Source organism: Nocardiopsis prasina DSM 43845 (assembly GCF_000341265.1).
Classification (GTDB): domain Bacteria; phylum Actinomycetota; class Actinomycetes; order Streptosporangiales; family Streptosporangiaceae; genus Nocardiopsis; species Nocardiopsis prasina.
The window spans coordinates 1-57,168 of the sequence record NZ_ANAE01000108.1 but is presented as its reverse complement, the minus strand read 5'-3'; the positions used below and the strand labels follow the sequence as shown (position 1 = coordinate 57,168).

General features: G+C 71.3%; 48 protein-coding genes, 1 pseudogene and 1 riboswitch. Of the genes and pseudogenes, 24 read left to right on the top strand and 25 right to left on the bottom strand.

Going from position 1 to position 57,168, the window contains the following annotated elements:
- Positions 1-242 precede the first annotated feature (242 nt).
- Both D452_RS31350 and D452_RS0110435 read right to left on the bottom strand, forming a co-directional pair.
- Positions 243-578 (bottom strand): glyoxalase superfamily protein, encoded by a 336-nt coding sequence (locus D452_RS31350; protein ID WP_017544096.1) that lies wholly within the window; start codon positions 576-578, stop codon positions 243-245.
- A complete protein-coding gene (locus D452_RS0110435; RefSeq protein ID WP_017544095.1) occupies positions 568-1,209 on the bottom strand; it encodes a TetR/AcrR family transcriptional regulator in 642 nt (213 codons plus the stop codon). Before D452_RS0110435 ends, D452_RS31350 begins: the two co-directional genes overlap by 11 nt.
- Positions 1,210-1,370: 161 nt before the next feature.
- Between D452_RS0110435 and D452_RS0110430 the strand changes: the two genes are divergently transcribed.
- Positions 1,371-2,987 (top strand): MFS transporter, encoded by a 1,617-nt coding sequence (locus D452_RS0110430; RefSeq protein WP_017544094.1) that lies wholly within the window; start codon positions 1,371-1,373, stop codon positions 2,985-2,987.
- An 80-nt stretch (positions 2,988-3,067) separates the two neighbouring features.
- Here the strand turns inward: D452_RS0110430 and argJ are convergent, their stop codons facing one another.
- Entirely contained in the window at positions 3,068-4,228 is a 1,161-nt protein-coding gene (gene argJ, locus D452_RS0110425; protein ID WP_017544093.1) for a bifunctional glutamate N-acetyltransferase/amino-acid acetyltransferase ArgJ, read from the bottom strand.
- A 345-nt stretch (positions 4,229-4,573) separates the two neighbouring features.
- Here argJ and D452_RS0110420 point away from each other — a divergent pair, with 345 nt between their 5' ends.
- Complete coding sequence (locus D452_RS0110420) at positions 4,574-5,545, top strand: serine hydrolase domain-containing protein (RefSeq protein ID WP_017544092.1); 972 nt, start codon at positions 4,574-4,576, stop codon at positions 5,543-5,545.
- Here D452_RS0110420 and otsB read toward each other — a convergent pair.
- Entirely contained in the window at positions 5,514-6,359 is an 846-nt protein-coding gene (gene otsB, locus D452_RS0110415; RefSeq protein WP_017544091.1) for a trehalose-phosphatase, read from the bottom strand. The two genes, D452_RS0110420 and otsB, sit on opposite strands and share 32 nt — an antisense overlap.
- Before the next feature lie 111 nt (positions 6,360-6,470).
- The gene (locus tag D452_RS0110410) at positions 6,471-6,755 is read right to left on the bottom strand and encodes a DUF3263 domain-containing protein (protein WP_017544090.1); all 285 of its coding nucleotides are present in this window, start codon (positions 6,753-6,755) and stop codon (positions 6,471-6,473) included.
- Positions 6,756-6,985: 230 nt separating this feature from the next.
- Here D452_RS0110410 and D452_RS0110405 point away from each other — a divergent pair, with 230 nt between their 5' ends.
- From D452_RS0110405 to D452_RS0110395, 3 genes are all read left to right on the top strand, one after another.
- Positions 6,986-8,143: a S8 family serine peptidase gene (locus D452_RS0110405; RefSeq protein ID WP_026129166.1), complete on the top strand. Its 1,158-nt coding sequence runs from the start codon at positions 6,986-6,988 to the stop codon at positions 8,141-8,143.
- Positions 8,144-8,300: 157 nt separating this feature from the next.
- Positions 8,301-9,092, top strand: a complete 792-nt coding sequence (locus tag D452_RS0110400; protein WP_017544088.1) for a class I SAM-dependent methyltransferase — start codon at positions 8,301-8,303, stop codon at positions 9,090-9,092.
- 114 nt (positions 9,093-9,206) lie between these two features.
- A complete protein-coding gene (locus D452_RS0110395; RefSeq protein WP_026129165.1) occupies positions 9,207-9,812 on the top strand; it encodes a GrpB family protein in 606 nt (201 codons plus the stop codon).
- A 221-nt stretch (positions 9,813-10,033) separates the two neighbouring features.
- Here the strand turns inward: D452_RS0110395 and D452_RS0110390 are convergent, their stop codons facing one another.
- Positions 10,034-11,473 (bottom strand): alpha,alpha-trehalose-phosphate synthase (UDP-forming), encoded by a 1,440-nt coding sequence (locus D452_RS0110390; protein ID WP_017544086.1) that lies wholly within the window; start codon positions 11,471-11,473, stop codon positions 10,034-10,036.
- Between the two features lie 270 nt (positions 11,474-11,743).
- Positions 11,744-11,884: riboswitch (SAM riboswitch) on the top strand.
- 13 nt (positions 11,885-11,897) lie between these two features.
- Here D452_RS0110390 and thrC point away from each other — a divergent pair.
- From thrC to D452_RS0110365, 5 genes are all read left to right on the top strand, one after another.
- Positions 11,898-13,157, top strand: a complete 1,260-nt coding sequence (gene thrC / locus D452_RS0110385; protein WP_017544085.1) for a threonine synthase — start codon at positions 11,898-11,900, stop codon at positions 13,155-13,157.
- Positions 13,158-13,203: 46 nt separating this feature from the next.
- On the top strand, positions 13,204-13,482 hold the full coding sequence (locus D452_RS0110380) for a ubiquitin-like small modifier protein 1 (RefSeq protein ID WP_017544084.1): 279 nt from the start codon (positions 13,204-13,206) through the stop codon (positions 13,480-13,482).
- 112 nt (positions 13,483-13,594) lie between these two features.
- Positions 13,595-14,176 (top strand): PadR family transcriptional regulator, encoded by a 582-nt coding sequence (locus tag D452_RS0110375; RefSeq protein ID WP_017544083.1) that lies wholly within the window; start codon positions 13,595-13,597, stop codon positions 14,174-14,176.
- Between the two features lie 114 nt (positions 14,177-14,290).
- Entirely contained in the window at positions 14,291-15,256 is a 966-nt protein-coding gene (locus D452_RS0110370) for a daunorubicin resistance protein DrrA family ABC transporter ATP-binding protein (RefSeq protein WP_017544082.1), read from the top strand.
- On the top strand, positions 15,253-16,047 hold the full coding sequence (locus D452_RS0110365; RefSeq protein WP_017544081.1) for an ABC transporter permease: 795 nt from the start codon (positions 15,253-15,255) through the stop codon (positions 16,045-16,047). Before D452_RS0110370 ends, D452_RS0110365 begins: the two co-directional genes overlap by 4 nt.
- A gap of 274 nt (positions 16,048-16,321) precedes the next feature.
- Here D452_RS0110365 and D452_RS29230 read toward each other — a convergent pair whose 3' ends face one another.
- Complete coding sequence (locus D452_RS29230; protein ID WP_017544080.1) at positions 16,322-17,065, bottom strand: hypothetical protein; 744 nt, start codon at positions 17,063-17,065, stop codon at positions 16,322-16,324.
- A 716-nt stretch (positions 17,066-17,781) separates the two neighbouring features.
- On the opposite strand from D452_RS29230, the gene groL reads away from it, so the two are divergent.
- Positions 17,782-19,413, top strand: a complete 1,632-nt coding sequence (gene groL / locus D452_RS0110355; protein WP_017544079.1) for a chaperonin GroEL — start codon at positions 17,782-17,784, stop codon at positions 19,411-19,413.
- A gap of 124 nt (positions 19,414-19,537) precedes the next feature.
- Here the strand turns inward: groL and zwf are convergent, their stop codons facing one another.
- The 4 genes from zwf to D452_RS0110340 form a co-directional block, all read right to left on the bottom strand.
- The gene (gene zwf, locus D452_RS0110350; RefSeq protein WP_017544078.1) at positions 19,538-20,965 is read right to left on the bottom strand and encodes a glucose-6-phosphate dehydrogenase; all 1,428 of its coding nucleotides are present in this window, start codon (positions 20,963-20,965) and stop codon (positions 19,538-19,540) included.
- The gene (locus tag D452_RS30680; protein ID WP_083927488.1) at positions 20,962-21,207 is read right to left on the bottom strand and encodes a hypothetical protein; all 246 of its coding nucleotides are present in this window, start codon (positions 21,205-21,207) and stop codon (positions 20,962-20,964) included. Before D452_RS30680 ends, zwf begins: the two co-directional genes overlap by 4 nt.
- A gap of 83 nt (positions 21,208-21,290) precedes the next feature.
- Complete coding sequence (locus D452_RS0110345; protein WP_017544077.1) at positions 21,291-21,782, bottom strand: NUDIX hydrolase; 492 nt, start codon at positions 21,780-21,782, stop codon at positions 21,291-21,293.
- Between the two features lie 76 nt (positions 21,783-21,858).
- Entirely contained in the window at positions 21,859-22,182 is a 324-nt protein-coding gene (locus tag D452_RS0110340) for a hypothetical protein (RefSeq protein ID WP_017544076.1), read from the bottom strand.
- Positions 22,183-22,693: 511 nt separating this feature from the next.
- Between D452_RS0110340 and D452_RS0110335 the strand changes: the two genes are divergently transcribed.
- On the top strand, positions 22,694-22,981 hold the full coding sequence (locus tag D452_RS0110335; RefSeq protein WP_017544075.1) for a ribbon-helix-helix domain-containing protein: 288 nt from the start codon (positions 22,694-22,696) through the stop codon (positions 22,979-22,981).
- 151 nt (positions 22,982-23,132) lie between these two features.
- Here the strand turns inward: D452_RS0110335 and D452_RS0110330 are convergent, their stop codons facing one another.
- The 3 genes from D452_RS0110330 to D452_RS0110320 all read right to left on the bottom strand — a co-directional run bounded on the left by D452_RS0110330 (position 23,133) and on the right by D452_RS0110320 (position 27,549).
- Entirely contained in the window at positions 23,133-23,888 is a 756-nt protein-coding gene (locus D452_RS0110330) for an SAM-dependent methyltransferase (RefSeq protein ID WP_017544074.1), read from the bottom strand.
- Positions 23,889-23,992: 104 nt separating this feature from the next.
- Entirely contained in the window at positions 23,993-25,837 is a 1,845-nt protein-coding gene (locus tag D452_RS0110325; RefSeq protein WP_017544073.1) for an ABC transporter ATP-binding protein, read from the bottom strand.
- The gene (locus D452_RS0110320) at positions 25,834-27,549 is read right to left on the bottom strand and encodes an ABC transporter transmembrane domain-containing protein (protein ID WP_017544072.1); all 1,716 of its coding nucleotides are present in this window, start codon (positions 27,547-27,549) and stop codon (positions 25,834-25,836) included. Before D452_RS0110320 ends, D452_RS0110325 begins: the two co-directional genes overlap by 4 nt.
- Positions 27,550-27,692: 143 nt before the next feature.
- Here D452_RS0110320 and D452_RS0110315 point away from each other — a divergent pair, with 143 nt between their 5' ends.
- A complete protein-coding gene (locus tag D452_RS0110315; protein ID WP_017544071.1) occupies positions 27,693-28,547 on the top strand; it encodes a CPBP family intramembrane glutamic endopeptidase in 855 nt (284 codons plus the stop codon).
- Between the two features lie 241 nt (positions 28,548-28,788).
- On the opposite strand, the gene D452_RS0110310 is transcribed toward D452_RS0110315, so the two are convergent.
- A complete protein-coding gene (locus tag D452_RS0110310) occupies positions 28,789-29,214 on the bottom strand; it encodes an NUDIX hydrolase (protein ID WP_017544070.1) in 426 nt (141 codons plus the stop codon).
- 136 nt (positions 29,215-29,350) lie between these two features.
- On the opposite strand from D452_RS0110310, the gene D452_RS0110305 reads away from it, so the two are divergent.
- Together D452_RS0110305 and D452_RS0110300 are read left to right on the top strand one after the other, a co-directional pair.
- The gene (locus tag D452_RS0110305) at positions 29,351-30,451 is read left to right on the top strand and encodes a zeta toxin family protein (RefSeq protein ID WP_026129162.1); all 1,101 of its coding nucleotides are present in this window, start codon (positions 29,351-29,353) and stop codon (positions 30,449-30,451) included.
- 11 nt (positions 30,452-30,462) lie between these two features.
- The gene (locus D452_RS0110300; RefSeq protein WP_017544068.1) at positions 30,463-31,050 is read left to right on the top strand and encodes an LURP-one-related/scramblase family protein; all 588 of its coding nucleotides are present in this window, start codon (positions 30,463-30,465) and stop codon (positions 31,048-31,050) included.
- 26 nt (positions 31,051-31,076) lie between these two features.
- Here D452_RS0110300 and D452_RS0110295 read toward each other — a convergent pair whose 3' ends face one another.
- On the bottom strand, positions 31,077-32,048 hold the full coding sequence (locus D452_RS0110295; RefSeq protein WP_017544067.1) for a R2-like ligand-binding oxidase: 972 nt from the start codon (positions 32,046-32,048) through the stop codon (positions 31,077-31,079).
- A 225-nt stretch (positions 32,049-32,273) separates the two neighbouring features.
- Here D452_RS0110295 and D452_RS0110290 point away from each other — a divergent pair, with 225 nt between their 5' ends.
- Complete coding sequence (locus D452_RS0110290) at positions 32,274-32,510, top strand: hypothetical protein (protein WP_017544066.1); 237 nt, start codon at positions 32,274-32,276, stop codon at positions 32,508-32,510.
- A 24-nt stretch (positions 32,511-32,534) separates the two neighbouring features.
- Here D452_RS0110290 and D452_RS0110285 read toward each other — a convergent pair whose 3' ends face one another.
- The 5 genes from D452_RS0110285 to D452_RS0110265 form a co-directional block, all read right to left on the bottom strand.
- Positions 32,535-34,181 carry a DNA repair helicase XPB gene (locus D452_RS0110285; protein ID WP_017544065.1) on the bottom strand — a complete coding sequence of 549 codons (1,647 nt, stop codon included), beginning with the start codon at positions 34,179-34,181 and terminating at the stop codon, positions 32,535-32,537.
- A 115-nt stretch (positions 34,182-34,296) separates the two neighbouring features.
- Positions 34,297-34,539 carry a hypothetical protein gene (locus tag D452_RS0110280; protein ID WP_233515740.1) on the bottom strand — a complete coding sequence of 81 codons (243 nt, stop codon included), beginning with the start codon at positions 34,537-34,539 and terminating at the stop codon, positions 34,297-34,299.
- A 340-nt stretch (positions 34,540-34,879) separates the two neighbouring features.
- Positions 34,880-35,302 (bottom strand): hypothetical protein, encoded by a 423-nt coding sequence (locus D452_RS0110275; RefSeq protein ID WP_017544063.1) that lies wholly within the window; start codon positions 35,300-35,302, stop codon positions 34,880-34,882.
- Between the two features lie 77 nt (positions 35,303-35,379).
- Positions 35,380-37,992: a protein kinase domain-containing protein gene (locus D452_RS29225; protein ID WP_017544062.1), complete on the bottom strand. Its 2,613-nt coding sequence runs from the start codon at positions 37,990-37,992 to the stop codon at positions 35,380-35,382.
- A gap of 134 nt (positions 37,993-38,126) precedes the next feature.
- Positions 38,127-40,580 carry a helicase-associated domain-containing protein gene (locus tag D452_RS0110265; RefSeq protein WP_017544061.1) on the bottom strand — a complete coding sequence of 818 codons (2,454 nt, stop codon included), beginning with the start codon at positions 40,578-40,580 and terminating at the stop codon, positions 38,127-38,129.
- A gap of 153 nt (positions 40,581-40,733) precedes the next feature.
- On the opposite strand from D452_RS0110265, the gene D452_RS0110260 reads away from it, so the two are divergent.
- From D452_RS0110260 to D452_RS28055, 4 genes and pseudogenes are all read left to right on the top strand, one after another.
- Complete coding sequence (locus D452_RS0110260; RefSeq protein ID WP_040693493.1) at positions 40,734-41,492, top strand: hypothetical protein; 759 nt, start codon at positions 40,734-40,736, stop codon at positions 41,490-41,492.
- A 495-nt stretch (positions 41,493-41,987) separates the two neighbouring features.
- Positions 41,988-42,371, top strand: coding sequence for a cold-shock protein (locus D452_RS0110255; protein WP_017544059.1), 384 nt, complete (start codon positions 41,988-41,990; stop codon positions 42,369-42,371).
- A 334-nt stretch (positions 42,372-42,705) separates the two neighbouring features.
- Positions 42,706-43,461, top strand: coding sequence for a DUF3027 domain-containing protein (locus D452_RS0110250; RefSeq protein WP_017544058.1), 756 nt, complete (start codon positions 42,706-42,708; stop codon positions 43,459-43,461).
- Positions 43,462-43,707: 246 nt separating this feature from the next.
- Positions 43,708-46,868, top strand: a pseudogene (locus tag D452_RS28055) (sacsin N-terminal ATP-binding-like domain-containing protein).
- A 1,065-nt stretch (positions 46,869-47,933) separates the two neighbouring features.
- Here D452_RS28055 and D452_RS0110240 read toward each other — a convergent pair.
- On the bottom strand, positions 47,934-48,779 hold the full coding sequence (locus D452_RS0110240) for an MOSC domain-containing protein (RefSeq protein ID WP_017544057.1): 846 nt from the start codon (positions 48,777-48,779) through the stop codon (positions 47,934-47,936).
- 504 nt (positions 48,780-49,283) lie between these two features.
- Here D452_RS0110240 and D452_RS28050 point away from each other — a divergent pair.
- Positions 49,284-49,943 carry a TetR/AcrR family transcriptional regulator gene (locus D452_RS28050; RefSeq protein ID WP_017544056.1) on the top strand — a complete coding sequence of 220 codons (660 nt, stop codon included), beginning with the start codon at positions 49,284-49,286 and terminating at the stop codon, positions 49,941-49,943.
- A complete protein-coding gene (locus tag D452_RS0110230) occupies positions 49,940-51,613 on the top strand; it encodes an MFS transporter (protein ID WP_017544055.1) in 1,674 nt (557 codons plus the stop codon). The genes D452_RS28050 and D452_RS0110230 overlap by 4 nt, the downstream gene beginning before the upstream one ends.
- On the opposite strand, the gene D452_RS0110225 is transcribed toward D452_RS0110230, so the two are convergent.
- The 3 genes from D452_RS0110225 to D452_RS0110215 all read right to left on the bottom strand — a co-directional run bounded on the left by D452_RS0110225 (position 51,591) and on the right by D452_RS0110215 (position 54,459).
- Positions 51,591-52,349: a DUF6518 family protein gene (locus D452_RS0110225; RefSeq protein WP_017544054.1), complete on the bottom strand. Its 759-nt coding sequence runs from the start codon at positions 52,347-52,349 to the stop codon at positions 51,591-51,593. The genes D452_RS0110230 and D452_RS0110225 overlap by 23 nt on opposite strands.
- A 273-nt stretch (positions 52,350-52,622) precedes the next feature.
- Positions 52,623-54,119, bottom strand: coding sequence for a DUF7059 domain-containing protein (locus tag D452_RS0110220; protein ID WP_017544053.1), 1,497 nt, complete (start codon positions 54,117-54,119; stop codon positions 52,623-52,625).
- A gap of 52 nt (positions 54,120-54,171) precedes the next feature.
- Entirely contained in the window at positions 54,172-54,459 is a 288-nt protein-coding gene (locus D452_RS0110215) for a DUF2530 domain-containing protein (protein WP_017544052.1), read from the bottom strand.
- A gap of 221 nt (positions 54,460-54,680) precedes the next feature.
- Between D452_RS0110215 and D452_RS0110210 the strand changes: the two genes are divergently transcribed.
- A complete protein-coding gene (locus D452_RS0110210) occupies positions 54,681-56,132 on the top strand; it encodes an NCS2 family permease (RefSeq protein WP_017544051.1) in 1,452 nt (483 codons plus the stop codon).
- 230 nt (positions 56,133-56,362) lie between these two features.
- The coding region (locus D452_RS0110205) for an MFS transporter (protein WP_017544050.1) at positions 56,363-57,168 on the top strand (806 nt) is incomplete at its 3' end.

Here is a 57,168-nt window from a genome sequence, read left to right as displayed (position 1 = left end):
GGAACCTACTCGGGCCCGTGTTGCGTAAATGTGTGGTGACCCGCGGCGGAGGCGTCCGCCGGAGCGCCCTCCGGCACCGCAGTAGCTCAGCTACCCGATGAGCAGGCCATTGCCCCTTTCGGGCCTACTTGGTTCGCCCCCGCACCAAGGACCTCTCCCCCTCCCGACACCCCAGCGGGCGGCTCGCCACGGTTCGAGGCGGCGGAACCGGACCTGAGTCTGCTCGGGCTACCTCTGAGGGGTCAGTCCTTCGGGGTGCCCACGCGCAGACGATTCCCATCGGGGTCGCGGAGTTCGATCTCGCGCGCCCAGGGCGCCTCCTCCACGGTGGTCCCGAACTCGGCCGCGATCGCGTCCACATCCCGCACCCGCAGGTACACCAGGGTGTCGGGGCGGGCATCACCCGTGTGCTCGGACAGGAACAGCCGGATCGTCCCCCGAACGATCTCCACGAAGGCCGGGAACCCCGGCTCGAAGCGGTGCTCCCACTCCTGAGCGAACCCGAGCCTTTCGTACCAGCGCACGGCCACGGAGGCGTCGGCCACGCGCAGGACGGGGACGACCTCCTCAGGCGCCATCAGCCCTGCTCCAGGTCCCACAGACGGCGTCGGGGACCAGGTCGAGCTGTTCCAGGAACGACCGCAGCAGCCCGTCGGTCTTGTCGCCGCACCCCGAGTCCGCCCAGACCTGGAATCCGTTGTTGAGCGTGGCGTAGAACACCGCCGCCACCAGGGCGGGCCGGTGGTCGGTCGGGTCCACTCCGGCGCGTTCGGCGATGACGCGGGCGAGCCGGGACTGGCGGCGGGCGCAGTAGCGCATGTTCACCTCGATGAGCTCGGGGCTCTGTGAGATGAAGTTGGCCGCACTGCCCTGGAGGTGCAGCTCCTCGCGCTCCAGGACCTCCCAGTGGTCCCGCATCGCGTTGCGCAGCGCGCGGAAGGGCGGTTCGTCGGCGGGACGCTCACGCACGAACGCGCACAGGAGAGCGTCGACCTCCTCGATCGCCTCCAGGACCACGTTCTCCTTGGAGGCGAAGTACCGGAAGAACGTCCGCTGGGAGACCCCCGCGCAGGCGGCGATCTCCTCGGTGGTGGTCGCCTCGTACCCCTTCTCGTGGAAGAGGCGCAGGCCGGACTCGATGAGGGTGTTGCGCAGTTCGGCCTTCTTGCGCTCGCGCAGTCCGACGTTCTCGGGGCTCGTCGTGCTCATGGACGTGCCTCCACTCCCGGGGTGACGCCTTCTTCCTGTCCCTGGAGGATACACGCGAGCAGAAGTGGCGTCAGTCACTGACAAAAGTCAGCGATTGTCAAATGTCAGCCGCTGACATAATGTCGCCTGGTACGGAAAGCCAGAGAAGACACGGGGCACACATGACCACCCAGGCCGAGCAGAGTCCACGAGACCCGAGAGATCAGCAGCACCCTCCGGCCGAGACCGAGACGAGCCCCCGGCCCCGCTTCACCGAGAGCCCCTGGGCCACGCTGGTCGCGATCGCCTTCGGCGTCATGATGGTCGCCCTCGACGGCACCATCGTGGCCGTGGCCAACCCCGCGATCGGCGCCAGCCTCGGCGCCTCCCTGGCCGAGCTCCAGTGGGTCACCCACGGCTACCTGCTCGGACTCGCGGTCTTCCTCATCACCGCGGGAAAGATCGGTGACCGCTTCGGCTACCGGAACACCTACCTCGTCGGCGTGGTCGGCTTCGTGCTGTCCTCGGTGGCGATCGCGCTGTCGTCCGGTGTCATCATGCTCATCGCCTTCCGGATCGTCCAGGGGATTTTCGGCGCCCTGCTGCTGCCCTCCGCCATGGGACTCCTGCGCGCCAGCTTCCCTCCCTCCAAGCTCGGCCGCGCCTTCGGCGTGTTCGGCAGCCTGATCGGCGCGGCCACGGCTGGCGGACCGATCCTCGGCGGACTCCTCGTCAGCGCGCTCAGCTGGGAGGCCGTGTTCTACATCAACGTCCCGGTCGGCGCCCTCGCCCTGGGTCTGGGCCTGTGGCTGCTGGCCGCCAACCGCGCCACCGACGCCGGGTCCCGCATGGACGTGCCCGGCATCGTCCTGGTGAGCGTCACGATCTTCGCGCTGGTCTGGGCGCTGGTCGAGGCGCCCAGCATCGGTTGGGCGCACCCGGTCACCCTGGCCTCCCTGGGTGTGGCCGTGCTCTTCGGTGCCGCCTTCCTCGTCTGGGAACGCCGCCCCGAACAGCCGCTCGTCCCGCTCGCCCTCTTCGCGCACCCCTCGCTGTCGATCGGCGTGGTCCTGACCGTGGCGATGGCGCTGGGCCTGATGGGCTCGCTGTTCTTCATCACCTTCTACCTCCAGGGCGTGCGCGGCCTGAGCCCCGCCCAGACCGGGCTCCAGCTCATCTCCATGACCGCGATGATGGCGATCACCTCACCCATCGCCGGACGCCTCCTGGACCGGGTCGGCGCACGCCTGCCCACCACGGCCGGGCTGCTCTCCGCCTCGGCGGGCATGTTCCTGCTCTCCCGGCTGGAGGCCGACACCGGAGTCCCGTACATCTCAGTCGCGTTCGTGCTGCTGGGCGTGGGCCTGAGCCTGGTGATGACCGGTGCCACCGCCGCGATCATCGGCAACGCCCCGGTGCGCTACGCGGGGGTCGCCTCCGCGCTCCAGCAGGCCGCCATGCAGCTCGGGGGTTCCCTGGGCACGGCGGTCCTGGGTGCGGTGATGTCCGCGACCATCGTCTCCACGCTGCCCGGGCACTACGCCGCCGCCGGTCTGGCCGAACCCTCCGCCGACGACCTCTCCGCCATGCAGAGCACCGTCGCGCAGGGCGGGGCGGTCCTGCCCGAGGGCGCGGACGCCGCCACCGCCGCCGCGATCACCCAGGCGAGCAACCTCGCCTTCCTGGACGGGCTCCAGCTGGCCTTCGGGATCGCCGCCGTAGTGATGCTGGTGGCGGCCGGACTCTCCCTCTTCATGAAGGCGGGACGGATGACGGACGGCCCCGCCGTGCACATCTGACCCCAACTGGCCCATGGAACGCGTGAAGGCCCTGGTGGTGCTCCCACCAGGGCCTTCACGCGTTCCCGAGTCGTCGTGGCTCAGGTCGTGTAGTCGGCGTTGATCCGGATGTAGCCCTCGGTCAGGTCGCAGCCGTAGACCGTGAAGGCGCCCTCGGCGATGCCCAGGTCGACGGTGATCACCACCTCGTCGCCCTTCATGTGCTGGGCGGCGCGCTCCAGCGTCTCGTCCGTCGCCTCGGTCGGGAAGGTCTCCACGTCCCCGAACACGATCCGCACGTTCTCGGGGAACACGTCGGTCTCGTCCGAGCACTTGCCCACGGCCATCGCGACCCGGCCCCAGTTCGGGTCGGCGCCGTGCACGGCCGTCTTGACCAGGGGCGAGTTCACTACGGCCTTGCCGATCCGCTTCGCCTGGGCGTCGTCGCGCGCGCCGGTGATCCGCACCTCGATGAGCTTGCCCGCGCCCTCGCCGTCGGAGGCGATCATCCGCACCAGGCTCAGCGCGACCTCGTACAGGGCGTCCTCGAACTCGGCGACGTCCACCGGTCCGGCCATCCCGTTCGCGAAGATCGCGGCGGAGTCGCTGGTGGAGGTGTCCGTGTCGATGCTCAGGGCGTTGAAGGTCCGGTCGACCACCCGCCGGAACACCACGTCCAGGACGGGCTGCTCCAGTTCGGCGTCGGTGAAGAACCAGGTCAGCATGGTCGCCATGTTGGGTTCGATCATGCCGACGCCCTTGGCGATCCCGGTCAGGGTCGCGTCGCCGACCTTCGCGGTGGCGACCTTGGGGTGGGTGTCGGTGGTCATCATGGCCGCCGCGGAGCGGTCCAGGTCGGCCGGGGGGAACTCGGCCGGGAGGTCCTCCAGGTAGGAGCGGACCCGGTCCATGGGGTAAGGGCGGCCGATGACCCCGGTGGAGGCGATCAGGATCTGGTCGGGGTCGACCCCGGCGGCGCGGGCCACGCCCTCCTGGACCTCGCGAGCGTCGGCCGTCCCGATCTGGCCGGTCGCCACGTTGGCGTTGCGGGCGATCACGGTGACGCCTCGGGCCCGGCCGTCGGCGGCCGCCTCACGGCTGAGCCGGACGCTGGGCCCGGCGAACCGCGACTGGGTGAACACGGCGGAGACCGCCGTGGGGACCTGGGAGACCACCGTGAAGAAGTCGTCCTGCGGGTCCTTGATCCCGATGTTGCCGGCCACACCGACGAAACCGGCGGGAACGGGGGTCTTGCTGCTCATCGTCCTCCTCGGAACTTCGTGGGCGCCAGCCTACTTCTCCCCACCTGCGGAGTCCGAGGCCGGAGTGGTGCTCAGGAGCCCCTGCTCAGCCCCGAGCCCACCCCTCCGCACACCCCTCCGCACACCCCTCCGTACGGTCCCGGGCAACGCCACGCCACAGCGGTGTGGTTACGGCCATGACCTGCGGGGGTTTCGTACTGTTCGGAGACGGCACGGGTGTGACAAGCCGGAGTGAACGGGGTATCCGCCGAGAAGTGGGGGAGACCGCTCGGGGGGAGGCGTGTTGTGCGTGATGGTGACTGGCTCACGGAGACTGGGGCGCGGATACGTGGCGTCCTGAAGGTGATGGTGGATGCGGACTGGTTGCCTGGCGGGGCCGCCGTGGTCGGCACCGGAGGAATGTGGGAGTTCGTGGCCGTGGGCCGGACCGACGGAGAGCACGACACCGCTCCCGATGTCTCCTACGACGTCGCGAGCCTGACGAAGGTGATGGCCACCTGGCCGCTCGTGGGAAGGGCGATCGCCGAGGGGGTTTTGGACATCAACGCCCCGATGTCCGAATACTTTCCTGGTGAGGACCTCCCCGGGGCCTGGGTGACCACCCGGCAGATCCTCACGCACACCAGCCGCCTCAACCCGGTGTCCTGGATGGAGCGGTACGTGGGCACCGACCAGGACCTCGCCGAGGCGATCCTGTCGGACCCGCTGGAGGAACCCGGCTACCAGTACATCGACCGCGGGTTCATCCTGCTCGGCCTGCTCCTGGAGCGCCTGTACGGCGGCACCCTGGACCGGCTGGCCGACGACCTGTGGACCGATCTCGGCCTGCGCTCCACCACCTACGGACCGTTGGCGAGGTCGCCCAGTGTGGCGCCGACCGAGCGGCGCCTCGTCGGCGCGGCGCCCTCCTGGGGTGTGGTGCACGACGAGGCGGCCGCGCTGATGGGCGGAGTGTCCGGGCACGCCGGCGTGTTCAGCAACGCCATCGACCTCGGGTCCTTCGCCCGGGAGATGCTGCGCCTGCACGACGGCGGGAGTGGGATCATCCCGTCGTCGTTCATCCGGGAGAGCTGGTCACCACACGTGGACGCGGGGGCCCGGCTGTCGAGGGGACTCGCCTGGCTGGTCACCCCGGAGGGCGTGGTCTACCACAACGGGTTCACCGGCACGAGCCTGTTCCTGCACCCCGAGAGCGGGCGCTACGTGGGTGTGCTCACCAACGCCGTGCACTACGGGCGCGACCGGACCGGTCTGGTGGACCTGCGCTCGGCCGCGCGTTCGGCGCTCACCCCGCAAGCCCACGAATCGTCGCCGTGAGCTGGCCGAGCAGCGTGGTCAGCCCGGCCGGTCCGGGGACGACGAGGTCGGCGGCGTCGGCGACCTCGGTCACCTCGTCGGAGGAGGAGCACACGGTGAGACCGGGGATCCCGTGTCCGCGCAGGGCCGCCACGGCGGAGAAGGCGGGCAGGTCGCCCAGGTCGTCACCGGCGAAGAGGACGCTCCGGGCCGCTCTCTCCTCCACCAGGGAGGTGAGGGCGGCACCCTTGTCCACACCCTGTGGACGGAGCTCGATCACCAGCCGACCGGGCTCCACCTGGAGGTCGGCCCGCTCGGCCAGCTCGGTCAGGGGACCGGCCAGCAGTTCCAGGGCCCGTTCGGGGTCGGTGGCCCGACGTGTGTGCACGGCCAGGGACCGGCCCTTGTCCTCGACCCACGTGCCCTCCGGCGCGCCGGAGGAGTCGATGAGGGCCGGGAGTTCCTCCCTGACCAGCGCCACTCCGGGCGGTGGGTCGGCGGCCACCACGCGGCCGTCCGTCCACCGTTCGGCGCCGTAGTGGCCGAGCACGACGATCCCGGGGACCCGCTCCAGGCCGCCCAGCCGCACGACGGTGTCCGCGGGGCGGCCGGTGATGACCGCGACGGTGCCCACCACGGACGCCAGTTCGGCCAGCGCGGCCACGATCCCCGGCTGCGGAGCGGAGTCACGCGGATCGGCGACGATGGGCGCCAGGGTGCCGTCGAAGTCGAAGGCGACCAGCGCCCGGTCGGGGTCCGAGACCAGTGCGTCGAGCGCGTTGCGACCGGCGTCGGTGGTGGGTACGGGACGGTCGTCTGCTGTGGACGGGGGCATACGGGGACCTTGTCGCTGTCGGGGGCGCTGTGGAGTTCCCAGGCGGGTGCGCTGCCCGGGTCGGTGGCCTGCTCCGCGGGTTCCCCGGAGCCCGTGGCCCGCTCGGTCGCCCTACAGGTGGATGCCCAACTGGCGGGCGTTGCGCTGACGTCTGCGGTCGGCGCGCAGGCGGCGCAGGCGCTTGACGGTCATGGGGTCGAAGGCGAGCGCCTCGGGGCGCTCGACCAGACCGTTGAGCAGTTGGTAGTAGCGGGTCGCGGAGAACCCGAACTCGTCACGGATCGCCTGTTCCTTGGATCCCTCGAACTTCCACCACTGGCGTTCGAAGGCGAGGATGCGCTGTTCGCGCTCGGCGAGGGCCGACTGACCGTCGTCGGACGGACCGATGTTCGGCATGGGACACCCCCTGGACGGGTCATTGGTTTGTCCGGATCGGCGCGACTCATGCTAGCGACTCGACATGCCGGATGAGGAGCGCGAAACCCAGGACTGGCACCAGGGATACAGTTACGTGTCCTACCCCCCGGGTCACTTGTCCAAGCCTGGATCCTGTGCGCATGACAGAATCGCGAGGGTCCGGGGAGGGCCCGGCGCAGCACCGACCGCAACGTTCGAGGGAGCCTGACGTGCTCGGGGGCAACAGCCGTAGCAGGACACACCAGCGCCACGTGTTGGGCGCCACGGCGGGCGCCTGCGCGGCGCTCACCGTACTGGGACTGACGGCGGTTCCAGCCGCCGCCGACGTACCCGACTTCCGCCCGGAGCAGTGGGCCCTGACCTCCATCGGAGCTCCGGAGGCCTGGGAGACCAGCCAGGGCCAGGGCGTCACCGTGGCCCTGCCGGGGGTCTCCGTGGACGAGGACCACCCCGACCTCCGGGACAACCTGGTGGTCGACACCGAGTTCGGCACGAACGGCAACGAGACCGATCCCGGCACGGCGGCGGGCGCGCTGGTCGTCGGACACGGCCACGGTATGGACGCGGACGGCGGGGTGCTGGGCGTGGCCCCGGCCGCGAGGCTGCTGGTCCTGCCCACCGACGACGGTCCCGCGGAGGTCATCGGCTACGCCGTGGAGCAGGGGGCCCAGGTCGTCCTGCTCCAGGACGAGGTCGAACAGGACGAGGACCTCCAGACGGCGACCGCCTCGGCCGCGCGGAGCGGGACGCTGGTCGTCGCCCCGGCGGGCGGCGAGGCGGACCCGAACGTCCTGGCGGTGGGCGGTGTGGACGAGGAGGGCGCCCTCCTGCCCGACTCGCCCCCGGCCGAGTCGATCGATCTCCTCGCGCCCGGAGCCGAGCTGTCCACGGCCGGCCCGGACATGGGCCAGACCGACGTGACCGGTACTCCGTACGCCGCCGCGGTGGCCGCGGGCGCGGCCGCGCTGCTCACCTCCGAGTACCCGCAGCTGGGCGCCGAGCAGCTCCGTGAGGCCCTGGTGGAGGGCTCCCAACAGGGCGGGCAGGGGCTGGCGTCCCTGTACCTGCCCTCGGCTGTCGCGCAGGCCTCGGGGAACGCCCAGGACATGCCGCTCGTCGACGACAACCTTGTGCAGGACGACTCCCCGACCGTTCCGGTGTGGATGTGGTTCGCGCTGGTCGGCGTGGTGCTGGCGCTGATCGTGATTCTGCTGGTGCTGTGGGTGCGCCGGACCAGCAAGGACCCCTACGGGGTGGCGGCCGAGCGGCAGGAGGAGGACCAGCGGATCGCCGCCGAGCGGGCCGAGCAGGCCAGGGCCGAGGAGCGTCCCTCCCGGCGCAAGGGCGGCCGCCGCCGCAAGAAGTAGGCGGGGCGTCGAGTCGGCTGAGGTCACACGCCCCCTGGCGGGGCGAGCCGTGGCGGATCGGGCGAAAAGCCCGTGACGCCACGGCTTTTCGTTGGTTAGGGTCCTTGCGGCACCACACACAGCTCGGTTCGGCGACACCTCGACGGTGGGAGACAGCATGGTTCGGATGCGGGACGGCAGCGCGGGCGACGCGGACTACGGGGTCATCGCCCGCACGTACACGGACCACCGGCAACCGGAACCGAGGATCGCCGAACTCCTCCACGCCGCCCTCGGAGACGCCCGGACGGTGCTCAACGTCGGGGCCGGGGCCGGGTCCTACGAACCCGCCGACCGCGACGTCACCCCCGTGGAGCCCTCGGCCAGCATGCGGGCCCGGCGCCCCGGGCACCTGCCCGCGGCGGTCGACGGCACCGCCGAGTCGCTGCCGTTCCCCGACGACTCCTTCGACGCCGCCATGACCACCTTCAGCGTCCACCAGTGGTCCGACCTCGCCAGGGGCCTGGCGGAGGTCCGGCGGGTGACCACCGGCCCCGTGGTGGTGCTGACCTGCGACCCCGCCCTGGTACGCGACTTCTGGCTGTACGGCTACTGCCCGGAGGTCCTGGACACCGAGGCGCGCCGCTACCCGGAGCCGTCGGTCCTGGCCGAGGGGCTGGGAGGAACGACCACCGTCACCCGGGTGCCGATCCCGCTCGACTGCTCGGACGGCTTCAACGAGGCCTACTACGGCCGCCCCGAGGCGCTGCTCGACCCCGGGGCCCGGCAGGCCTGTTCGGCGTGGAGCTTCGTCGACGAGGCCGCCCACACCCGCTTCCACGAGGATCTCTCCCGCGACCTCCGCGACGGCACGTGGGACGCGCGCCACGGCCGCCTGCGTGAACTCCCCGAGTGGGAGGGCTCGCTCGTCCTGGTGGTCTCCACCCCTGAGGGACGCCCCCAGGCCTGACCGTCGCGTTCGGTCATGCCCCTCGGACGTTCGGTAGTGCCACGAATGCGCGTGCATATGTAAGGCACGTCGAAAGCCTTGACGCGGGTACGCCGGACGGCAAGGCTTTGTGGAATGTCGCCTCTCGAAACGCCCTCTCTGCCCTCACGAGGAGACAGGCGGGTCGCCTCCGACCCCATGGCACGCAACCTGGTGAACGGTCGCGTGCGCCTCTCCGAACCCGACCCCAAGTGGCCCTACCTGTTCCGCCAGGAGGAATCCCGTATCCGGGGCGCACTGGGGGACCGCGTGCTGTCCCTGGACCACGTCGGCTCCACCGCGGTGTCCGGCCTGGCCGCCAAACCCTGCGTGGACCTGGTCATGGCGGTCACCGACTCCGCCGACGAGACCGCCTACCTGGACGACCTGGAGAAGGTGGGATACACCCTGGTCATCGCCGAACCCGACTGGTACGAACACCGGGTCCTCAAGGGCCCCAGCGTCAACCTCAACCTCCACGTGTTCAGCCGGGGGTGCGAGGAGATCGACCGCATGCGGCTCTTCCGCGACTACCTCATCGCGGACGCCGGGGCCCGGGAACGCTACACCGCGGTCAAGCGTGGACTCTCCGAACGCACCTGGAAGCGCATCCAGGACTACGCCGACGCCAAGTCCGGCATCGTCACCGAACTCCTCGCCGAGGCCGAGGCCTGGAAGGCGGCCGCCTCCCGGACCCACTGACCGGATACCGGTCGGGCGCCCGGTGACTTACCGGATGACCGGAGTCCGACCGAGAGCCAGCCGGTCGTGGGCCGGAACATGACCCCGCCGAAGGGCGTGTCCAGCACGGGACACGCCCTCGCGTTGTTCCTGGCGTCCCTGCCGTCTCCGGCGCCCGGCGCGTCCCGACGCCCTGCACCCGCCCGGCCCCGCCGCGGCCGAGCGGCTCACATCGAACCCCGTCAGCCGTCCAGGGAACGCAGCTGCTCCTGGAACCAGCGGCGCGGCGGCAGCGCCACGGCGGCCTCGGCCAGCCGTCCCCGGCGCTCCTTGCGCTCCCCCTCGGGCATCGACAGCGCCCGGTGCAGCGCCTCGGCGGTCTCCACGGTGTCGTAGGGGTTGACCAGCAGGGCGTCCGCGCCCAGCTCGTCCGCCGCCCCCGCCTCACGCGAGAGCACCAGCACCGAGTCCCGCTCGGAGAGCACCGGGCCCTCCTTGGCAACCAGGTTCATGCCGTCCCGGATCGGGTTCACCAGCAGCACGTCGGCCATCTGGAACGAGGCCAGCGACCGTGGGTAGTCGTCGTTGACCTCCAACACCAGCGGCGTCCACTCGGGGGTGGAGAACTCCTCGTTGATCTCCTTCGCGGTCCGCAGCACGGAGTCCGTGTACTCCCGGTACTCCGGCACGTCGCCCCTGCTCGGGTAGGCGAAGGCCAGGTGGGTGACCCGGCCCCGCCACTCCGGGTGCGCCGTCAGCAGCTCCCGGTACGCCTCCAGACCGCGCACGATGTTCTTGGACAGCTCCGTGCGGTCCACCCGGACGATCAGCCGGGTGTCGCCCACGGCCTCGCCCAGCGTCCGCCTGCGGTCCGCCACGGAGGGCTCCGAGGCGCTCTCCCGCAGCCCCTCCTCGTCCGCGCCCAGGGCGTGCACGCCCACCTCGACGATCCGGCCCCCGTGCTCCACGGTGCGCCGTTCGAGGTCGACGTCGGCGCGCAGGATCTCGGCGCAGCAGCGCAGGAACGCGTCGGCCCAGCGCGGGCTCAGGAACCCCAGCCGGTCGGCGCCGAGCATCCCCTCCAGCAGCTCGCGGGCCACCTGGGTGGGCAGCATCCGGAAGTACTCGGGCGGGGCCCACGGGGTGTGCGAGAAGTGCGCGATCCGCAGGTCCGGTCGGCGGGCGCGCAGGATGCGCGGCACCAGCGCCAGGTGGTAGTCCTGCACGGCCACGCGCGCGTTCTCGGCGGCACCGCTGACCAGCGCCTCCGCGAAGGCGTTGTTGTAGGCGGCGTAGTCCTCCCACTGGCTGCGGAACTCAGAGCCGAAGGAGGGCTTGTTCGGGGTGTCGTACAGCATGTGCTGCACGAACCACAGGGTCGAGTTGGCCACCCCGGTGTAGGCGCCGGAGAAGGTCGTCTCAGGGATGTCCAACATGTGGACTCGCATGCCGTCGAGGTCGTGCGCGAGGTCCAGACGGGCCCCCGGCGCCTCGGTGGCGGCGCGGCGGTCGGTGTCCGACAGGGCCGCGCACACCCACAGTCCGTCGATCTCGGTGGCCACGGAGATCATCCCCGAGACCAGTCCTCCGCCGCCCCGACGGTGCTCAAGCGAGCCGTCGTCGGCGGTGGAGAAGGAGACCGGGCCCCTGTTGGAGGCTATGAGGATCTGAGCCTTGTCCACGTGGTCGTCCTCTCGACGAAGGAAGCTCTGGGGATCACGCACTCCTCCTAGGTCTCGCCTACGGACAGTCGCCCCAAACCCCCTCGCGGGCAACGGTGGACACCGTCACAGGGGAGCCGGATCCGTACTCGGGTCGCGCCGCACGTGGACGGTGTCGTCTCAGCATTCGAGCCGCTTTGTGTAATCCGGATCACCCGGCATGGAAAATCGGTCAGCACCTCAGTTACAGTGACGGTGCGTTCTCGGAGAAGAACCGCCACAACTTCATATTGCTCATCCAGAGGGGTGGAGGGACCGGCCCTGCGAAGCCCCGGCAACCATCTCGACATGTGGACCCGCGATCAACGCGACCCGTCGAGGCAGGTGCCAACTCCGGCCTGGGGTCAAGGTGGCCACCAGGAAAGATGAGGGGAGACGCCTCGCCATGGCGATTGCCGCCGCTGAACCCACCTCCGTTCGCGCCTTCGGCCCCGGGACCGCGCTGTCCTGTCGGGAGTGCGGTGAGCGCTACGAACTCTCGCCGAGCTTCGCCTGCCAGTTCTGTTTCGGCCCCCTGGAGATCGCCTACGACTTCGGGCCCGTCACCCGCGAGCAGATCGAGAGCGGCCCCAAGAACATCTGGCGCTACCGCTCCCTCCTCCCGGTCCCCGACAACGTGGCCGACCTGCCCAACATGAACCCCGGCCTCACCCCCCTCGTCCGGGCCGACCGCCTCGCCGCCGAACTCGGCCTGCGCTCCCTGCACGTCAAGGACGACTCCGCCAACCCCACGCACTCCTTCAAGGACCGCGTGGTCGCGATCGCCGTCGAGGCCGCCCGCACCTTCGGGTTCACCACCCTCTCCTGCTCCTCCACCGGCAACCTCGCCGGTGCCGTGGGTGCCGCCGCCGCGCGTGCCGGATTCGACTCGTGCGTGTTCATTCCGGCCGGTCTGGAGGAGGGCAAGGTCGTGATGGCCGCCGTCTACGGCGGGAAGGTCGTGGCCATCGACGGCAACTACGACGACGTCAACCGCTTCTGCTCCGAGCTCATCGGCGACGAGGCGGGCGAGAGCTGGGGCTTCACCAACGTCAACCTGCGGCCGTACTACGCCGAGGGCTCCAAGACGCTGGCCTACGAGATCGCCGAGCAGCTCGGCTGGCGCCTGCCCGAGCAGATCGTCATCCCGATCGCCTCCGGCTCGCAGCTCACCAAGATCGACAAGGGCTTCCAGGAGCTGATCCGGGTCGGCCTCGTCGAGGACCGCCCCTACAAGGTGTTCGGCGCGCAGGCCACGGGCTGCTCGCCGGTCGCCCGCGCCTGGGCCGACGGGCACGACGTCATCCAGCCGGTCAAGCCGGACACCATCGCCAAGTCGCTGGCGATCGGCAACCCCGCGGACGGCCCGTACGTGCTGGACATCGCCAACCGCACCGGCGGGGCGATCGAACACGTGGGTGACGACGAGATCGTCGACGCCATCAAGCTGCTGGCCCGCACGGAGGGGATCTTCGCGGAGACCGCGGGCGGTGTGACCACCGGTGTCCTGCGCAAGCTGGTCCGCGAGGGCAGGCTCGACCCCGAGGCGGAGACGGTCATCGTCAACACCGGCGACGGGCTCAAGACCCTCAACGCCGTCGACTCGGGCGTCACCGCCACGATCAAGCCGTCCCTGGAGGCCTTCAAGGCCGAGGGCCTGGCCTGACCCGGACCCGCCCCACGTCCACCACCCACCCGGGAGTACGAACACCATGAGCGTCAGCGTCCGCGTGCCCACCATCCTGCGCACCTACACCAACGACGCGTCCGAGGTGACCGCCGAGGGCGGCACCCTGGCCGAGGTCCTCGACCACCTGGAGGCGAACCACCCGGGCATCCTCGCCCGCGTGCTCGACGACGGCGGCAAGGTCCGCCGCTTCGTCAACGTCTACGTCGGCGACGAGGACGTCCGCTTTGAGAAGGGCCTCCAGACCGAGGTCCGGGACGGCCAGCAGATCTCGATCATCCCCGCCGTCGCCGGGGGCTGCTGACCCGCACGAGCAGTGGGCGGACCACGGGGCGGGCACCGGTCGGTGCCCGCCCCGCCGCGTGTCCGGACCCTCGTAACCTGGGAGGGAGATTCTCCAGGGGACGAGGGTGGCGATGTCGGCGACGCGGTTGTTGGTGCTCGGTGTGGTGCGCGTCCACGGGCAGGCACACGGTTACCGGGTGGGCCGCGAACTGATGGACTGGGGCGCCGAGGAGTGGGCCAACGTCAAGTGGGGCTCGCTCTACCACGCGCTCCGCAAGCTCTCCGAACAGGGAAGACTCCGCGAGTTCGTGGCTGAGGGCGAGGTGACCGACCGCACCTCCTACGAGATCACGGAGGAGGGCGAGGCGGAGTTCGACCGGCTCCTGCGCAAGGCGCTGAGCATCACCGAGGACCACGCCCTCCTGTGCGCCGGGATCACCCTGATGACCAGCCTGCCGCGCGCCGACGTGATCGGTCTGCTGCGGGAGCGGCTGGAGTGGCTGGAGAAGAACGCGGACGGGGTCCGTGAAGCGACGGACCTCTCCGAGTCCGCGTGGGGCAAGCCGCCACACGTGCGCGAGCTCTACCGGCTCTGGGAGTCCTCGCTCGACTCCGGCGCGGAGTGGACGCGGCGGCTGATCTCCTCCCTGGAGGCGGGGGAGTACGTGATGGCCGACGACAGTCCGCACGCCTTCGGTCTGCCACCGGTCTGAGCCGCGTCGAACCTCTGCCGCACCAGGTTCCAGCAGCCCCGTATTAAAACTTGAATATTCCCGACCCATGGTGCAGTGTGGCCCGTGTATTCAAGTTTTAATACGGAGAGGCCGATGATCCACACACGCGAACTCACCCGGCACTTCCGGGTGGGCAAGGAGACCGTCGAGGCGGTCCGGGGCGTCGACATCGACGTCGCCGAGGGCGAGACCGTCGCGCTCCTCGGGCCGAACGGGGCGGGCAAGTCCACCACCCTGCGCATGCTCACCACCCTCCTCGAACCCACCTCCGGAACGGCCACCGTCGCCGGACGCGACGTACGCACCGAACCCGCCGAGGTCCGCCGCCGGATCGGGTTCGTCGGGCAGGGCCACGGGGCCTCGGACGACCAGCGCGTCCGCGACGAGCTGTACTCCCAGGGGCTCCTCTACGGGCTCGACCGGCGCACCGCCCGCCGCCGGGCCGACGACCTGCTGGAGATGCTCGACCTCACTGCCGCCGCCGGGCGCGACGTCACCACGCTCTCCGGCGGGCAGCGGCGCAGGCTCGACATCGCCATGGGCCTGGTGCACCGGCCCGGGCTGCTCTTCCTAGACGAACCCTCCACCGGCCTGGACCCGCACAGCCGGGCCAATCTGTGGGACCACGTCACGCGTCTGCGGGAGGAGTTCGGCACGACCGTGGTGCTCACCACCCACTACCTGGACGAGGCCGACTCCGCCGCCGAGCGGGTCCTGGTCATCGACCACGGACGGGTGATCGCGGACGGTGCTCCCGACGAGCTCAAGGGCCGCGTCTCCGGAGACCTGGTCAGCCTCGTCCTCGCGGACGAGAAGCAGGCCCGGGGCGCCGTCGAGGTGGCTGAGCGGGTCGCCCCGGACGGCGGCGCCCGGGTCCACGGGGGAGCCGACCACGAGGTGCGCTTCCGTGTGGCCCGGGGCGACTCCGTTCTGCCGGAGCTGCTACGCGCCCTCGACGCCGCCGACCTCGACCTGCGCACCGTCCAGGTGCAGCGACCCACTCTGGACGACGTGTTCCTGACCCTGACCGGCCGCAGCCTGCGCGAGGAGGACCAGTGACCACCACGACCGACGCCCCGGCTCGCCCGGCAGGGGTCGCGGGCGTGCTCCGCGACACCGGCACCGTGTTCGCCCGGCAGATGCGCCCCGTCTGGCACCGGCCGTTCATGATCGCCTTCGGGATGCTCCAGCCGCTGCTGTACCTGGTGCTGTTCGCGCCGCTGCTCACCGGCCTGGCGGGCGCTGAGGGGGAGAACCCGTGGCAATGGTTCGTGCCGGGCCTGTTCGTGATGCTCTCCCTGTTCACCGCGGGGTTCGCCGGGTTCGGGCTGCTGCCCGAGATGGCCTCGGGGGCGCACGAGCGGATGCTCGCCACCCCGACCAGCCGGGTGGCGCTGCTGCTCGGCCGGGTCCTGCGCGACCTCGTGATCGTGCTGGCGCAGATGCTGCTGATCCTGCTCCTGGTGCTGCCGTTCGGCTTCCGGACCACCCTGTCGGGGGCTCTGGTCGGCTTCGCGCTGCTGGGGGTGCTGGGGGTCGGGCTGGCCACGCTGTCCTACCTGGCGGCGATGCTCGCCAAGCAGACCTACGTGTTCGCTCCCATCATCCAGACGGTCATGATGCCGCTCATGCTGCTCTCCGGCGTGCTGCTGCCGATGGAGCTGGCCCCGGGGTGGCTGTACACGCTGTCGCGGTTCAACCCGGTGGCGCACGTGGTGGACGCCGCGCGCGTGCTGTTCGGGGGCGGGGCGTGGGATGGCACGGTCCTGGTCGGCTGGGGCGTGGCTGTGGTGATGACCGTGCTGGCCCTGGCCGTGGGCGCCCGGTCCATGCGCCGCCTCAACGGCTGAACCCGGGCGGACGAGGACCCCTGGTCACCGGGCTGGCGGAGTGCTTCGCGAAGACCTCGTGCGAGACCAACTCCAGGTAGCTATCGAGTCAGTGAGCAGGTCTTCCCTAGGACTCCAGGTAACCCCAGGAGGGGCAGGCGGCTGCGGGCGGTGCCCTGTGTCCAACTCGCACCGGTGCTCCATGTCGTGGTCGGCAAGCAGCGTGGTGAGGGTGTCGGCGTATCGCCCGCAGTTCTGCGGGTCCCACCTCGTAAGGGTTGGGGTCGGCTACCGACTACCCCTTCTCCAGGCGGGACAGGTCCTCCTGGGTGCGCAGGATGTGCTCCACCATCTGCTCCCGGGTGAGGGAGAAGTCGCCCTTGAGCTTCCAGGCCTGCCTCATTGAGGCCTTGTGCTTCTGTGCGGCTGCCGGGCTGGTGGCGGCACGGGCCGCGCGCATGTGGACCCCCGTCGCTCGGGCTGCGGTCTCGTCCAGGACCTCTCGGATCACCTCGTCGGAGGTGCTCGGGTCGTAGAGCACTGCCTGGTCGCGTCGCATGGGGTCTTCCTTTCGTTGGGGGGCGTCCACGTGGACGACCTTGCCGTCCGGCAGGGCGTAGGAGCCGGGGGCGACGGGCATGTCGTCGGCCAGCATGATGCCGTGGTCGGTCAAGGTGAGTTCGGCGAAGGTCAGCACCGGCAGTCGTCGTTCAAGCGCGGCCGCGGTCGGCTGGTCGACCAGAACGGCCGTGAGCACGCCTCGGTTGGTGAGCCCTTGGGGGCCGTGGGTGGTGGCCTCGCCTCGGGTGGCGCCCCAGCGGGCGCGCGCCAGACGAACGCCTTGGGTGTGGGCCACGATGAGCTCGGCTGCCGCCACCAACTCGGGGGGTACCAGGCGGCCGTCCGGGACTCCGTCATCGGTGATGACCACTGTGCCCTTCGTGCGTGTCACCCAGGCCATGTGGGTGCCGAGCTCGACGCGGACCTGGTCCGAGGGAAGGTATCGGATCTCTCGGCCCGCAGTGACGTGAGCCTTCACCTCAGCCTCCCTGTGTGTATGGCTTCCTACACGTGAAAGTGTAGGGACGCCCACACGGTTTGTCGAGAAGCCCCCTCCGCCACTCGGTAGCTGTTGGGTGCGGGAGGCCCGCCACCTCGGAGTGTTGCCGGTGTGCCGAGGCGGGCACGGACCCACTGATGTGGCTGGGTCGAGCGTGTCGAGCCGTCCGTGGAGTTGTGGCCATCGAAGGCTTTGGCCGGTGGACCCACGTGGTGGACGCCGCGCGCGTGCTGTTCGGGGGCGGGGCGTGGGATGGCACGGTCCTGGTCGGCTGGGGCGTGGCCGTGGTGATGACCGGCCCTGGCCGTGGGCGCCCGGTCGATGCGGCGCCTCAACGGCTGAACCCGGGCGGACGCGGACCCCTGGTCACCGGGCTGGCAGAACCTGGCCACCCGGTCACCAGGGGTTCGTCCGTTGTTCGCCGAGCGCTCAAACCGCCCTGTGGAGGGAAGTCCGCGCTGTTCAGGGCTGTTTCCGAAGCTGGGGAAATCGTGACCACATCGTTTGCACTCTCCTTGGTCGAGTGCTAAAAAAGGGAGTGGTTAGCACTCACCTTTACCGAGTGCTAACCGGATCGAGGCTGCGAGATCGCGGTCCTCCGGCAGCAGGGTTGCCGGTGCGAACGCGGTCGTCCGTCGCGGGCGCACGCCTCGTCCCATCGCGTATCAGCCCGGTCACGGGAGGACAAGAACTCAATGGCAGCCAAACTGATCGCGTTCGACGAGGAGGCCCGTCGCGGCCTCGAGCGCGGCATGAACCAGCTCGCTGACGCCGTGAAGGTCACGCTCGGCCCGAAGGGTCGCAACGTCGTCCTGGAGAAGAAGTGGGGCGCCCCCACTATCACCAACGACGGTGTCTCCATCGCCAAGGAGATCGAGCTCGAGGACCCCTGGGAGAAGATCGGGGCCGAGCTGGTCAAGGAGGTCGCCAAGAAGACGGACGACGTCGCCGGTGACGGTACGACCACCGCCACCGTCCTGGCCCAGGCTCTCGTCCGCGAGGGTCTGCGCAACGTCGCCGCCGGCGCCAACCCGATCGGCCTCAAGCGCGGCATCGAGGCCGCCGTGGCCCGCATCAACGAGGAGCTCGGCAACCTCTCGAAGGACGTCGAGACCAAGGAGCAGATCGCCTCCACCGCCTCCATCTCCGCTGGTGACACCCAGATCGGTGAGACCATCGCCGAGGCGATGGACAAGGTCGGCAAGGAAGGCGTCATCACCGTCGAGGAGGGGCAGACCTTCGGGCTCGAGCTTGAGCTCGCCGAGGGCATGCGCTTCGACAAGGGCTACATCTCGCCCTACTTCGCCACCGACCTTGAGCGCATGGAGACGGTCCTCGAGGACCCCTACATCCTCATCGTCAACTCGAAGATCTCCAACAACAACGAGTTCCTGCCCGTTGTCGAGAAGGTCCTCCAGTCCGGCCGTCCGCTGATGGTCATCGCCGAGGACGTCGCCGACGGCGCCCTCCAGACCCTCGTGGTCAACAAGATCCGCGGCACCTTCAAGTCCGTCGCCGTCAAGGCTCCGGGCTTCGGTGACCGCCGCAAGGCCCAGCTCGGCGACATCGCCGTGCTGACCGGCGGCCAGGTCATCACCGAGGAGGTCGGCCTCAAGCTCGAGAACACCGAGCTCGACCTGCTGGGCCGCGCCCGCAAGGTCGTCGTCACCAAGGACGAGACCACCATCGTCGACGGTGCCGGTGACGCCACCGCCATCGCCGGTCGCGTGAACGAGATCCGCAACGAGATCGAGCGCACCGACTCCGACTACGACCGCGAGAAGCTTCAGGAGCGCCTCGCGCGTCTGGCCGGCGGCGTGGCCGTCATCAAGGCCGGTGCCGCCACCGAGGTGGAGCTCAAGGAGCGCAAGCACCGCATCGAGGACGCCGTCCGCAACGCCAAGGCTGCGGTCGAGGAGGGCATCCTGCCCGGTGGTGGCGTCGCGCTGCTCCAGGCCAGCGTCCCCGCGTTCGAGAAGCTGGACCTCGACGGTGACGAGGCCATCGGCGCCGACATCGTGCGTCGCGCCATCGCCGAGCCGCTCAAGATGATCGCGGTCAACGCCGGCCTCGAAGGCGGCGTCGTGGCGGACAAGGTCAAGAACCTGGAGCCCGGGTTCGGCCTCAACGCCGCCACCGGCGAGTACACCGACCTGTTCAAGGACGGCGTCATCGACCCGACCAAGGTCACCCGTTCCGCTCTGCAGAACGCGTCGTCCATCGCTGGTCTGTTCCTGACCACCGAGGCCGTCATCGCCGACAAGCCGGAGAAGGCCTCGGCTCCCGCCGGCGACCCGACCGGTGGCATGGGCGGCATGGACTTCTAGCAGGTCCGTGACACCGGGCGCGAGCCCGTAGGCGCCTGAGGTCCGGATACGCGACCTCGCCCGCGACGACCGGGCGGTCCCCATGGGGGCCGCCCGGTTTCGCTCTTTCCGGGATCCCCGGGGGTCAACCCTGGGCGGGCCCGTGCGGACGGATCGCGTCGGCCAGTTGGTGCCAGCCCTGCGGACCCGGGAGCACCTGAGCGGACTCCGGTCCGTAGGAGCCCCGGGGATAGGGTTCGGGCTCCGTCGCCGAGTCCATCAGCGGGTCGACGATCCGCCACGACTCCTCAACCACGTCGAAGCGCACGAACTGCTCCGGGCTGCCCACCACGGCGCCGTGCAGCACGTGGTCGTAGGCCTCGTGCCCCCGGCCCAGCTGGCGTTCCACGTCGGCCCCGAGCACGAGGCGTGCCGCCGAATCGCTCTCCGCACCGGGTTCGTTGAGCAGCATCTCGAAGGTCACCCCGGACCACGGCTCCAACTGGAAGCGGACCAGGTTGGCGGGCCCCGGGTAGAGGTCGGCGGCGGGGCGCTTCAGCTCGGCCACCACCTCCCATGAGGTGAGGGGCATGTGCTTGCCCGAGCGAACGTAGAAGGGCACGCCCGCCCAGCGTCGGTTGTCCACCCACATGCGCAGCGCGAAGAAGGTCTCCGTGGTGGAGCCGGGGCCCACCCCCTCCGTGCCGAGGTAGCCGTCGTAGCGGCCCCGGATCGCTTCGGCCGGTTCGATGGTGCGCACGGCGCGCAGCAGGCGCAGCTTCTCGTCCTTGACCACCGAGGGGTCGGTGGAGACCGGCGCGTCCATGGTGAGCAGCGCGAACAGCTGGAGCAGGTGGTTCTGGAACACGTCCCGGACCGCCCCTGCGGCGTCGTAGAAGGACCCCCGGTCGTCCACCCCGAAGTCCTCGGCCATGGTGATCTGCACGTTGTCCACGTAGGCCCGGTTCCACACGGGCTCCAGCAGGGTGTTGCCGAACCGGGTCACCGGCAGCCCCCTGACGGGTTCCTCGCCCAGGAAGTGGTCGACGAGGTAGAGGCTCTCCGAGGGGAAGCACTCCAGGAGGGCGCGGTGGAGTTCGCGGGCCGAGGCGAGGTCATGGCCGAAGGGCTTCTCCACCACCAGGCGGGCGTCACGGTTGAGCCCGGCGTCCGCCAGGGCGCGGGCCACCGTGGTGAACAGCGCGGGCGGCACCGCCAGGTAGTGGGCGGTGTGGGAACCGTCGGGCAGGGTCGCGGCGAGGTCCGCGTAGGTGCCGGGGTCGTTGAGGTCGCCGGTGACCAGCGTCATCCGGTCGGTCAGGGACCGCAAGACGGACTCGTCCAGGGCGGTAGAGGCCTCGGAGCCGGTCTCGGCCAGGTGCTCGGTGACGGCCTCGCGAGTGCGCCGCCGCAACTCCCCGGTGTCCCAGTCGGACTTGGCCACCCCCACGATCCGGGTGCGCAGCTCCTCCCGTTCCGCCAGGTGGTACAGGGCGGGCATGAGGTACTTCCGGGCGAGGTCACCGGTCACTCCGAAGATCACCAGGGTGTCGGCGTTGGGTCCTGTGGTCATGCTGTCCCCTCGTCGGCGGCCGGTGCGCGGGCGGCGCACGTTGGCGGGGGTACCCGGTCCGGGCCGGTGACGTGCCCAAGGGAGGGCCAAGAAAGGGTGACCGGGCCGACCTGGGGCGTCCGCGCGGGGGCTCCTCCCAGCGTCCAGGAGCCCTGGGCGATCCGGTGCCAGGCGGGCCAGCTGATGCCGCACCCCTCGTCCAGCACGTCGCGCGCCCCGCGGGCCGCCGTCCGGCGCACCACCCAGGGGAAGGGGCGGTCGTCGTGGCTCCACGGATGCCGCAGGTGGGCGGTGCGGGTCCGTGCCGTGGGCGTCCTCGGACCGGCTAGAGAGGGGCTGATCCCGCGTCCCGGCCGTCGAGCCAGGCGTGGACCGCCGCCTTCACCTGCGGGGTGAGGTCGCTGTCCGCGTACTCCTCGGCCGGTATCCAGCGCAGGTCCGTGTGCTCCTCGGAGAGCACCACCTCCGCGCCGTCGTGGGGGAGGGCGAAGGTGAACTGGCGCTTGCGTGCCCCGTGCCGGGAGACGTAGTCGAACCAGGTCACGAACGGTTCGAGCGGCAGCGCGCCGGGTGCCCGGCCGATCTCCTCCCGCAGTTCCCGCGAGAGGCCCTCCAGGATCGTCTCCCCGGGGTCCACCCCGCCCGAGGGGAGGCTCTCCGCGCCGGGGAAGGAGGTGTCGTCGTCGCGGCGGCGCAGCAGCAGGATCTCCCGCCCTGAGTCCCGGTGGACGATCGCGCCCGCCGCGTACCGTTCGATGCCCGCCGCTCGGGCCTGGCCAGCCAGGTCATCGAAGGCCGGGGGTTCCGTGGTGTCCATGGGGTGACCGTACCGAGCGGCGGGGCGGGCCGTCGGTGTCCGGCTCCGGTCGGCACCGGAACCGGACACCCGCGCTCTACCGTGGGCCGGTGATGCGCAGGGCCACCAGGGTGGCGAGCATCCACGCGACCCCGGCCACGATCAGCGTGACGGCCGCAGGGGCTCCGACGACGTGGGCCAGGCCGCCGAGCGCGAGAGGGGGAAGGACGGTTCCGCTCAGGGCGAGGAACGAGGCCGAGGCCCGCTCGGCGGGGGAACCGGCTCGGGCTCTGCCCTTGAAGCGGGCCGAGAGCCCCTCCGAGCTGAGGCGCGCCTCCATCCCGTAGGTGAAGGGGGTCCGGTCGATGTCGACGTCCGCTCGCGAGCGCGGGGACTCGGCGTCCAGACGGAGTTCCCTCACGTGTGGTTCTTCCCGAGTCTCCCGCTGCTGCGGGGGCTGCCCCGGGGGATCTCCCATGAACGAACCTCCAGCCGTTGGCGTACAGGGGGGTGGTGCCGCTCTCTGGTTCGGTGGGGGCCAGGCCGACACCTGGTGACGCCGCAGCGCCGAGTGTCCACGCTCCGTAGCCTACCATGAGGGCGTCTTTTGGTGCATGTGATGTGATGACGAATGATGCCTTGACCGCATCTCATATCAGTCTGTTAAGCTTTTCCTAGCCTTACCAAAGTCGCGGAAGTGCTGGGGGGAGATGCCGATGGCCGGGATCAGCTCATGGAAGTGCCCCGGTCCGTGTCGCTGCCGGAGGGATCTCCGCGTCGAGGCGTTCGATCCTCCGTGCGAGCCCCGTCGTTTCCCCGTGCCGACCGCGCCGTCCCGCTTGCGGTGTCTCCGGCACGCTCCGAGTTCGTGTTTCCCGCGGCTCCTCGCGGATCGAGCCCACCGCAGTCAAGCCAGAGAACGAGGTCGCGCCATGTCACCCAAGGGCACAGGAACAGAACTGACCGACGCCTCCCAGGGGCGGGGGCGACCTGCCGGGAGAAGGGTCGCCGGATCCCCGGCGCGGGTCACCGTCAACCTCACCGCGCGTTCCACGAAGGCGATGGAGGAGGCCGTCGCCGCGACGGGCGACACTCAGACCGACGTCATCAACCGCGCCCTTCAGGTGTACGCCTACCTTGAGTCCGTCATGGCCGAGGGCGACCGCGTCTACGTCGAGAACGCCGAGACCCAGGAGCGGGAGCGCCTGCGCTTCTTCTGAACCCTCCCCTTCGGTGTGCCCGGGAAGCCCGGGTGCCGTGCCAGTGCCCCGACCGTGAGCGCCGAGTGTCCACACCACCGCCGCCCGGTCGGGCGCACGAACGCCGGGAGAAGCCGAACGTCCTCCCGGTGTCGTGCGCGGTCGTCTCGCCTCAGACCCGTAGCAGGGTGAGGTAGGCGAACCCCAGCGTCTCCCGCTGGGCGTGCACGCGCGCGTGGCGGTGCCGGTCGGCGCGGTCGCGGACCTCGTCGAAGTCGGGGGAGTCGGGATTCTCCCGCAGCCAGTCCTCCCAGCCCAGGCAGTGCCGGTTCTCGAACTCGTCCCACTCGTCCACGGTGGTCTCCGCCAGCGCGATCAGCCGGAAGCCGTGGGAGAGAGCGAAGTCCACCAGCTCCGGCATGGAACGGTACTGGTCGCGCGGGATGAACGGCATGGCCGCCATCTCGGCGTCGGTCGGCGGCCGCTTCCAGAAGCACTCGGCGAACGCCGCCCGGCCGCCCGGTCTGGTCAGGTCGGCCAGGGCCGCCAGGGCGTTGGCCGTGTGCACCACGGGGTCACCGCCCCACACGTGGCTGGCGCCGATGTTGAGCATGACGTCCGCGGGTTCGCCCCGCCACGCGCCGACGTCCCCGGCCACCAGTTCGACCCGGTCGGCCAGCCCGCGCTCCTCGGCGTTGGCCCGGCCGAGCCGGACGTAGTCCTCGCTGAGGTCGATGCCGAACCCGGTCGCGGTGGGTTCGGTCGCCAGTGTGCGGAGCAGCAGTTCGGCCCAGCCGCAGCCGACGTCCACCACGTGGCGATCCGTCAGGGGACCCAGTGAACGGATCAGCCGAACGGCCCGCTCGTCGTTGAGCGGGCCGTTGAAGTCGACGTCGCGGTACATCGGGGGAACCTCGGGGGTGGTCATCGGAGGAGGATCACCCGCGCGGGGGCGGTCTGTCAACGCTTTTCCGGCGCTCGCTTCCCGCGCCCCGTTTCCTACGCCCCGTTTCCGGCCCCCTGTCCCCGGGCTCAGCCCTCCCCGTGCCAGGCGTTCCACAGTGCCGCGTAGGAACCGCCCCGGGCGAGGAGTTCGTCGTGGGTGCCGAGCTCGACGATCCGGCCGCCGTCCACCACCGCCACGCGGTCCGCGTCGTGCGCGGTGTACAGGCGGTGGGCGATCGCGACGACAGTGCGGCCCGCGAGGACTCCGGCGAGCGACCCCTCCAGCCGGCGGGCCGACCGCGGGTCGATCATCGAGGTCGCCTCGTCCAGCACCAGGACCTGTGGGTCGGCCAGCACGACCCGGGCCAGCGCCAGCTGCTGCACGTGGGCGGGGTCCAGGGCGTCGCGCCCGGAGCCCACCAGGGTGTCCAGGCCGTCCGGCAGCGCGCGCACCCAGGCGTCGGCGTCCACCGCCTCCAACGCCCGCCACAGCCGGTCCCGGTCCACGCTCTCGTCGTCCAGCGCCAGGGCCAGGTTCTCGGCGATCGTGCCCCGGAACACGTGGCTCTCCTGGCTGAGCAGGATCGCCCGTTCCCGGCGCTCCTCGGGGGACAGCGAGGTCAGGTCCGCGCCGCCGACGCGCACGGTCCCGGTGCCGGGCAGGTACACCCCGGCGAGGAGCTTTCCGAGGGTGGACTTCCCGGCTCCGCTCGGGCCGACCATGGCGAGCCGTTCCCCGGGGCGCAGGTCGAGGTCCACCCCGCGCAGCACCTCCGTGCCGGGGGTGTAGCCGAACCGCACACCGTGGACGGCCACGGTGCCGGGCTCGCTTGCCTGACCCTCGGCTTCGTCGCCGGGGAGTGCGGGCCCGTCCGGGGCCGGGACCCCCAGAAGGCGCCGCATCGCGGTGAAGCCGACCATCACGTTGTCGATCTGGTCGATCATGCGCTCCAAGGGCCTGGACATCTGCACGGTCAGGAACACTGCCGTGGCGATCTGGCCCAGGGAGAGCTCGCCCTGGACGTGCAGCACCCCCGCGACCAGGAAGGTCGTGGCCGAGGCGAACATGTACGAGAACTCCAGTGGCGGATACCAGACGGTCCGCAGCCACAGCGTGTACCGCTCGGCCAGGTACGCGCGGCGCACGTCGGCGTCCGTGCGCAGGTCCTGCCACCGCTGGCGGCCCAGCGCCTCCAGTGTGTGCGCACCCTCCACCGTGTCGGACACACCCTGGGTGAGCCTGGAGTAGGTGCCCATCTCGGCCAGGTACCCGTCCGGGGCCCGCCGCGTGTACCACCGCGTGCTCACCCAGATGACCAGCACGGACGGCACCCACGCGAGCAGCAGCGCCGGGTGCAGGAAGGCCTGGGCCACCATGATGACCAGCACCGTCGCCATACCCGTGGCGAACACGGGCAGCGACTCACGCACCATCACACTGAGCGAGTTGATGTCGCGGCCGGTCCGCGAGACCAGGTCGCCGGTGCCCGCGCGCTCCACGGTGCCCAGGGGCAGCCGCAGCACCGACCGGACGAACTCCTCGCGCAGCTCGGCCAGCAGCCCCTCGCCGAAGCGGATGGACTGGGCCACGGCCGCCAGCAGAAGGGCGGCGTTGACCAGTAGGGACGCCACGATGACCAGGGCCATGGCGTCCACGCGCCCCGGCGCGGCGCCGTCACGGACGGCGTCGATGACCATCCCGAGTACCCACGGGGCGACCAGCGCCGACCCCGTGGCCAGCGCGTACAGCGCCACGACCTGGATCAGGAGCGGTCCGTGGTCGCGGCCCGCGCGACGCATCCGCCGCCACACCACGGGGGCGGGCGCCACCGGGAGGGCCGTCGGGTCGACCGCGACGGTGGGCGGACCGCCGGGAACGGAGGGCGGCGCGGGTTCCTCCGCAGGGGGCCGGGGGCCGGCTGTCTGGGTCATACCCTCTCCTCCTCCAGAGTCGTGCGCAGGACGGTGGCGGCGTAGGCGTCTTCGGTGCGGAGCAGGTCCCGGTGGGAACCCTCGGCGGCCACCCGGCCCTCCACCACGAACTGGACGTGGTCGGTGCGGTCCAGCAGCAGAGGGCTGGTGGTGACCACCCCGGTGGTGCGGTCGGTGCGGACCCCTCGGAGCCGTTCGGCGACGGCGGCCTCCGAGTGGGCGTCCACCGCCGAGGTGGGTTCGACGAGGACCAGCACGTCGGGGTCCCTGAGCAGGGCACGGGCCAGGCGCAGGCGCTGCTGCTGTCCGCCGGAGTACTCGCGGGCGCGTTCGGTGAGTTCGACCTCCAGCCCCAGGGGGGACTGGGCGAGCACGTCCTCGGCCGACGCGGCTCGGAGCATGGCGGTGACGTGCTCCTCCGTCCCGGTGCCGTCGGGGTCGAGCTCGTCGCGCAACCGGCCGGAGAACAGGTGGGCGTCGTTGCCCGCGACCAGCACGCGGCGGCGGACCTCCCGCAGTGGCAGATCGTCCAGGGGGACGGCGGACAGCTCGGCGGCGCCGTTCCGGTAGCGGCCCAGCCGCTCGACCAGTGGGCCCACGTCGGTCTGGTCGGCGCAGACCACGCCGGTCACCCTCCCGTGGTGCAGGAGCACCCCGCTCGTCGGGTCGTGCAGGTCGTGCGGCCCGGTGGGTGCCTGCGCCGGTGCGGCGGGTTCCGTGAGGTCGTGCTCCAATCCCAGCACACGCACCACGCGGCTGGCGGCCACCCGGGCGGTCACCAGGTCGGAGGAGAAGAGCATGAAGTAGCGGACGGAGCTGGCCAGCGCGCCCGTGTAGCCGTAGAAGGAGACCAGCTGGCCCACGGTGATCTCGCCGACCAGCGCCAGCCGCGCGCCGTACCAGACGATCCCCACCAGGAGCAGTCCCGGGTAGAGGGTGCGGACGGCCTCCAGCGCGGCGTCCATCCAGCCCACCCGGACGCCCGCGGCCCGCACCCGCTGGGACTCGGCGCGGTACCGTTCGCCGGTCGACCGCTCGCCGCCCACCCCGCGCAGGACCCGCAGTCCGGCCACGAGGTCGGTGGCGCGGGTGGTGAGCTCGGCCTGCCGGTCGCGGTGGGCGTGCGTGCGTCGGTTGAGCGGACGCAGCAGAGGGACCATGCCGACAACGATCAGCGGTACCGCCACCAGGACGATCAGACCGAAGGTGACGTGGGAGCTCAGCATCAGGACCGCGACCATCAGGACCGCGACCATGGAGGAGACGGCCAGGTTGGAGCGTTCGTAGAAAGCGCCGAGCCGGTCGATGTCGTCGGTGCCGACCGCCACGACCTCGCCGGTGGGCAGCCGCCGGGTGAGCGTCGGCCCCAGCCGTGAGGAGTGGCGGGTGATGAGCTGCATCGTCCGGTAGGCGGACGCGTACCAGTTGAAGCAGCTGGCCCGTTCGAACAGGGGGGTCAGGGCCGCGCCCGCCACGGCGCACAGACCGATGAGTGCGAACCAGTACAGCAGGGTGCCGTACCCGCCGCCGTCCAGTCCGGAGTCGAGCGCCGCGCCGAGCACGAACGACACCAGGATCGTGCTCAGGTAGTACGCGGAGGCGACCAGCGAGGCCCACAGCAGTGAGCGCCACTCCTTGCGGGCGAGCCAGAGGAGGTAGCGGTTGGCGGAGCGGTGGTCCGGAGTGCCCGGGGGCTGGGGAAGTACGCGCACAGTTACGGCACTCTAACCAGGTCCTCCGGAGGAGACCACTGGTTTTTCCGGCCGTCGGAGGGCCCGCCGGGCGGTCGTGCTCAGGGGGTTCTCCGGGTGTTCCCGGATGGTGCGCGGCGGCCCCGGAGCGGGAGGCTGGTGCCATGAACGACACAACCCTCCGTGAGGTCGGGCCCGCCCGGCCTGGTCTCCCCCTGCGGATCGCGGTCGTCACCGTCGGCGCCGTGCTGATCTGGGTCGCCATCACCCTGGCCAACGACCTGCTCTTCGCGGAACCCGGGGGCCGGGGCAACCTCGCCCACTGGACGAACGCCGGGATCGCCGTCGTCCTGGGGACGGCGTTGGTCTGGGCGGCCCGCCGCTACCTGGATCGCCGCCCGTGGTCCGGTCTGGGGCTGACCGGCCCGAGCGAGGCCTGGTGGCCGCTGCTCGTGGGCGCGCTCTCCTGGCTGCTCCCGGCCGCGCTCGGGCTGGGGTTCGCCCTCGCTCTCGGGGTCTCGATCACCCCGAGCGTTTCCGCGAGCCAGATCGTGCTCTCCCTGGTGCTGCTCACGGTGTTGGTGCTGCTCTACGAGGCCCTGCCGGAGGAGCTGATCTTCCGGGGCTACCTCTTCCGCAACCTCAACACCGCGATGTCCGCCTGGTTGGCGGTGTTCGCGCAGGCGGCGCTGTTCACTCTGTGGGGGACCGGCCTGTGGGTCCTCACCGGCGGGTGGGAGGTCGTCGCCGAGAGGATGCCGCTGTTCCTCGGTATGAGCGTGGTGCTGGGCTGCCTGCGGGTGGTCACCGGGAACCTCTGGGCCTGCGTGGGCTTCCACCTGGTCTTCCAGGTGGCGGCGCAGGCCCTGCTGAGCTGGGACCTGTTCGAGGTGAACGGGGTCGACACCGTCATGGCGACCGTGTTCCTGCTCCCGTTCGCACTCGGGGTCACCGTCGCCATGCTGTTCCTGCGCGACACCGGCAGCTGGGGCGGACGGGTCCCCGACCCGTCGTCCTGAACACGGTGCGGCGCATCGGGGAGGACGGAACGGCCGTGCCTCATTCACAGACGGAGGAACGCTGTCCGACGCGCACCACCCAGATGATGAGCCGATCGTTCTCCAGGGTGTGGATGACCCGGTAGCCCCCACACGGAGGCGCCGCACCTCGGGACCACCGACCGGGGCTGTGGTTCCGTCCCAGGGGGCCGCTCACATCGCTGGCGGCTCCGCCACCAGCGAAGCATCCAGGAAGCGCGTCCTAGGGGAGCTCGCCGCGCTGGTGGAGGAGCTCGACCAGCTCGCGCACGGCCGGGGCGCACAGGTCGCGCTGGGCGTGGGAGACCCACACCGCCTCCAGGATCTCGTTGTCCGGCACGATCTCCCCGTCGTGCTCGGCGGCGTAGCAGACCAACCGCACCCGGGTCCCCGGCGCCTGGGCGTGCGCCTCCTGGTCGATCTCCGCGACCGGGCGGAAGGTGCCGGGACGCAGGACCACGCTGACCTCCTCCAGGGTCTCGCGGGCCACCGCCTCCTCGTCGCTCTCGCCGGGCTCGCGCTTGCCGCCGGGGATGTACAGGAGGTCCCTGCCTTCGGGGCGCACGCACAGCAGGCGGCCGTCGCGCACGTGGACCCAGGCCAGGGCCTCGATGACGGCGGGGGGCGAGGGAAGTGAGTTCGCGGACATGTGGCCACTTTAGGTCGCGGTGCGCTGGGGTGAACGGCCGCCTCCGGGTGACCTGAGACACTAACCTCGTCGGGTAGGCGGTTGCGTACACCCACGGCCCCGCGCACCGGCCGGGCCACGGCGAGAGCGGACGAACATGGCACCCTCCCCCTCCGGAACCGGCCCCGGCATGGGCCCCGACCCCTCGGCCGAACACGTCGGGGCGGAGGTCATCCCCCTTCTCGCGGAGAGCTCCAGCGGCGGGGTCCCGCCCCAGACGACGGAGCAGCGCCAGGAGCGCGAACGCGCCTACAACCTGTACAGCGCGGCGATCGGCGCCTGTACGGCGCGTCTGGAGAAGGACCCCGAGCTGTCCGAACGCGCCGCGCGACTGCTCTCCGAGGAGGCGCGCCTGCCCTTCATGACCCCCGACGAGGTCGCCCGCGCGAACGCCGAACTGCCCCGGACCATCGGAGGACTCCGGGCGGACCCCGCGCAGCCGACGGCCGGTGCCACCCCCGGCGATCTGGGGCGCGAGCTCACCGACGCCGAACTGGACTCGCTCTTCGGCCTCGCCCTGCGGGACCGGCTCACCGGCACCCCGCGCGAACGCCCCCGTCTGCTGCTCCTCGGCGGCCAGCCCGGCTCCGGCAAGTCCACCCTCCAGCGCCTCCTGCTGCCGGTCCTGCCGCAGGGGACGGTCAGCTACGACGGCGACGACCTGCTGCGGCTCTCGCCCGACTACGAGTGGTCCATGACCGCCGACGACAGGGCCGCCTCCACCTCGGTGTCCATGCAGGTCGGCGGGTTGCACGGGCGGGTCATGGAACACGTGCGGCGGGGCCGCCACGACGTCGTGTGCAGCCACCCGCTGGGCCGCGCGGACTGGGCCGCCTCATGGGTGCTGGGTTTCAGGGAGGCCGGGTACCGGGTGGAGGTCGCCTTCGTGGCCACGCACACCTCCAACAGCCGGTTCTCGATCTTCGACCGCCACGAGCGCGCCACCCGGGACCAGGGGTTCGGCCGCTGGCTGCCGGAGATCCACCACGACCGCTTCTACCTGGGAGTGCCCAACACCGTCGAGTTCCTGGAGACCCACCACCTCGCGGATTCGGTGTACGTGCTCTCACGGGAGGGCGAGGTCCTGTACGCCAACCACCAGCGGGACGGGGTGTGGCGGTCCGAGCCCTTCGGCCGGATCGCGTTGGAGGCCGAGAGGGGCAGACGCGAGCTGTGGCGCCGCGAGGACACGCCCTAGGGTCGTGCCCCATGGACCTCCTCACCGCGAACCCCCTCCTGGTACGCCAACCCAGACGCTTCATGGCTGACGTCTCCGACTACGAGATCCACGACCAGTCCGGACGGCTGATCGCCCGGGCGCGTGAACAGGGCGCGAGTGGGGGCGTGCAGGTGCTGCGGCAACTGTCCAGCAGTACCGAGGGGTTCGAGAGACGGGTGCACGTCACCGACCCGAACGGGGCGCTCCGGCTCGTCATCCGCAAGCACTGGTCCTGGATGACCGCGACCACCAGCGTGAGCCTGCCCGACGGCCAGCCGGTGGGCACCATCGAGCAGGACCTGAAGTTCTTCCGGGCCAGCTTCACCCTGCTGGACGCGTGGAAGCGCCAGCTGGGCACGATCGAGGGCGACCTCGTCGGCCGGGACTTCCGGATCAGCGACCACGTCGGCCACGAGGTCGCCAGGGTCGACCGGCGCCTGCCCGACCTCGGGGAGTTCCTCACGGCGGCGGACAGCTACGCGCTGCACCACCGCTACCCCTCCCTCCCGGAACCGTTGCGTACCCTCGTGGTGGCCTCAGCGATCGCCATCGACCTCGTGCTGCGCGAGGGGAAGTGACCTACGGAGCGTGCCGGGCCGAGCGCTCAGGTCTCCAGCCGGGCCATGGCGGCGCGGTCCTCCTCACCGAACCGCTCCTCCAGCTCCTCGGGTGAGGCGTCCAGGTCGATCCGGGAGAGCGGCACCCCGCGCGCGGACTCGATGGCGCCCAGCCGCCGCAGCGCGCGGTCGCTCGCGTACTCCAGGAGTTGGCCCGGGGGGAGTTCGTAGCGCTGGACGGCCGGGTCCTTCGAGGGCACGTCGCCGTCCCTGACGGTGCCCATGACGTGGGGGAGGAGTTCGTCGAGGCGTTCGCTCACCACGTCCCAGTTGCGGTCGTCGGCGGCCACGTGGCGTCGGCAGGTGAAGGTGCCCCAGGCCATGTGGCGGCGTTCGTCGTCGCCGATCCGCCTGATGATCCGGCGCATGCCCGGGAAGATGTCCCGGACGGTGCACACGTGGTTCCAGGCGTAGTAGCCGGTCAGCGCGAGCGAGCCCTCGATGATGTGGTTGTAGGTGACCGAGGCGCGCACCTGGTTGCGGGGGCTGGGGTCGTCCAGGAGGGCCTCCATCGAGCGGGGGAGCTCGTCCTGGAACAGGGTCCGGTAGCCGGGGTTGGTGTCCACGTACTCGTGGAGGTCGTCCCGGACGCCGATCGCGTCCAGCCACAGACGGAAGGCCTGGACGTGCCTGGCCTCCTCGAAGGCGAACTGGGTCAGGTACATCTCGTCGCCCAGGCGGCCCTCGGCGGCCATGGCGCGCAGGAACGGCTGGAGGTCCTCGGTGACCGCCTCCTCGCCCGCCGCGAAGAGCGCGCACAGCCGCAGGACGCGGGTGCGCGCCTCATCGTCGAGCCCCTTCCAGTCCTCGGCGTCCTGGGAGAGGTCGATGTCGGCCGGGTTCCAGAACCTCGCGTTGCCCTTGACGAACAGCTTGAGGGGGAGTGAGTCCCAGTTGAGTCCGCCGCTGCGGAGCGAGTGGAAGCCGTCGCGGTGCTCGGTGGCCGGTGCCTCGGTCATGGGGGGTACCTCCGTCAGGTGTACTGCCCCTCATGATTGGACACGGTGCGGGTTCGTGTAAAGCCCTTCGGGTGTCCTGGGTCACTCGAATTCCGAGCGTGGTTCGGTTTGGCGGGAAGGCCCGGTCACGACCGGGATGCGGTCGTGACCCGGGGCGATCCGGCCCCGCCGAAACGGTACGGTCTTGGGAGTACGACCGCATGAACGATCGGATCGGGGGACGACGTGTTCTGTGGTGATCCCGGCAGTCCCGGCTACACCGCGTGCGCCGCCCAGTCCCAGCTGTTCGCGCTGGCCTCGGTGATCCCCGCGCTGCTCGGCCTCGCCCTGTTGGTGGCCGCCTTCACGGCGCCCTCGGTCCGGGGCGACCGGTTGCTGCGCACCCGGACCCTCAGCTACTCCCTCATCGCCTGGGGCATCGCCGCCGGGACCTACGTGATCGGCGTCCTGCCCTCGCTCTGACCGGCGTGGTGGCGCACCGCCCGGTCAGATCTCCTCACCGGCGAGCAGGTCGCCCGCGTCGGCGATGCGGTACGCGTAGCCCTGCTCGGCCAGGAACCGCTGCCGGTGCGCGGCGTAGTCCTGGTCCAGGGTGTCCCGGGCGACCACGGCGTAGAACCGCGCGGTGCGGCCGTCCGCCTTGGGCCGCAGCACACGGCCCAGCCGCTGCGCCTCCTCCTGCCGCGAACCGAAGGAACCCGACACCTGGACCGCCACCCCCGCCTCGGGGAGGTCGATCGAGAAGTTGGCGACCTTGGACACCACCAGGGTGCGCAGCTCACCCGAGCGGAAGGCGTCGAAGAGGCGCTCACGCTCCTTGTTGCGGGTCTCACCCTTGATCACGGGGGCGCCCAGCCGCTCGCCGAGTTCGTCGAGCTGGTCGATGTAGGAGCCGATCACCAGGACCTGCTCCTGCGGGTGACGCTCCACGATCCGCCGCACCACGTCGGTCTTGGTCTCCGAGGACGCGCAGAACCGGTACCGGTCCTCGGGCTCGGCGGTCGCGTACGCCAGCCGCTCGGAGTCGGTCAGGTCCACCCGGACCTCCACGCAGTCGGCCGGGGCGATCCACCCCTGGTTCTCCATGTCCTTCCACGGGGCGTCGTAGCGCTTCGGCCCGATCAGCGAGAACACGTCGCCCTCCCGGCCGTCCTCGCGGACCAGGGTGGCGGTCAGGCCGAGCCGACGGCGGGCCTGGAGGTCGGCGGTCATCCGGAAGATGGGCGCGGGCAGCAGGTGCACCTCGTCGTAGACGACCAGGCCCCAGTCCTTGGCGTCGAACAGTTCCAGGTGCGTGTAGACGCCCTTCCGGCGCGCCGCCATCACCTGGTAGGTCGCGATGGTGACCGGACGGATCTCCTTGCGGGTCCCCGAGTACTCGCCGATCTCGTCCTCGGTGAGGGAGGTCCGCTTCAGCAGCTCGGTCTTCCACTGGTGCACGGACACGGTGTTGGTCACCAGGATGAGGGTCGTCGCTCCGGTCATGGCCATCGCGGCCGCGCCGACGATGGTCTTCCCGGCGCCGCAGGGCAGCACGACCACGCCGGAGCCGCCCGCGTGGAAGCTCTCGGCGGCCTCCTGCTGGTAGCCGCGCAGCTCCCAGTCGCCGTCGGCGAGGTCGATGCTGTGCGCCTCGCCGTCCACGTACCCGGCCAGGTCCTCGGCGGGCCAGCCGATCTTCAGCAGGGCCTGCTTGAGGTTGCCGCGCTCGCTGGGGTGGACGGAGACCGAGTCCTCACTGATCCGCTCGCCCAGCATGCCCTTGACCTTCTTGGCCCGGACGACCTCCTCCAGGACGGCGCGGTCCGAGGACTCCAGGACCAGGCCGTGCCGGGGGTCGCCGACCAGCCGGAGCCGCCCGTAGCGGTCCATGGTCTCGGCGATGTCCACGAGCAGCGAGTGCGGCACCGGGAACTTCGAGAAGCGCAGGAGCGAGTCCACGACCTGCTCGGCGTCGTGCCCGGCCGCGCGCGCGTTCCACAGGGCCAGCGGCGTGATCCGGTAGGTGTGCACGTGTTCGGGGGCGCGTTCGAGCTCGGCGAACGGCGCGATGGATCGGCGGCACTCCGGGGCGAGTTCGTGGTCGATCTCTAGCAGGAGCGTCTTGTCGGACTGGACGATCAGGCAGGACACACGGGGCCTTCCGGCGGGTACGGGCACTGACACGGGGAAGAGGGTGGCCCCAGGTCCAACACGGGAACCCCTCTGATCATGCCCGCACCCGGGTGGGGTTCGTTACGGTCGCGGGTCAGACCCCCAGATAGAGGATCAGGGACGCGATCACCATCACCGGCAGCAGGAAGACCACCGAGAACGCCGTGTAGGCGAAGGTGGCCGTCCACGTGTAGCGGATGTACCGCTCCACGGCGTCCGTGTCCGGGACCTTCGTCAGGGCCAGGACGCCGAGGACGATCCCGGGAACGTTGGCGAACAGCACGACGAACCACAGGCCCAGGGAGACGCCGAGGACCTGGACCAGCAGGGTGCTCACGGCCACGATCAGAGCCGCGACCGCCCCGCCCACCCGGGGCGGGGGACCGGAGGGTGGTGGCGGTCCCGTCCAGGGGCGGTGGACCGGAGTGGCGGGCTGGTACGCCTGCGGCGCCGGTCCGGGAGGGGGCGCTGGCGCAGGGCGCGCGACGGGGGCTCGCGCGGGCACGCCGGACCCGGGGACGGAGGTCCGTCCCCGCTCCCAGAAGGCCCTGGGGTCGCTCCGGTCGCCGTTCACCGCTGGTCCGTGCCCCCTAATGCAGAACACCGTCTGTGGGTCGCATACCCGCCGCACCCGGGTGGGACGCGGACGGTGCCGTACTCGTTGCCCCAAACCGGGGTCAGAAGTTCACCACGGGGACGATCTGCTGGATCCAGTCTCCCGCCTGGGTGAACATCACGAAGGTCAGCACCAGCATCACGAAGAACATCACTCCCGCGGCGCCCAGGCAGTACCAGGAGTACCGGGTGAGGACCTCGGCCTGGTCCGGGCGCCCCCGGTCGCGGGCGTGCGCGGCCCGCACCGCGAAGGTGATCCCGGCGATCCCGAAGATCCAGTTCATGCAGCAGAGCGCGGTCACCGCGTGCAGGATGAGCGCCATGGTGGAGCTGTTGGCCCCGCCCGTCGACCCCGCGGGGCCGGGTGTGCGGCGGTCGTCGTCGAGATCCCGCTCGGGTGCCCGGTCCCGCCCCTCGACGGTGCGGTCCTCGCGCGCCCGGTCGCGGGGGGAGGAGGCTCCGGGGGGCAGCGGTGCGTTGCTCATGGGGTGTCTCTCGCCGTCGTTGATCGACCTACGCCACTCTAGCCCGCCCGCCCCGACGGTGTTCTCCGCGCCGGGCGTCAGCCGAGCCGCCAGACGAGGATGGCGCCGTTACGGCTCACGGTGGTCAGCGTGCTTCCTGCGGGTGAGTGGGCGGCGGAGAGCACATGGCCCCGGTGCCCCTCGAGGACGTGGAGTTGCATGCCGCCCTCGGGGTCCCAGACGCGTGCGGTCCGGTCGGTGCTTGTGGTGGTGATGGTGCTGCCATCGGGGGCGTAGACCACCGAGGTGACGGGGCCGGAGTGGCCCCGGAGGGTGCGGAGTTCCTCGCCGCTCTCAAGGTCCCAGACACGTGCGGTGTTGTCGTTGCTGCTGGTAACGACGGTGCTGCCGTCGGGCGCGTAGACCGCCGAAGTGACGAAGTGATCATGTCCCTGGAGCACGTGGAGTTCCCTACCGCTCTGCGTGTCCCAGACACGTGCCGTGTTGTCGTGGCTGGTAGTAGTGAGCGTCGTGCCGTCCGGGGAGAAGACCGCGGAAACGACGGCCGCGTCGTGTCCTTCCAGGACGATCCGCTCCGCTCCGGTGACCGAGTTCCACAGGCGCGTGGTGGCGTCGCGGCTGGTGGTGGCGAGTGTCCTGCTGTCCGGGGAGTAGGTCACTGATGTCACGACGTTGCTGTGTGCTTCGAGGACGTGGGGTTCGTCGTCGGTTGGGGAGGACCAGATTCGCGCGGTCTGATCCGCGCTGCCGGTGGCGAGTCCACCGCGGTTTGGTGCGTACGCGACTGCGGTAACAACCCTCGTGTGTCCTTCGAGGAGACCGATCTCCTGGCCACTCCGGGCGTCCCAGATCCGAACGGAGTGGTCCGCACTGGCGGTGGCGAGGATCCCGCCGTGGGGTGCGTAGGCGACCGCGGTAACGGCCTGGCGGTGTCCTTGGAGGACGTGGAGCTCTTCACCGTTCGAGGCGTCCCAGACCCTCGTAATGGCGTCGTCACCGGCGGTTACCAGGGTGGCCGCGTCCGGGGCGAAGCCCGCGGTCTCGACCTGGCCTGGGTGTCCGTCGAAGGTCATCGGCTCAGGCCCGCTTTCGAACCGTCGGGCCGCCATCGGACCGAGGACCGCAACCGTGATCGCCAAGAGCGCGGCCGCCGAGGCGCTCAGGACCCGAAGCGCGGGGCGACCACGGACGAGGTTGGGGTTCGGGACTGTCATTTCGGGTTCGAGGGACGGCGACGACGTGGTTTCGGTTCCCGGCCCCTTCTCGTCTACGGAGTCGACTGCCGGCTCGGGGACCGTCGACTGTTCGAGACGGGGGACTGCTTCGGTGGTTTGCTCTGCCTCCCCTCCTTGCTCGGGCCCTGGCTCCGGATCGGCGTCCGGCATTGGTTCGAGTTCTGTTTCGAACTCGAACCCCACCTTGGACGTGAACACCACCTCAGGTCTGGGCTTTGCCACCGCTTCGGGCTCAGGTCCTGACTCGGCCTCTGCCTCCGGCGCTGTCTCGGAATCAGGCCCCACCTCGGACACAGCTCCTACCTCGGGCCCCGGCTCCGGCACAGATTCGGTGGTCGGTTCCGGTGGTGTCCGCGGTCCGCCTTCGGAGGCCGGTTCGCTTCTCCGTTCCAGCGTTTCCGTTGGTGGCGAGACCTGCGGGACCATCGAGTGCCGCATTGCTGTGGACTCGGTCTCCGCTTCGGGCTCCGGCCCCACCTCGGGCTCCGCCTCCGCTTCGAGCTTGGGCGCGGCCCCCGGTACCGGCTCTGCTTCCGGTACTGGTTCGGTCGTCCTCTCCAGCGTGTTGAGTGTTGCTGGTGAGGGGGAGCTCTGCGGCACCGTCGGCTGGGGCTCAGCGTCTCCGGCTTCGGCATCCTCCTCGTAGAGCAGGGTGATGATGTCGTCCGGGGCGGGACGTTCCTCGGGCGTGTGGCTCCAACAGGCGGTGACCGCGTCCCTGAGATCCGGCGACAGCTCCTCCAGGGCGTGCAGGGGCGGGGCGGCGACCACCCGCAGCAGGGTCGCGGGCGCACTGTCGGTCCTGAACGGGTTGACGCCGGTGGACGCGAAGGCGAGCACCGTGCCGAGGCTGAACACGTCAGACGCCGGGGTGAGTTCCAGGCCCCTGGCCTGTTCCGGGGACATGAACGACAGCGTTCCGAAGACGCGTCCGGTACTGCTGATGGCCGTGTTGTCCAGCGGACGGGCGATGCCGAAATCGATGATCTTGGGTCCGTCGTCGGCCAGGATGATGTTCCCCGGCTTGAGGTCGCGGTGGATCAGCCCGTGGGCGTGGATGGCCAACAGACCCTCGGCCAGGCGCGCTGCCAACCGACGGGCGGCGGGTGAGGACATCGGACCCTGGTCACGCACCGCCCGCGACAGTGTGGGCCCCGGGATGTACGCGGTGGCGATCCACGGCTGCTCCGCGTGCGGGTCGGCGTCCAGGACGTGGGCGGTGTAGAAGCCGCCGACGCTGCGGGCGGCCTGCGCCTCACGCGCGAACCGGGCGCGGTACTCGGGGCTCCTGGAGTCGCTGCCGTTCAGCCGGTCGGGCCGGATGATCTTGACGACCACGTCCCAGCCGCCCCTGGTACGGCCGAGGAAAACCTGTCCCATGCCGCCCTGGCCGAGCAGGTGGGTGAGTCGGTACGGCCCGATCTGCCGGGGGTCGTTCGGACCGACGGGTCGCACTCGTCCTCTCCCCTTCCGCGGCAGGGGGTGGCTCCGGCCGCCCCAACCATCCCATCTTTCCCACTTCGGGGCGGCGAAGTTGCCCGTGGTGTGGCCGATGGCGGCCAATCGGCCACCGTCCCCTGTCGGGCGGGTCAGTCGGAGGGGGCCAGCTCGGCGACACCGGTGATGCGGTGGATGGCGAAGCGGTGCACGGCGTCGCGGGTGGTGTCGTAGGCGGTGAGGAAGCCGCCGTCCACACGGGAGGGCTCGACGATCCTGCTGACCTGGCGGCCGTCGGTGTCGGTGTACCCGATCCACACCCTGCGCTCGGCCACGGCGGCCTCCGAGAGGACCTCCATGACGGCGGAGGCGCGGGACCCGGCGGTGCCTCCCTCCGGCAGCGACACCGGCACACGGGCCACCGTGGCGGCCTCGTCCCCGGCCCGCAGCGCGCGTACGGCGGCCCGGGTGAGCTCCGGGGTCGGCGCACCCTCGACGGCCGTGGAGGGCTCCGGGTCGGCGCGGCGCACCTCGGGGCGGCCCAGCCGCATCGTGCCGTCACCGCTCTCGGGCACCGGGTGGTACCCCAGCTGGCGCAGACGCTCGGTGAGCGCCGCACGGTTCAGCCCGCTCACCACCACGGTGGGAGCCAGGAGCAGGAGTTCGAGGTCGGCGGCGCGGCGGTCGGAGACCAGCTCGGTGAGCAGCGCGGGTTCGTCGCAGCGCAGGTAGCTGGAGGCCGTTCCGGTGCGCAGCCTGCCGTGTCTGCGACCCGCGTCCGACACGAGGTAGCGCAGAGCCTGCGGCAGAGGGGTCCGCGAGTGGCGCTCCAACAGCCCGGTGATGTCGGCGACCCCGCGTCCGGCGTCCAGCGCCCGGCGCACGGAGTCCTCGGTGAAGCGGTACACGGTGGCGCCGCCGGTGGACTCCACGTCCGCGACCAGCGCGAGCTCCCGGGCGAGGTCGGTGACGAGCGGACCCGGCGCGACGGCGGTCAGGTCGCCCTGCACGAGGACGTAGTCCAGCGGTTGCGGGAGTTCGGCGGACAGCACGCGGGCGGCGGCCTCGTCGGCGTCCTCGTCGAGCGTGAGCAGGGGACGGGTGTGCTCGGCCAGCGCCCCCATCCCGGTGAGCCCGAGCGCGGCGGCCTCGGTCACGGCCGCCCCGACCAGCTCCGAGTACACGGGGGACTGGCGGCGGGGGCGGCGCCAGGCCAGCCGTGCCAGGAGTGATTCCTCGTCGGGAGCCAGGCCGGGTTCGGCCTCGCCCAGCTCGGCGAGGAGGTCGCGGCGTGACTGCGGGGCGGCGGGCCGCACCAGCCCGGGGCCGAGCACGTTGCGCACGCGTCCGCCCGCGTCGCGCGAACCGGTCAGCGCGGCCACGCGGTCCGAGCCGAGCCAGGCCCGGGCCAGGAGCAGCCACCGGCGTTCCGGCGGGCGCTCGCGCCACAGGTCGTACTCGCGGGTCGGCAGCCACTCACCGGCGACCCGGTGGTCGGTCCCGATCAGCCCGGCGGCCCGGACCACCTCCAGGTACAGGGCGGCGGTGTCCTCGTCGGTGTCCATCGCCTGCGCGGCCCGGCGCAGGTCGCGCACGCCCACGCCGCCGTTGCGCAGCACGGCGGCGGGCTCCTGGGCCCAGCGCTCCAGCAGCTCCTCCACCGCGCGCAGCACGGTGAAGGCCTGCCCGGCGGCGGCGCGGGCGACGGCCTCAGGAGGGACCGGGCGCCCCTCGAAGGCGGGCGGCGCGGTGTCGACCTCGCGGAACAGCACGCCGGAGCGCAGATGCAGGCCGACCTCGCGGGGCATGGTCAGGGTGTCGTCGCTCGTGGCCACCAGCAGACCCCGGGCGATGAGCTCCTCGACCGGTGAGGCCGCCGTGGCCAGGCTGACCTCCCGGCGGGCGTCGGTGACGGTGCCGTTGGGCGGCCCCCAGGCGAGGTTGTCCAACAGACGCCGCGCGGGCGCCTCCACCTGAGCGGTCAGGGTGGCGAGCCGCGCGGGATCGGACAGCGCGGTCGCGACCGTCTCCACCGGGGTGCTGGCGGTGCTGTGCGGGACGAGGTCGCGGGCCAGTCGGCGGACGGCCTCGTGCGGGAGTGCCGCCAGGAGGGCCCGGGCGGGCGGTCCCAGCTGTGCCGGGTGGGGCAGGAGTTCGCGCAGGACCTGGACGGGGCGCAACCGCCCGTGATCCGGCCAGACCAGCGCGAGGGAGAGCAGGGTGTCCACGGCCGCGTCCAGTGGTTCCGTGCCCCGACCACCGGAGGGGGTCAGGCCCAGTCCGCGGGCGAGATCCGCGGGCTGGGCGCCCACCGGTTCCGAGAGCCGGTCGTCGCCCAGCGCGACCACGGCCTCCAGGACCTGGAGGGTGAACCGGTCGAGCCGTTCCAGGGCGCGCAGCGCGGCGTTGCGCGAGGTCGCGCGGTGGGCCAGGGCCCCGATGTCGGCCGGGACCGGCTGCGCCAGGTCCGGGCGCGCGTCCAAGAGGGCGGTGAGCTCCTCGTCGGAGCGCGAGCGCAGCCAGGAGGTGAACGTGGGGGGCCGCCCCGGCGGGTCGCCGGGGTCGCCCGTGCCCCGGCCGGACCCGGGTGGCGCGTAGTCGGTCATCGGATCAACGCTAAGTGATGGCGCGGGGCGGAGCACACCCGCTCCCGGTGCCTCCCCCTTCACGGCGAGCCGAACCGTATCGGCGGAGAAGTCTGCGACCGAAAAGGAGGGGGAGGGGTTAAAAGGCAGGTCAATGTGGGCCAATATGGGGCCATGAACCAGCGCTCCGAACAATTGGTACTCGACTATCTCTCCGAGGTCGGACTCGCGCTGTACGGACGTGTGACGGCCAGGGAACGGACCGCCTATCTCACCAGCCTGCGGGCGCGCATCGACGAGCGCCGCGAGGCCGAGGGCGACGACGTCGACACCGTGCGGCGGGTTCTCCGTGGCTTCGGCTCCCCCGAGCACATCGTTCAGGAGGAGCTCACCGGCCGGGCGGTCGACCTCGAGGACGACGAGATGATCCCGCCCAAGCCGCGTCACGCCGACCGTCCGGCACCGCCCTGGCGCGGCGGCCCCAACCAGGGGTTCATGTCCCTGCTAGAGGGCCCCAGCCAGACCGACCTGCGCATGGACGGCAGGGTCGCCCGCAAGCCCGGGGTGACCCGCAACAGCCTCATGCTGGTCCGGCACCACCCGCCCGAGGCCGTGGCCCTGGTCATGCTCGTCCTGACCGGAGTGTGGTGGGACGTGGCCTTCCTGTGGGTGCTCGGAGCCGCCCTCGTCGTGCTCAGCCAGGTGTGGAGCACCCTGGACAAGTGGGTCGGCGCGGGGCTCCCCCTGCTGGCCTGCGTCGTCGGGACGGCCCTGTGGACCGGCGAGGCGAAGTTCGTCGACCAGTACATCCAGCAGGCACTGCCGGCCACCGGGGTCCCCGCCCTCGCGCTCACGTCGCTGGCGTGCGTGGTGTACCTCTTCCCGAAGGCCGCACGCGCGGCCCGGGTCGCGGACCGGGCGGCGAGGAGCTGACCTCGCCGGGGTGCCCGATCACCCCGAACCGGTCCGTTTCGTCACTGGTTGGCAAACCCTGGGGAATAACCTCTTCCGGCCCGCCCGTTGCCGCGTATCCGCGTGGGGTGCGTCGGGTATTCATGTCGGTACACCGCCGCTGTCGCTTCGAGGCGGTGCACGATGGGTGGTCCGGCCTCCAGCCCGGGCACCGACTCGTCGACGGCGTCCCTGACTCCGCCGAGTCCCGTCCCACACTCCGCACCCAGCGGTGACGGGGACGACGTCGACATCGCGAGGCCCGGGTGAGCCGTATCCGGGCCTCGTTCCGTGCCCGCGGCCCTCAGATGGAGCGCGCGAATTCGGTCCCGCCCATAACCTCTCGCCTTGGCCAGCCCTCGGGCACTAACCTGGGGCCACCCATGGAAACCAGGGGCCGCCCGGGGCGGGGGAACAGGTGGACGGCACCGTTTCCGACGCCGCGTGCGCCCGTCAGTGAAAGCATGAGGTCTCTACGTGCCCACCGGCAAGGTCAAGTGGTACGACGGCGACAAGGGTTTCGGCTTTCTCACCCAGGACGACGGGGGTGAGGTCTTCGTGCACTCCACCTCGCTGCCGACCGGAACCACCACCCTGAAGCCCGGCCAACGGGTCGAGTTCGGCGTGGCCGACGGGCGCAAGGGCGCCCAGGCGCTCCAGGTCAGGCTCCTGGACACGCAGCACTCGGTGGCCAGGGCGCGGCGCAAGAAGCCCGACGAGATGGTGCTCATCACCGAGGACCTCATCAAACTCCTGGAGAACGTCTCCAACGGCTACCGCCGGGGCCACCACCCCGACAAGCGCGAGGCGGCCAGGGTCGCCGCCGTGCTGCGCGTGGTCGCCGACGACCTGGAGGCCTGACGCTCCGGGGCCCGTGAGACCTGGTCAGGGCCGTGGTGTACGTGCTCGGCGTCCGCCACGGCCTTCCCTCCGTCTCGGAACCCTTCGTTCGCGTTGGGGATGGGCTGGCCGAAAAAACGTGTGACTTCCTGTCCTGAACCCCCGGAATCACGGCGGGTGAGCGCCCAGATCGCCCGTATCCGCCGTCTCCGGTGGCACAAGACTCCGTCAAGAGGTCGTATCGGGCGAACCTTGACCCGCGTTATGGTCAAATCGGTGCCCGCGATCAGTGAGAATGGTGAACGTGAGCCCTTCTCGACGTTCTCCTGTACCGGACAAAGCATGTGTCGACGCGGTGGATCTGGCCCGCTCGGTGGCGGCGGAGGTCGGGCGACCCGAATGGGTCGGTGAGCACCTCACCGCCCAGGTCGAGGACACGCGCCTGGTCACCCACTACTTCCAGTGCCTGGACCCCTCCTACCCGGGATGGACCTACTCGGTCACCGTGGTCCGCGCCTCGCGCGCCAAGGACGTCACGGTCAACGAGGTCGTCCTGCTGCCCGGCGAGGGTGCCCTGGTCGCTCCCAACTGGGTGCCCTGGAAGGAAAGGCTGCGCCCCGGCGACGTCGGTGTGGGGGACCTGCTCCCCACCGAAGAGGACGACGAACGTCTCGTCCCCGGCTACGCGCAGGTGCCCGACAGCGAACTCGACGCCGAGGGCATGGACAAACAGATGGTGTGGGAGCTGGGCCTCGGCCGACGCCAGGTGCTCTCCGAGGTCGGCCGCGAGCAGGCCGCGGAGCGCTGGTACAACGGCGATCCCGGACCGCGCAGCCCCATCGCCACGGCCGCCCCGGCGGCCTGCGCCACCTGTGGGTTCCTGACCCCGCTCGCGGGTGAGCTGCGCCAGATGTTCGGCGTGTGCACCAACGAGTACGCCCCCGACGACGGCAGGGTCGTGTCACTCGACCACGGTTGCGGAGCCCACTCCGAGGTCCGTCGCCCCGGCCCGCAGAACGAGCCGGTCGCACCGGTCGTCGACGAGATGGGGTACGACCACATCGTCTTCGACGACACCACGGAACTGGAACTGGTCTCCAGCGACTCCTGACGACACCCGTCGCGGAGCCCGCCACACGGGCCGATCCACCTGATCAACGGGTCCCGTCGCACACGCGGCGGGGCCCGTTCCCGTGCGTGCCCCCACGCCCGCGCCACGCGAGCCGCCCGGACCCGAACCGCCGCGCTCGTGGGCTAGGGTCGACCTACCATCAAGCTCGCCCTGTCGCTCCCGTCCCGTGGCCGCGTACACGTGTCGGGCTGATCGGACCGCGCGCAGCGCAGGAGGAGACCCACCATGGCCGATCCGGTGACCGCTTCGGTGGCTGACACCTTCGACACGGCCGAACTGCGCCGTCGCGTGCTGTCGGCGTGGGCCGACGCGCCCGCCCGGTTCCGTGAGGACGCCAACGCGGAGGAGGACTTCGCACTCGGCGGCTACCGCGACCGGGTGGTGGTCGAACTCGCGCAGAACGCCGCTGACGCCGCCCGCCGCGCGGGGGTGCCCGGCCGTCTGCTCCTGGCCCTGGAGGGTGACCGCCTCACCGCCGCCAACACCGGTGCGCCGCTGACCTCGGACGGCGTGGAGTCGCTGGCCACGCTGAGGGCCTCCAGCAAACGCGACGACCACGGTTCCGCGGGCCGGTTCGGGGTCGGATTCTCCGCCGTGGTGGCGCTCAGCGACGACGTCACCGTGGACTCCGGCGGCACGGCCGTGCACTTCTCCGCCGAGCGGGCCCGCGCCGTGGTGACGGACCTGCTCGACGCCGACGGCACCCACGCCGACCTCGCCGACGAGGTGGGCCGCCGCGCCGGGCACGTGCCCATGCTGCGCCTGCCCTTCCCCGCCGACGTCGTGCCGGACCGCCCCGAGGGCGACTACGACACCTTCGTCACGCTGTCCCTGCGCGACGGGTCGCGTGAGCGGGTCCTGGAGCTGCTGGACCGCACCGGCGAGGCGCTGCTCCTGGCCCTGGACGGGCTCTCCGAGGTGCGGGTTGTCGTCGACGGCGAGGAGCGCACGCTCACCCGCGAGGGCGGTGACGAGGAGGCCGGGACCGACCTGGTCACCACCCACTCCGACGCCGGTGGCAGCAGGGTCACGCCCTGGCGCGTCCTGCGCCGCTCCGGTGAGTTCGCCCCGCACCTGCTCGCGGACCGTCCCACGGAGGAACGCGAACGCTCCGCGTGGTCGCTCACCTGGGCCGCGCCGGTGTCCCCCGACGGCGGAGTGGGCGCGCTGCCCGCCGACGTCGAACACGTCGTTCACGCCCCCACCCCCACCGACACCGAACTCGACCTGCCCGCCGTGCTCATCGGCACGTTCCCGCTGGGGGCGGACCGGCGCTCCGTACAGCCGGGCGCCGCCACGGACCTCCTGCTCATGGAGGCGGCCGACGCCTACTGCGCGCTCCTGCGCCGCTTCACACCGGGGGCCGCCCTCGACCTCGTGCCCGCCACACGGGTGGGCGGCGGCGCCGTGGACGCGGTCTTCCGCACCCGGGTCGCCGAACCGCTCCAGGACACCCCGTTCCTGGTCACGGCGGCCGGTCACCCCCTCGCCCCGCGTGACGCCGTCCTCCTGGACACCGGGGGAGCCAGCGGCGCGGCCGACCTCGTCGACCTGCTCGCCGAACTCGTCCCGCCGCTCCTGCCCGGCTCCTGGAGCCCACGGCACCCCGCCCTGGCGGCCCTGCGCGTGCGCCGTCTGGGCCTGGCCGATCTCGCCGACCTGCTCGGGGACACGCAGCGCCCGCCGGAGTGGTGGCGCGGGCTGTACGCGGCCCTGGGCTCCGCCGGGAGCGGCGGCGCCGACCTCGATGAACTCGGCGCCCTTCCGGTGCCCCTGGCCGACGACCGGCTGGTCCGGGGACCGCGCTCGCTGCTGGTGCCCACCGAGGACTGGGCGAGGGTCACCGACGCCGACGGCCACCGGCTCGACCCCGCCGCCCTGGCCACCCTGGGTGTGCGCGTGGTGCACCCCGAGGCGGCCCACCCNGCGTGGTGCCCCCCGAGGCGGCCCCCCCGCTGCTGCTGCGGCTGGGTGCCGTGGAGGCCGGGGCCGCCACGGTCCTGGCCGACCCCAACACCGAGGCGGCGGTCCGGGAGTCGTTGGACGCCGAGGACCCCGAACCCGTCGCCGAGGCGGTCCTGGACCTGGTCGCGGCCTCCGGCACGACGGTCCGGGACGCTCCCTGGCTGGCGGAACTCGCCCTGCGCGACGACGAGGACGGCTACTCGATCGCCGCCGAACTCCTCGTGCCCGGAGCGCCTCTGGCCGACCTGCTGGTGGACGACGCTCCTTTCGGCACCGTGCACGACGACCTCGTCCGACGCCACGGCACCGACGCCCTGCGTGCCGTAGGAGCCCTGTGGGAGCTCACCGTGGTGCGCACGGAGGAGGCAGCCCTCGGAGAGGCGCCGCTGGCCTTCGACGGCGCCGGTGACGAGGGACCGGACGGTCTGGACGATTGGGCCGACGAGGTCCTGGAGCGTGTGGGCGACCCCGAACTCCCGCCAGTGGTCCCCGAGCTGGTGTGCGTCGCCGACCTCGACTACGTCGCCGACGACGCCTGGCCGCAGGCCCTGGCGATGCTCTCCCGGGAGCCGCTGCGCGAGGCCGTCACCGAACCCGCCCGGTTGGTCATGCCGGACGGCCGGGTGGTCGACGTCCCCTCCTACACCGCCTGGTGGCTGCGCACCCGGGCGCTCCTGGACGGCCGCGCCCCGGTCGAGCTGCGCACGGCCGACGCCGATCCCGCGCTGGCCGGGCTCTACGACGAGGTACCCGCCGACGTCGACCCCGAGTTCGCCCGGGCCCTCGGTGTGCGCACGACCCTCGCCGACCTGCTGGCGGACCCGGACGGCGCGGACGACCTGCTCAACCGTTTGGCCGACCCGGCCCGGCACGTGAGCCGCTCCTCCCTGCGCCGCCTGTGGACCGTGCTGGCCGACGCCGACGCCGACCTCGTCACCCCGCCCTCACTGGTGCGAGCGGTCAACGAGGGCGCGATCGTGGTCGCCGACGCGGAGGACGCCGTGGTGGTGGACTCGCCGGACCTGTTGCCCCTGGTGGCGGACCGGCCGCTGGTGCTGGCCGAGACGGCGTCGGCCGAACGGTTGGCCGACGTGCTGGACCTGGACCTGGCGTCGGAGAGCGTCACCGGGAAGGTCAACTCGGCCGGCCGCATCCGCGCGGTCCCGGACGAGGCCGCCCTGTTCCTCGCCGGTGACCGTGAGCCGGACCGCACCTATCTGCACCACCAGAAACTCACCGTGGACGGTGTGGAGGTGGACTGGTACACGGGCGACGGCTCGGTGCACGCCTCCGGCACCGAGGGGCTGGCCCGGGCCCTGTGCTGGCGGTCCGGCCAGTGGTCCCGCCGCCACCTGCTCGCGGCCGTGCTGCGGGACCCGTCCTCCGCCGCGCACCTGCTGGCCGAGGCCGACCTGGAGTAACCCCCGCACCAGGCCCGCGCCCGGAGGGGCGAAGGGCCACAGGCGCACAGGCCGCCGCACACCCAGGGGTTCGGGAACCCCGCCGTGCGCTGTAGTGTCCTGCGCACCCGGGGCTCAACCACACGCTGTTGTGAGGCAGTGGCGTGCAGCGTCCCGCACCCCTTGGGGGTTTGGAGCGCAACCACGTGCTGTTGTGACCCGCACGGCGCGGTTCCCCGCACATCCGGGGGGCGAAGCCCAACCACGAGAAGCGCTCGGGAGGGGTGAAGGGGCACGGGCGTGCAGGTTGCTGCGCCCCTTGGGGGTTTGAACCGTAACCACGTGTTGTTGTGAGCTGCACGGCGCTGTTCCCCTCAGACTCTGGGGGTCTAGAGACGGGCACGTGTGTGCGCTCGTTGGTGTGTGCGGGTTGGCGGGAGTGCGGTGGGCGGCGCTGGGGCGGCGGGGGTTTTTGCCAGTGCTGGGGACACGTTCTTCTAGAGCACGTCGGTTGTCCTGGGGGGTGGGCCGGCTGCGTTCCTCGCGCTTTTTCATACTGCCAGTGGTAGAGGTCGAGGGCACGTCCAGCGAGGTGCGTAGCGGCCACTGATGGCTGCCACATCAGCCTCCACCTGGCTCAGTTGGATGAACACCGGGCTCCCGTCAGCACCGGGGGGTGGCCCGAACCTCCACCACAGACGCCCGAACGGAAAACCCACGCAGATCCCTGCACCACCCACCACCCACCCACCCGCCTGCCCTAAGCCCACCCCCCAGGCTCAGCCCTAGGTCGCGTTCCGGGATCGATCCTTCCTCCCAGCCCTGGCCCGCCACCTCAACTGACCCCTGCGGCACGATGTCCTCGCGTCGCGACCAGGCTGTATCTCACCGCGCCGATCAAGCTCCCACAGCCAACCCCAACCCCAACCCCGGGCGCCCGCTGCGCGACACTACGAAGCTCGCGTAGCCGGACACAGCAGTGAGGTAGCCGTACACAGCGGGGAAGGTAGCCAGACACAGGGAAGACGGGCCCGCTCGCCTCGATCGCCGCTCCGCCCCCACCGGCGAAAGCACCCAGAACACGCCCTACGCCTCCGGTGCCTCGGCCCACTCCACAACGTCCAGCGCGTCGCCCACCGACACCACGCCTGTACCCGTCACCGCGAACTTGGTGCAGAAGGCAACGCCCCCGTCGGCGACGCGGCGGTAGGCGGCCAGGGCGCGCAGCGGCTCGGGGCCGCACCGGTCCCCGGTCTCCTGGTCGACGGTGGTGACCGCGCATCGGGTGCACATCTTCGCGTAACCCAGCTCGGTGGTGCCCACGCGGACCCGGCGGATCAGGTCCTCCGTGTGCGGCTCGGTCCAACCGGTGACGACGACGTTCGGCCGGAACCGGGCCATCGGCACGGGCTGGGCGCCGTTGGCGACGATGCGCTCGTTGAGCTGCTCCAACGAGCGAGTCGACCCGATCACGGCAGCGTGGCCGTCTGCGAACCCGGCGGTGCCGGGCGTGACTCCGGTGGTCACCCGCCTGTTGTCGTCGGGGACCCGCACCAGACGGCTGGTGCGGCCGAACAGCTCGCTCAGCCACCCGGCCACCTCGTCGCCTTGGTCCACTCCGACGAGCGGGTTGTTGTGCACCGTCACGTCCAGGCGGGGACCCTCGGGGTCCACGTCGACCTTGACGGGTGAGAGGCCCTCGGTGCTCAGGACCAGCCGGGAGCCGTCCGCGGTGAGGTCGGGCACGATCCGAGCCATGCGCGGGTCCCTGCGCTGGCTGCGGAAGTCACCGGAGTCGTCGACCACCATGAACGAGCGGTCGTGGGTGATCCCGGCGGCGGTGAACTCTGCGGTGCGCAGGGCCAGACCGGCGCATCCCTTGACGGGGTAGACGACGAGGGAGGAGACACGGGCGGTCGGAGTAGGGCTCATGTCGAAGACGCTACCGGGCGCCGCCGCACTCGTCCGACGGGACCCGACCGCCGTCCCGGTCTCACTGTGCCCCTCCGACCGCACCCACTGTGCCCGCCCCCCGCACCCATGCGACGGGGCCCCTTGGTCAGGCCCACCCGACCGACCCGAGCGACGCGCGCATGCGACGGGGCTCACCCGAAGGACATCTGAGGGGAAACCGACCTCCGGAACCATCCAATGGCCCCCTCCGACAGGACCGATCACCGCACCCGTCCGACGGGGCCCGCCCGAAGGACGCATCTGCGGGGAGACCGGCCGCTGGGATTGACCGTCGCCACCGGCCGCCTCTGGGACCCACCCCAGCCCACGGCAGTCATAGGTCAGACCCACCCGACCGGCCCACTGACGGACCCGAGCGGTGCACCCGCCCCCCGCACCCTTCCACAAGCTTGGGTCCCCGAGACGCGACGTGGTTCCTCTCCCACGCAGTAACTGTACCTTCCAGAAGGTACAGTTACTGCCATGCGACCCAGTTCGAGAACCCTCATCCTCGATGCCGCCGTCCGGGTGACCGACCGGCAGGGCATCACCGCGCTGACCCTCGAAGCCACCGCGGAGGAGGCCGGGCTGACCAAGGGAGGCCTCCTCTACCACTTCCGGACCAGGGAGGACCTGCTCCTGGCGATCCAGCGCCACCTCGTCCAAGGCTGGGAGGAACGGCTCCTCGCCGAACTCGGCCGGCCCTGGACGCAGGCCAGCCCCACCGAGCGCGGCGCCGCCTACGTGCGCGTCATGATGCGCGGGGAGGTCCGCCACGCCGACCTCGCCTTCATGGTGGAGGCCGAGTCCAACCCTGACCTGGCCCAGATTTGGAACGAGCTGATGGAGCGCTGGGCCCCCACCCCGCAGTCGCCCAATCCGCGGGGGCTCGATCTCTTCCTCGCCCGCCTGGCCGTCGACGGGCTCTGGCTCTTCAACGCCACCTCGGGCAACGCACTCCCCGAGGAGGTGGCGCGAGCCCTGCGGGCGCGCGTTGCCGAACTGACAGTCGGAGGGCCGCAGGCTCCCGAGGCCAAGGGGGCGAACTCTCCCGTGACTGTGACCAAGGGCGAGAACTCTCCCGTGACCGAGACCGAGGGAGAGAACTCTCCCGTGACCGAGGCCAAGGGGGAGAACCGATGAGCGGCGTGCACGATGACGCGCACGAAGACCCGCACGAGCGCACGCACCAGGACGCCCACACCCCCAGAACCCCTGGAACCACCGAAACCACCGGATCCCCCGGCACCCAGCCGGTCTCCCGGGCCAGACGCTGGCTGGTGCTGGCCGCCGTCTCCGCCGGGCTGCTCCTCATCTCGGTGGACATGACCGTGCTGTACACGGCGCTGCCCACCCTCAGCTCCGAGCTCCAGGCCACCGCCTCGGAACGCCTCTGGATCATCAACGCGTACCCGCTGGTGATGGCGGGCCTGCTACTGGGCGCCGGAACCCTCGGGGACCGGGTCGGCCACAAGCGGATGTACCTGGTGGGGCTCGTGCTGTTCGGAGCGGCCTCGCTGGTCGCCGCCTACGCGGTCAACCCCGCCATGCTGATCGCCGGGCGGGCCTTCCTCGCGGTGGGCGCCGCGGCGATGATGCCCGCCACGCTGTCTCTGATCCGCATCACGTTCGTGGACGAGCGGGAACGCGGGATCGCGATCGGTGTCTGGGGCACCATGGCGATGGTGGGCGCGGCGGTCGGGCCCATCGTCGGCGGAGCGCTGCTGGAGTTCTTCTGGTGGGGCTCGGTGTTCCTGGTGAACGTGCCGATCGTCCTGGTGGCGCTAGTCCTGGCCGCCGTGGTCGCGCCGGGCGGTTCGGGCAGCTCGGACCGCCCCTGGGACCTGCTGGCCTCCGTGCAGGTCATGGTCGGCCTGGTGGGGACCGTCTACGCGATCAAGGAGCTCACCAGCCCCGATCCCTCCGTCCTGGCCGTCGGGGCGGCCTTGGTCGCCGCCGCGCTGGGCTTCTGGAGCTTCGTCCGGCGCCAGCGCGGCCAGACCTACCCCCTGATCGACTTCTCGCTCTTCCGCGACCCGCGCATCCTCGTCGGCGTGCTCGCGGCCGGGATGGCGATGTTCGCGCTGGCCGGGGTACAGCTGGTCCTCACCCAGCGCCTCCAGCTGGTCCTGGGGTTCACCCCGTTGCAGGCGGGGACGACTGTTGCCGCCATGGCACTGGGCGCCCTGCCCGTGGGCGTGGCCGTGGGAGCTCTGCTCTACCGGGTGGGCACGCGACCGATGATCGTCGCCGGGCTGCTGACCTCCGCCGTCGGGACCGTGGTGGTGCTGCTGTCCGCCTCCGCTCCGCTGCCCTGGACCGTCGCCGGACTGCTGGTGCTCGGCGCGGGCACCGGTGCCGCGATGACCGCCGCCTCCGCCGCGATCGTCGGCAACGCCCCCGCGCACCGCGCGGGCATGGCCGCCTCCGTGGAGGAGGTTTCCTACGAGCTGGGCAGCCTCACCGGGGTCGCGGTGCTGGGCAGCCTGATGGCCGCCGTGTTCACACGGACCGTCACTCTGCCCGACGGGGCACCCGCCTCGGCGGCCGAGGGCATGGACGAGGCCCTCGCCGCGGCCCGTGACCTGGACGCCGCGAACGCCGCCGAGCTGGTGTCCGCAGCCGCCCGGGCCTTCGACAACGGCTTCCTGGTCACGCTGGTCATCGCCGCCGTCGTCCTGCTCGCCTCCGCCGCGTTCGCCTTCTTCCACAAGCGCGGCTGGAACGGCGAGGCCACTGGGAAGGCCCCCGGTCAGAGAAGGAACGGCGAGGCCACTGGTAGGGCCCCGGTCAGAAGAGGAAGGGCGAGGTGAACAGCAAGCTCAGGTCGACGGAGTAGACCAGCGGGAAGACGACGGAGACCAGGGCGGCGACCGCTGCCGCGCCCAGCGTGGGGAGAAAGCGGGGGAAACGGCGGACCACGGCCCAGACGAGCAGGGCCGCGCCGACCGTGACCGACCCCCACCAGTACTCGGCGGGCGTGGTGGCGGCGATGACCGTGAGGCCGTACAGGCCCTCCCCGACGAGAAGCCCGCTCACCGCGCCCACCGCGAGGGGAGAGTACCGGGAGCGCGTTCTGAGGGCGTGGGCGCCCCACCCGAGGAAGGGGCCGACGACGACCGCGGTCGTGCACCAGAAGAGTGACGAGCCCAGGGAGGGGGAGAAGCCCCTCAGAACCGAGGCCAGGTCGTACCCGGCGACCATGGCGAACAGGGTGAGCACGCCGGTCGCGATCGCGAATCCCCGCCGACGGGACGGGTACGCGAGGAGGAAGGCGGCCACGCTCCAGGACCCCGATGAGTTGGCCAGGGGCGCCAGGACCTCGGGGAGCAGTCCCTGCGCGTACGAGGTGAGGACCCCCACCAGCAGCCCGACTCCGACGGCGACGGCCAGTGAGAACCACGGAGACCGGCCCGAAGCGGGCGCGGACCGCGCCCCGGGCCCGGGCCCGTGCTCGGGCCCGGATCCCGGTGCGGATCCCAGTTCGGATCTGGGATCGGATTCGGGAGAGGGCTGGTCGCTGCCGGTGCCGGTGCCGGGTGTGGTCACGGTGGGGTCCTCGGGGCATGGTCGACGGGACACGTCGGCCCCTGCGGAGTGTCCGGGGGCCGTTCCCTGTGTCCTATCGCCGGGGTCCGCCCCACCTGTTCGCCCCGGCGGTTTGTCCCGCCGGCTCGCCCCACCGGCTCGTCCCACCTGTTCGCCCCGGCGGTTTGTCCCGCCGGTTCGTCCCAGCGTTCGTCTCGCCGGTTCGCCCCACCGGCTCGCCCCCGCTCCACCGCCCCCGCCCCACCGCCCCACTGCCCCCGCTCCACCGGTTCGTCAGCGGGCGACGCGGAAGAACCCCTCGGAGATCAGCGTGCGCAGCGCCTCCGGGGTGCGCTCGCGGATCATCACCGGGTCCTCGCCCATGAGGTCGGCGATCGCGTCCAGCAGCGGACCGACCGGCATCGTGCCGTCACAGACACTGGCCAGCGCCGCCTCCACGGTGCCGATCCGCGCCACGCGGCGCAGGCCGTCGCGCTGGCGCAGCAGGATCTTCTCCGGGTCGGGAGCCCCGGGCACGGCCACGCGCTCCTCCACCACGTTCGGCGCCAACGCCACGTGCGCGGCCAGGAGCGCCGCGTCGGTGAGGCGGTGCGCGGTCATCGCGCCGTCCACCACGTCCGGCAGGTAGGGCCCCACCGGCTGCTGGACGTCGTGCCGCAGCTCCTCCACCCGCACGGTGGCGTCCTGGGCGACGTCGTTGCGCAGGCTGATCCAGCCGAAGCCGATGCCCTTGATGCCCTCGCGGTCGAAGTAGTCCAACCAGGCGTCGTAGCGGCGCGTGTACTCGGGGGTGCCGTGCTCGCAGGAGTCGCGCAGCCACAGCTCCACGTACTCGGCGGGGTCCTGGACGTCGCGCTGGACGACCCAGCCGGAACAGCCGGTGCCGGTGATCCAGCCGCCCACCCGGTCCTGCCAGTCGTCGGTGTCCGTGTGCGTCCAGTTGGCGAGGAACTGTCCCCAGCCCCCCTCGGTGAGGTGGGCGGGGGCCTGCCGGACCAGCTCCGCGCAGACCGTGTCGCCGGGCAGGTCCGACTCTCGGTAGGTGTAGCGGGCCGCCTCGGGGGTGATCACGAACGGCGGGTTGGACACGATCAGGTCGAAGCGCTCGTCGCGGACCGGCTCGAACAGCGAACCCTGGGCCAGCCGGGCGCCGGTGATCCCGGACAGGGCGAGGCTGATCCCGGCCAGCCGCACCGCGCGGGGGTTGAGGTCGGTGGCCACCACCTCGCGGGCCCGGGAGGCCAGGTGCAGGGCCTGCACGCCGCAGCCCGTGCCCAGGTCCAGGGCGCGTTCGTAGGGGCCGTCGACGATCAGTCGGGAGAGGTTGGCGGAGGCGCCGCCCGCCCCGACCACGTGGTCGGGGCGCGGGACGTCCCCGCTGCCCGGGCGGACCTTGGGATCGGAGACGACGAAGCCGGGGCGGCCGTCCTCCAGTTCCCAGGGGCCCAGGTGGACGAGGGCGCGCACGACCGCGCCGTCGGCCCCCTCCTCGACGGTGACCAGTCCGGCGTCGGCGAGCTCGTCGACGGGGAGGATGGCACGGGCCGCGCGCGCCGGGATGGGGGTTTGGAGCCACCACAGGCGCAGGAGCAGTCCGAGGCGTTCCTCCCCGCCCGTGGCGCGGAGTGCGGGCACGAGCTGCTCGCGGGCCAGGGCCTTGGCGGCGGCGTCGCCGAGGCGGTCGCGGACCCCGGACACCGTGTAGTCGGCGTCGATCAGGATGCCACGGAGCCGGTCGGCGAGTCCTCGCGGGAATTCTGTCTCAGACACCCGCCCATTATCGGTCAGGTGACGAGGTGCCCCGGTGGGGTGGTGGCGCAGTTCAGGGGGTCCCGGGTTCGCGGGTGCCCGGTTCCGTGAACCGTTCGGCCGCCCGATCCACCGCTTCGTCGCGTCTGCGGAGCAGGCGGGGGATGTAGAGGAACCCGAAGACGCCCAGGGCGATCCCGGTCACACAGACGCCGATCCACCACTGCTCCGAGGCGGGCAGGCCGTCCCCCATGGCGAGGAGCACGACGAGCGCGATCGTCCAGGCGCCCGTGCCGATGGCGGCCGGGACGCGGTAGTCGCTCTCGTGGACTTCGGGATCGGGCTGGCGAGGTTTGGGCACGGCCCCAGGCTATCCGCTGGTGTCCGGAGCGCGGGGGAGCGGTGCGGTCGGTCGAGGTCAGCGCGGAGATGCCTTGGTCACACCCAAAGATCCGATGTCCCCATCATGTGGCGGTTTCTATGAAATTCGTGTGAATCAGGAGTCTGGTGTTGTACGAATATGCAACTAACCTGGCGCAGAATCCTTGTTGTCCAGTAACACGACCAGGTCAGGCTGACGACGTGAACGCACCGACACCATCCCCCACTGACGAGCACAGACAACCCAGGAACGCGCTGGACCGCTACTTTCGCGTCACGGAACGCGGCTCCACCATCGGCACCGAGATCCGCGGTGGCATGGCGACCTTCTTCGCCATGGCGTACATCGTCGTCCTCAACCCGCTGATCATCGGCACCGCCGAGGACGTCAACGGCGACACCCTGGGCATCCCCGGCGTCGCCGCGATGACGGCCCTGGTCGCCGCCCTCTCCTGCGTCCTCATGGGCGTGGTGAGCCGCTACCCGTTCGCCATCGCGGCGGGCATGGGCCTGAACGCCGTGGTCGCCTACGGCATCGCGCCGCTCATGTCGTGGGCCGACGTCTTCCTGCTGATCATCATCGAGGGCGTCCTGCTCCTCATCCTGGTGCTCACCGGGTTCCGTACCGCGGTCTTCGTCGCGATCCCGCCCGGTCTCAAGGTGGCCATCGCGGTCGGTGTGGGTCTGTTCCTGGCGTTCATCGGCCTGGTCAACGCCGGGTTCGTGCAGGCGGGCGAGGGCACCCCGGTGCAGCTCGGCGACGGCGGCCTCAACGGCTGGCCGATCCTGATCTTCGTCATCGGCCTGCTGCTGAGCATCGCCCTCTACGTGCGCAACGTGCGCGGCGCGCTGCTCATCGGCATCGTGGCCACCACGTTCGTCGCCATCGGGGTCGAGACGCTCCTCGGGGACGGTGCCGACGGCCTCGGGTGGGGTCTGACCGTCCCGAGCCTGCCCAGCAGCCCTGCCGACCTGGTCGCGCTCCCCGACATCTCGCTCCTGGGCCTGTTCCTCGACGGTGGGCTCGCCGGTCGCTTCTCCGACGTGGGCGTCGCCACCGTCATCATGCTGATCTTCACGCTGCTGCTGGCCGACTTCTTCGACACCATGGGCACCATGGTCGGCGTCGCGCACCAGGGCGGCCTGGCCGACGAGGACGGCAACATCGAGGGCACCCGTGAGGTGCTGGTCGCCGACTCCCTCGGCACGGTCCTGGGCGGCCTCGGCTCCGCGTCGGTCGCCACGCTCTACGCGGAGTCCGCCGCCGGTGTCGGTGAGGGCGCCCGCACGGGTATCGCCCCGATCGTCACCGGTGCGATGTTCCTGGTCGCGACCCTGTTCACGCCGCTGGTCACCCTGGTGCCGTTCGAGGCGGCCACCCCGGTCCTGGTGATCGTCGGCTTCATGATGATGACCCAGGTGACCAACATCGACTTCAGGGACCCGGCCATCGGCATCGGTTCCTTCCTGGCGATCATCATGATGCCGTTCACCTACTCGATCGCCAACGGGATCGGGTTCGGCCTGCTCGCCTTCGCCTTCGTCATGCTGGTCACGGGCCGCGGCCGCCGGGTGCACCCGCTCCTGTGGCTGATCTCGGTGATCTTCCTGATCCACTTCGCGGAGGCGCCGATCTACGCCCTGATCGGGTGACCTCCTGACGCGGTGAACCGCTTCCGACACGGGCCGACCTCCCCTTTGCGGGGACGTCGGCCCCTGTCGTGCGCGGGTCGGCCCCTGTCATGGGCGGGTCGTGGGGAATGCGCGGCGGGGTGGACGGCGTTGCGTCAGTTGATGAGTCAACGCCGTTTACTTCTCCGCCCCCGAAACCACGTACCAGTGGTCGTCTCCGTCCCTTCCCGCCGTCCGACGGGGAGGGACTGATGCGCCGCATCGCGATGTTCCGTTCGCTGGCCGTCCGCAACTACCGCATCTACGCCCTCGGCCAGCTGGTCTCCAACCCCGGCACCTGGATGCAGCGCATCGCCCAGGACTGGCTGGTCCTCCAACTCAGCGGAGGCAGCGGGATCGCGCTGGGGATGACCACCGCGCTCCAGTTCCTGCCCATGCTCTTCCTCGGGCTCTGGGGCGGCGCCATGGTCGACCGGTTCGACAAGCGCAAGCTCCTGGTCATCACGCAGGCCAGCATGGGCGTGCTCGCGGTCGGCCTGGGCATCCTGGCCACGCTCGGCGCCGCCGAGGTATGGCACGTCTACCTGTTCGCCTTCGGCCTCGGCATGATCACCGTGCTCGACAACCCGGGACGCCAGGCCTTCGTCCCGGAGATCGTCGACCGCGAGCTGCTGCCCAACGCCATCGCCCTGAACAGCGCCAGCTTCCAGCTCGGCCGCGTCACCGGCCCCGCCATCGCCGGTGTGCTGATCGGCCTGGTCGGCAGCGGACCGGTGTTCATGATCAACGGGCTGTCGTTCGCCTTCACGATCGTGGCGCTGCTGCTGATCCGGACCGCCGACCTCAACCCCACCGAACGCGTGCCGCGCGGCAAGGGGCAGATCCGCGAGGGCCTGCGCTACATCGGGAGCAGACGCGACCTGGTCCTGCTGCTGGTCCTCGCCGGTTCCGTGCAGTTCTTCGGCGCCAACGCGCAGAACCAGATCGCCCTCATGGTCAACAACGTCTTCGAGGCCGGTGCCACCGCCTTCGGCGTGGCCGCCGCCTCGCTCGCGGT

Excerpts from the sequence above, each read along its gene's own strand:
- D452_RS31350 (WP_017544096.1), bottom strand. The coding sequence starts at position 578 with ATGGCGCCTGAGGAGGTCGTCCCCGTCCTGCGCGTGGCCGACGCCTCC.
- D452_RS0110435 (WP_017544095.1), bottom strand. The coding sequence starts at position 1,209 with ATGAGCACGACGAGCCCCGAGAACGTCGGACTGCGCGAGCGCAAGAAG.
- D452_RS0110430 (WP_017544094.1), top strand. The coding sequence starts at position 1,371 with ATGACCACCCAGGCCGAGCAGAGTCCACGAGACCCGAGAGATCAGCAG.
- argJ (WP_017544093.1), bottom strand. The coding sequence starts at position 4,228 with ATGAGCAGCAAGACCCCCGTTCCCGCCGGTTTCGTCGGTGTGGCCGGC.
- D452_RS0110420 (WP_017544092.1), top strand. The coding sequence starts at position 4,574 with ATGGTGGATGCGGACTGGTTGCCTGGCGGGGCCGCCGTGGTCGGCACC.
- otsB (WP_017544091.1), bottom strand. The coding sequence starts at position 6,359 with ATGCCCCCGTCCACAGCAGACGACCGTCCCGTACCCACCACCGACGCC.
- D452_RS0110410 (WP_017544090.1), bottom strand. The coding sequence starts at position 6,755 with ATGCCGAACATCGGTCCGTCCGACGACGGTCAGTCGGCCCTCGCCGAG.
- D452_RS0110400 (WP_017544088.1), top strand. The coding sequence starts at position 8,301 with ATGGTTCGGATGCGGGACGGCAGCGCGGGCGACGCGGACTACGGGGTC.
- D452_RS0110395 (WP_026129165.1), top strand. The coding sequence starts at position 9,207 with ATGTCGCCTCTCGAAACGCCCTCTCTGCCCTCACGAGGAGACAGGCGG.
- thrC (WP_017544085.1), top strand. The coding sequence starts at position 11,898 with ATGGCGATTGCCGCCGCTGAACCCACCTCCGTTCGCGCCTTCGGCCCC.
- D452_RS0110380 (WP_017544084.1), top strand. The coding sequence starts at position 13,204 with ATGAGCGTCAGCGTCCGCGTGCCCACCATCCTGCGCACCTACACCAAC.
- D452_RS0110375 (WP_017544083.1), top strand. The coding sequence starts at position 13,595 with ATGTCGGCGACGCGGTTGTTGGTGCTCGGTGTGGTGCGCGTCCACGGG.
- D452_RS0110370 (WP_017544082.1), top strand. The coding sequence starts at position 14,291 with ATGATCCACACACGCGAACTCACCCGGCACTTCCGGGTGGGCAAGGAG.
- groL (WP_017544079.1), top strand. The coding sequence starts at position 17,782 with ATGGCAGCCAAACTGATCGCGTTCGACGAGGAGGCCCGTCGCGGCCTC.
- zwf (WP_017544078.1), bottom strand. The coding sequence starts at position 20,965 with ATGACCACAGGACCCAACGCCGACACCCTGGTGATCTTCGGAGTGACC.
- D452_RS0110345 (WP_017544077.1), bottom strand. The coding sequence starts at position 21,782 with ATGGACACCACGGAACCCCCGGCCTTCGATGACCTGGCTGGCCAGGCC.
- D452_RS0110335 (WP_017544075.1), top strand. The coding sequence starts at position 22,694 with ATGTCACCCAAGGGCACAGGAACAGAACTGACCGACGCCTCCCAGGGG.
- D452_RS0110330 (WP_017544074.1), bottom strand. The coding sequence starts at position 23,888 with ATGACCACCCCCGAGGTTCCCCCGATGTACCGCGACGTCGACTTCAAC.
- D452_RS0110325 (WP_017544073.1), bottom strand. The coding sequence starts at position 25,837 with ATGACCCAGACAGCCGGCCCCCGGCCCCCTGCGGAGGAACCCGCGCCG.
- D452_RS0110315 (WP_017544071.1), top strand. The coding sequence starts at position 27,693 with ATGAACGACACAACCCTCCGTGAGGTCGGGCCCGCCCGGCCTGGTCTC.
- D452_RS0110310 (WP_017544070.1), bottom strand. The coding sequence starts at position 29,214 with ATGTCCGCGAACTCACTTCCCTCGCCCCCCGCCGTCATCGAGGCCCTG.
- D452_RS0110305 (WP_026129162.1), top strand. The coding sequence starts at position 29,351 with ATGGCACCCTCCCCCTCCGGAACCGGCCCCGGCATGGGCCCCGACCCC.
- D452_RS0110300 (WP_017544068.1), top strand. The coding sequence starts at position 30,463 with ATGGACCTCCTCACCGCGAACCCCCTCCTGGTACGCCAACCCAGACGC.
- D452_RS0110295 (WP_017544067.1), bottom strand. The coding sequence starts at position 32,048 with ATGACCGAGGCACCGGCCACCGAGCACCGCGACGGCTTCCACTCGCTC.
- D452_RS0110275 (WP_017544063.1), bottom strand. The coding sequence starts at position 35,302 with ATGAGCAACGCACCGCTGCCCCCCGGAGCCTCCTCCCCCCGCGACCGG.
- D452_RS0110265 (WP_017544061.1), bottom strand. The coding sequence starts at position 40,580 with ATGACCGACTACGCGCCACCCGGGTCCGGCCGGGGCACGGGCGACCCC.
- D452_RS0110260 (WP_040693493.1), top strand. The coding sequence starts at position 40,734 with ATGAACCAGCGCTCCGAACAATTGGTACTCGACTATCTCTCCGAGGTC.
- D452_RS0110240 (WP_017544057.1), bottom strand. The coding sequence starts at position 48,779 with ATGAGCCCTACTCCGACCGCCCGTGTCTCCTCCCTCGTCGTCTACCCC.
- D452_RS28050 (WP_017544056.1), top strand. The coding sequence starts at position 49,284 with ATGCGACCCAGTTCGAGAACCCTCATCCTCGATGCCGCCGTCCGGGTG.
- D452_RS0110230 (WP_017544055.1), top strand. The coding sequence starts at position 49,940 with ATGAGCGGCGTGCACGATGACGCGCACGAAGACCCGCACGAGCGCACG.